55 protein-coding genes, 1 pseudogene and 1 riboswitch (2 of these 57 cut by a window edge) are annotated in these 56,516 nt (G+C 64.5%); of the genes and pseudogenes, 25 read left to right on the forward strand and 31 right to left on the reverse strand.

Annotation, left to right across the window (positions count from 1 at the left end; all coding sequences use genetic code 11):
- From RM2_RS00270 to mhuD, 3 genes are all read right to left on the reverse strand, one after another.
- Positions 1 to 162: the beginning of a CbtA family protein gene (locus RM2_RS00270; RefSeq protein WP_072686854.1), read on the reverse strand. Its footprint begins 636 nt before the window's first position; only the first 162 of its 798 coding nucleotides appear in the window; the start codon lies at positions 160 to 162; its stop codon lies beyond the left edge, outside the window.
- Positions 153 to 347, reverse strand: a complete 195-nt coding sequence (locus RM2_RS00275; protein ID WP_072686855.1) for a CbtB domain-containing protein — start codon at positions 345 to 347, stop codon at positions 153 to 155. Before RM2_RS00275 ends, RM2_RS00270 begins: the two co-directional genes overlap by 10 nt.
- A 23-nt stretch (positions 348 to 370) precedes the next feature.
- Positions 371 to 504: riboswitch (cobalamin riboswitch) on the reverse strand.
- A gap of 52 nt (positions 505 to 556) precedes the next feature.
- Positions 557 to 871, reverse strand: a complete 315-nt coding sequence (gene mhuD / locus RM2_RS00280) for a mycobilin-forming heme oxygenase MhuD (RefSeq protein ID WP_072686856.1) — start codon at positions 869 to 871, stop codon at positions 557 to 559.
- A gap of 32 nt (positions 872 to 903) precedes the next feature.
- On the opposite strand from mhuD, the gene RM2_RS00285 reads away from it, so the two are divergent.
- Entirely contained in the window at positions 904 to 1,659 is a 756-nt protein-coding gene (locus RM2_RS00285) for an alpha/beta fold hydrolase (RefSeq protein WP_072686857.1), read from the forward strand.
- 386 nt (positions 1,660 to 2,045) lie between these two features.
- Positions 2,046 to 4,295: an RICIN domain-containing protein gene (locus RM2_RS00290; protein ID WP_072686858.1), complete on the forward strand. Its 2,250-nt coding sequence runs from the start codon at positions 2,046 to 2,048 to the stop codon at positions 4,293 to 4,295.
- Positions 4,296 to 4,436: 141 nt separating this feature from the next.
- Here RM2_RS00290 and RM2_RS00295 read toward each other — a convergent pair whose 3' ends face one another.
- Entirely contained in the window at positions 4,437 to 4,847 is a 411-nt protein-coding gene (locus tag RM2_RS00295) for a YjbQ family protein (RefSeq protein WP_072686859.1), read from the reverse strand.
- Between the two features lie 146 nt (positions 4,848 to 4,993).
- Positions 4,994 to 5,872, reverse strand: coding sequence for an iron-sulfur binding domain-containing protein (locus tag RM2_RS00300; protein ID WP_072686860.1), 879 nt, complete (start codon positions 5,870 to 5,872; stop codon positions 4,994 to 4,996).
- A 97-nt stretch (positions 5,873 to 5,969) separates the two neighbouring features.
- Here RM2_RS00300 and RM2_RS00305 point away from each other — a divergent pair, with 97 nt between their 5' ends.
- Both RM2_RS00305 and RM2_RS00310 read left to right on the forward strand, forming a co-directional pair.
- Entirely contained in the window at positions 5,970 to 6,596 is a 627-nt protein-coding gene (locus tag RM2_RS00305) for a carbonic anhydrase (RefSeq protein WP_072686861.1), read from the forward strand.
- A 59-nt stretch (positions 6,597 to 6,655) separates the two neighbouring features.
- Positions 6,656 to 7,456, forward strand: a complete 801-nt coding sequence (locus RM2_RS00310; RefSeq protein ID WP_072686862.1) for a hypothetical protein — start codon at positions 6,656 to 6,658, stop codon at positions 7,454 to 7,456.
- On the opposite strand, the gene RM2_RS00315 is transcribed toward RM2_RS00310, so the two are convergent.
- The 3 genes from RM2_RS00315 to RM2_RS00325 are packed head-to-tail and all read right to left on the reverse strand — an operon-like array spanning position 7,449 to position 11,315.
- The gene (locus RM2_RS00315) at positions 7,449 to 8,408 is read right to left on the reverse strand and encodes an asparaginase (protein ID WP_072686863.1); all 960 of its coding nucleotides are present in this window, start codon (positions 8,406 to 8,408) and stop codon (positions 7,449 to 7,451) included. The two genes, RM2_RS00310 and RM2_RS00315, sit on opposite strands and share 8 nt — an antisense overlap.
- A 13-nt stretch (positions 8,409 to 8,421) precedes the next feature.
- Positions 8,422 to 9,870, reverse strand: a complete 1,449-nt coding sequence (locus RM2_RS00320) for an amino acid permease (protein ID WP_072686864.1) — start codon at positions 9,868 to 9,870, stop codon at positions 8,422 to 8,424.
- Positions 9,867 to 11,315, reverse strand: coding sequence for an aspartate ammonia-lyase (locus RM2_RS00325; protein ID WP_072686865.1), 1,449 nt, complete (start codon positions 11,313 to 11,315; stop codon positions 9,867 to 9,869). The genes RM2_RS00320 and RM2_RS00325 overlap by 4 nt, the downstream gene beginning before the upstream one ends.
- A 216-nt stretch (positions 11,316 to 11,531) precedes the next feature.
- On the opposite strand from RM2_RS00325, the gene RM2_RS00330 reads away from it, so the two are divergent.
- Positions 11,532 to 12,251 (forward strand): FadR/GntR family transcriptional regulator, encoded by a 720-nt coding sequence (locus RM2_RS00330; protein WP_072687179.1) that lies wholly within the window; start codon positions 11,532 to 11,534, stop codon positions 12,249 to 12,251.
- A gap of 5 nt (positions 12,252 to 12,256) precedes the next feature.
- Here the strand turns inward: RM2_RS00330 and disA are convergent, their stop codons facing one another.
- The 3 genes from disA to RM2_RS00345 form a co-directional block, all read right to left on the reverse strand.
- Positions 12,257 to 13,342 (reverse strand): DNA integrity scanning diadenylate cyclase DisA, encoded by a 1,086-nt coding sequence (gene disA, locus RM2_RS00335; RefSeq protein ID WP_072686866.1) that lies wholly within the window; start codon positions 13,340 to 13,342, stop codon positions 12,257 to 12,259.
- Between the two features lie 152 nt (positions 13,343 to 13,494).
- On the reverse strand, positions 13,495 to 14,880 hold the full coding sequence (radA, locus tag RM2_RS00340; RefSeq protein WP_072686867.1) for a DNA repair protein RadA: 1,386 nt from the start codon (positions 14,878 to 14,880) through the stop codon (positions 13,495 to 13,497).
- Positions 14,881 to 14,926: 46 nt separating this feature from the next.
- Positions 14,927 to 15,559, reverse strand: a complete 633-nt coding sequence (locus tag RM2_RS00345; RefSeq protein ID WP_072686868.1) for a copper chaperone PCu(A)C domain-containing protein — start codon at positions 15,557 to 15,559, stop codon at positions 14,927 to 14,929.
- Positions 15,560 to 15,822: 263 nt separating this feature from the next.
- Here RM2_RS00345 and RM2_RS00350 point away from each other — a divergent pair, with 263 nt between their 5' ends.
- Genes RM2_RS00350 through rlmB form a run of 5 tightly spaced genes read left to right on the forward strand, consistent with a single transcriptional unit; the run spans position 15,823 to position 19,869 of the window.
- On the forward strand, positions 15,823 to 16,311 hold the full coding sequence (locus tag RM2_RS00350; RefSeq protein ID WP_072686869.1) for a CarD family transcriptional regulator: 489 nt from the start codon (positions 15,823 to 15,825) through the stop codon (positions 16,309 to 16,311).
- Between the two features lie 18 nt (positions 16,312 to 16,329).
- Positions 16,330 to 17,010 (forward strand): 2-C-methyl-D-erythritol 4-phosphate cytidylyltransferase, encoded by a 681-nt coding sequence (ispD, locus tag RM2_RS00355; RefSeq protein WP_072686870.1) that lies wholly within the window; start codon positions 16,330 to 16,332, stop codon positions 17,008 to 17,010.
- Positions 17,010 to 17,486: a 2-C-methyl-D-erythritol 2,4-cyclodiphosphate synthase gene (gene ispF / locus RM2_RS00360; protein WP_072686871.1), complete on the forward strand. Its 477-nt coding sequence runs from the start codon at positions 17,010 to 17,012 to the stop codon at positions 17,484 to 17,486. Before ispD ends, ispF begins: the two co-directional genes overlap by 1 nt.
- Positions 17,487 to 17,497: 11 nt before the next feature.
- Positions 17,498 to 18,892 carry a cysteine--tRNA ligase gene (cysS, locus tag RM2_RS00365; protein ID WP_072686872.1) on the forward strand — a complete coding sequence of 465 codons (1,395 nt, stop codon included), beginning with the start codon at positions 17,498 to 17,500 and terminating at the stop codon, positions 18,890 to 18,892.
- A gap of 2 nt (positions 18,893 to 18,894) precedes the next feature.
- Positions 18,895 to 19,869, forward strand: coding sequence for a 23S rRNA (guanosine(2251)-2'-O)-methyltransferase RlmB (gene rlmB, locus RM2_RS00370; protein WP_072686873.1), 975 nt, complete (start codon positions 18,895 to 18,897; stop codon positions 19,867 to 19,869).
- Between the two features lie 48 nt (positions 19,870 to 19,917).
- Here the strand turns inward: rlmB and RM2_RS00375 are convergent, their stop codons facing one another.
- From RM2_RS00375 to ald, 3 genes are all read right to left on the reverse strand, one after another.
- Positions 19,918 to 21,618 (reverse strand): thiamine pyrophosphate-dependent enzyme, encoded by a 1,701-nt coding sequence (locus RM2_RS00375; protein WP_072686874.1) that lies wholly within the window; start codon positions 21,616 to 21,618, stop codon positions 19,918 to 19,920.
- 267 nt (positions 21,619 to 21,885) lie between these two features.
- Positions 21,886 to 22,767, reverse strand: a complete 882-nt coding sequence (locus RM2_RS00380) for a 5-oxoprolinase subunit C family protein (RefSeq protein WP_072687180.1) — start codon at positions 22,765 to 22,767, stop codon at positions 21,886 to 21,888.
- A gap of 71 nt (positions 22,768 to 22,838) precedes the next feature.
- Positions 22,839 to 23,939 (reverse strand): alanine dehydrogenase, encoded by a 1,101-nt coding sequence (gene ald, locus RM2_RS00385; RefSeq protein ID WP_072686875.1) that lies wholly within the window; start codon positions 23,937 to 23,939, stop codon positions 22,839 to 22,841.
- Between the two features lie 121 nt (positions 23,940 to 24,060).
- On the opposite strand from ald, the gene RM2_RS00390 reads away from it, so the two are divergent.
- Entirely contained in the window at positions 24,061 to 24,585 is a 525-nt protein-coding gene (locus RM2_RS00390) for an Lrp/AsnC family transcriptional regulator (protein ID WP_072686876.1), read from the forward strand.
- 21 nt (positions 24,586 to 24,606) lie between these two features.
- Here the strand turns inward: RM2_RS00390 and RM2_RS00395 are convergent, their stop codons facing one another.
- The 5 genes from RM2_RS00395 to RM2_RS00415 all read right to left on the reverse strand — a co-directional run bounded on the left by RM2_RS00395 (position 24,607) and on the right by RM2_RS00415 (position 28,737).
- Positions 24,607 to 25,218 (reverse strand): 5-oxoprolinase subunit B family protein, encoded by a 612-nt coding sequence (locus tag RM2_RS00395; RefSeq protein ID WP_072686877.1) that lies wholly within the window; start codon positions 25,216 to 25,218, stop codon positions 24,607 to 24,609.
- The gene (locus RM2_RS00400; RefSeq protein WP_072686878.1) at positions 25,218 to 25,976 is read right to left on the reverse strand and encodes a LamB/YcsF family protein; all 759 of its coding nucleotides are present in this window, start codon (positions 25,974 to 25,976) and stop codon (positions 25,218 to 25,220) included. Before RM2_RS00400 ends, RM2_RS00395 begins: the two co-directional genes overlap by 1 nt.
- Positions 25,977 to 26,043: 67 nt before the next feature.
- Positions 26,044 to 26,931 carry a metal ABC transporter permease gene (locus tag RM2_RS00405; protein WP_072686879.1) on the reverse strand — a complete coding sequence of 296 codons (888 nt, stop codon included), beginning with the start codon at positions 26,929 to 26,931 and terminating at the stop codon, positions 26,044 to 26,046.
- Positions 26,928 to 27,806 (reverse strand): metal ABC transporter ATP-binding protein, encoded by an 879-nt coding sequence (locus RM2_RS00410; RefSeq protein ID WP_072686880.1) that lies wholly within the window; start codon positions 27,804 to 27,806, stop codon positions 26,928 to 26,930. The genes RM2_RS00405 and RM2_RS00410 overlap by 4 nt, the downstream gene beginning before the upstream one ends.
- 7 nt (positions 27,807 to 27,813) lie before the next feature.
- On the reverse strand, positions 27,814 to 28,737 hold the full coding sequence (locus RM2_RS00415) for a metal ABC transporter solute-binding protein, Zn/Mn family (RefSeq protein ID WP_072686881.1): 924 nt from the start codon (positions 28,735 to 28,737) through the stop codon (positions 27,814 to 27,816).
- A 138-nt stretch (positions 28,738 to 28,875) separates the two neighbouring features.
- On the opposite strand from RM2_RS00415, the gene RM2_RS00420 reads away from it, so the two are divergent.
- Positions 28,876 to 29,967 (forward strand): LacI family DNA-binding transcriptional regulator, encoded by a 1,092-nt coding sequence (locus RM2_RS00420; RefSeq protein ID WP_072686882.1) that lies wholly within the window; start codon positions 28,876 to 28,878, stop codon positions 29,965 to 29,967.
- A 39-nt stretch (positions 29,968 to 30,006) separates the two neighbouring features.
- Here the strand turns inward: RM2_RS00420 and otsB are convergent, their stop codons facing one another.
- Together otsB and kstR are read right to left on the reverse strand one after the other, a co-directional pair.
- On the reverse strand, positions 30,007 to 32,547 hold the full coding sequence (gene otsB, locus RM2_RS00425; protein ID WP_072686883.1) for a trehalose-phosphatase: 2,541 nt from the start codon (positions 32,545 to 32,547) through the stop codon (positions 30,007 to 30,009).
- A 68-nt stretch (positions 32,548 to 32,615) separates the two neighbouring features.
- Complete coding sequence (kstR, locus tag RM2_RS00430) at positions 32,616 to 33,254, reverse strand: cholesterol catabolism transcriptional regulator KstR (RefSeq protein WP_072686884.1); 639 nt, start codon at positions 33,252 to 33,254, stop codon at positions 32,616 to 32,618.
- Between the two features lie 93 nt (positions 33,255 to 33,347).
- On the opposite strand from kstR, the gene RM2_RS00435 reads away from it, so the two are divergent.
- From RM2_RS00435 to RM2_RS00460, 6 genes are all read left to right on the forward strand, one after another.
- Entirely contained in the window at positions 33,348 to 35,510 is a 2,163-nt protein-coding gene (locus RM2_RS00435; RefSeq protein WP_072686885.1) for an acyl-CoA dehydrogenase family protein, read from the forward strand.
- Between the two features lie 83 nt (positions 35,511 to 35,593).
- The gene (locus RM2_RS00440) at positions 35,594 to 36,634 is read left to right on the forward strand and encodes an acyl-CoA dehydrogenase family protein (RefSeq protein ID WP_072686886.1); all 1,041 of its coding nucleotides are present in this window, start codon (positions 35,594 to 35,596) and stop codon (positions 36,632 to 36,634) included.
- Positions 36,619 to 37,770 carry an acyl-CoA dehydrogenase family protein gene (locus RM2_RS00445; RefSeq protein ID WP_072686887.1) on the forward strand — a complete coding sequence of 384 codons (1,152 nt, stop codon included), beginning with the start codon at positions 36,619 to 36,621 and terminating at the stop codon, positions 37,768 to 37,770. The genes RM2_RS00440 and RM2_RS00445 overlap by 16 nt, the downstream gene beginning before the upstream one ends.
- Before the next feature lie 14 nt (positions 37,771 to 37,784).
- Positions 37,785 to 38,831, forward strand: a complete 1,047-nt coding sequence (locus tag RM2_RS00450) for a bifunctional MaoC family dehydratase N-terminal/OB-fold nucleic acid binding domain-containing protein (RefSeq protein ID WP_072686888.1) — start codon at positions 37,785 to 37,787, stop codon at positions 38,829 to 38,831.
- A complete protein-coding gene (locus RM2_RS00455; RefSeq protein ID WP_072686889.1) occupies positions 38,828 to 39,250 on the forward strand; it encodes a MaoC family dehydratase in 423 nt (140 codons plus the stop codon). The genes RM2_RS00450 and RM2_RS00455 overlap by 4 nt, the downstream gene beginning before the upstream one ends.
- Positions 39,247 to 40,416 (forward strand): lipid-transfer protein, encoded by a 1,170-nt coding sequence (locus RM2_RS00460; RefSeq protein WP_072686890.1) that lies wholly within the window; start codon positions 39,247 to 39,249, stop codon positions 40,414 to 40,416. The genes RM2_RS00455 and RM2_RS00460 overlap by 4 nt, the downstream gene beginning before the upstream one ends.
- Before the next feature lie 32 nt (positions 40,417 to 40,448).
- On the opposite strand, the gene RM2_RS00465 is transcribed toward RM2_RS00460, so the two are convergent.
- A complete protein-coding gene (locus RM2_RS00465) occupies positions 40,449 to 40,889 on the reverse strand; it encodes a nitroreductase/quinone reductase family protein (RefSeq protein WP_072686891.1) in 441 nt (146 codons plus the stop codon).
- A 397-nt stretch (positions 40,890 to 41,286) separates the two neighbouring features.
- Here RM2_RS00465 and RM2_RS00470 point away from each other — a divergent pair, with 397 nt between their 5' ends.
- Both RM2_RS00470 and RM2_RS00475 read left to right on the forward strand, forming a co-directional pair.
- The gene (locus RM2_RS00470) at positions 41,287 to 41,709 is read left to right on the forward strand and encodes a MaoC family dehydratase (protein ID WP_072687181.1); all 423 of its coding nucleotides are present in this window, start codon (positions 41,287 to 41,289) and stop codon (positions 41,707 to 41,709) included.
- Positions 41,706 to 42,653, forward strand: a pseudogene (locus RM2_RS00475) (beta-ketoacyl-[acyl-carrier-protein] synthase family protein). Before RM2_RS00470 ends, RM2_RS00475 begins: the two are co-directional and overlap by 4 nt.
- 30 nt (positions 42,654 to 42,683) lie before the next feature.
- Here RM2_RS00475 and RM2_RS00480 read toward each other — a convergent pair.
- Together RM2_RS00480 and RM2_RS00485 are read right to left on the reverse strand one after the other, a co-directional pair.
- Positions 42,684 to 43,124 carry a nitroreductase/quinone reductase family protein gene (locus RM2_RS00480; RefSeq protein ID WP_072686892.1) on the reverse strand — a complete coding sequence of 147 codons (441 nt, stop codon included), beginning with the start codon at positions 43,122 to 43,124 and terminating at the stop codon, positions 42,684 to 42,686.
- 248 nt (positions 43,125 to 43,372) lie between these two features.
- Positions 43,373 to 44,041 (reverse strand): NAD(P)/FAD-dependent oxidoreductase, encoded by a 669-nt coding sequence (locus RM2_RS00485; RefSeq protein ID WP_072686893.1) that lies wholly within the window; start codon positions 44,039 to 44,041, stop codon positions 43,373 to 43,375.
- Between the two features lie 400 nt (positions 44,042 to 44,441).
- Between RM2_RS00485 and RM2_RS00490 the strand changes: the two genes are divergently transcribed.
- Together RM2_RS00490 and RM2_RS00495 are read left to right on the forward strand one after the other, a co-directional pair.
- Positions 44,442 to 45,398, forward strand: a complete 957-nt coding sequence (locus tag RM2_RS00490; RefSeq protein ID WP_072686894.1) for an ATP-binding cassette domain-containing protein — start codon at positions 44,442 to 44,444, stop codon at positions 45,396 to 45,398.
- A complete protein-coding gene (locus RM2_RS00495) occupies positions 45,395 to 46,213 on the forward strand; it encodes an ABC transporter permease (RefSeq protein WP_072686895.1) in 819 nt (272 codons plus the stop codon). Before RM2_RS00490 ends, RM2_RS00495 begins: the two co-directional genes overlap by 4 nt.
- On the opposite strand, the gene RM2_RS00500 is transcribed toward RM2_RS00495, so the two are convergent.
- Complete coding sequence (locus RM2_RS00500; protein ID WP_084721598.1) at positions 46,133 to 46,780, reverse strand: nucleotidyltransferase family protein; 648 nt, start codon at positions 46,778 to 46,780, stop codon at positions 46,133 to 46,135. The genes RM2_RS00495 and RM2_RS00500 overlap by 81 nt on opposite strands.
- 158 nt (positions 46,781 to 46,938) lie before the next feature.
- Here RM2_RS00500 and RM2_RS00505 point away from each other — a divergent pair, with 158 nt between their 5' ends.
- Positions 46,939 to 47,886, forward strand: a complete 948-nt coding sequence (locus tag RM2_RS00505) for an alpha/beta fold hydrolase (RefSeq protein ID WP_072686896.1) — start codon at positions 46,939 to 46,941, stop codon at positions 47,884 to 47,886.
- A gap of 79 nt (positions 47,887 to 47,965) precedes the next feature.
- On the opposite strand, the gene RM2_RS00510 is transcribed toward RM2_RS00505, so the two are convergent.
- Positions 47,966 to 48,442 carry a hypothetical protein gene (locus tag RM2_RS00510; protein WP_072686897.1) on the reverse strand — a complete coding sequence of 159 codons (477 nt, stop codon included), beginning with the start codon at positions 48,440 to 48,442 and terminating at the stop codon, positions 47,966 to 47,968.
- A gap of 258 nt (positions 48,443 to 48,700) precedes the next feature.
- Positions 48,701 to 49,612 (reverse strand): LysR family transcriptional regulator, encoded by a 912-nt coding sequence (locus RM2_RS00515; RefSeq protein WP_072686898.1) that lies wholly within the window; start codon positions 49,610 to 49,612, stop codon positions 48,701 to 48,703.
- A 168-nt stretch (positions 49,613 to 49,780) separates the two neighbouring features.
- Here RM2_RS00515 and RM2_RS00520 point away from each other — a divergent pair, with 168 nt between their 5' ends.
- A complete protein-coding gene (locus RM2_RS00520) occupies positions 49,781 to 51,085 on the forward strand; it encodes an NAD(P)/FAD-dependent oxidoreductase (protein ID WP_072686899.1) in 1,305 nt (434 codons plus the stop codon).
- A 149-nt stretch (positions 51,086 to 51,234) separates the two neighbouring features.
- Positions 51,235 to 51,792 (forward strand): HAD family hydrolase, encoded by a 558-nt coding sequence (locus RM2_RS00525; protein WP_218017204.1) that lies wholly within the window; start codon positions 51,235 to 51,237, stop codon positions 51,790 to 51,792.
- A 249-nt stretch (positions 51,793 to 52,041) separates the two neighbouring features.
- On the opposite strand, the gene RM2_RS00530 is transcribed toward RM2_RS00525, so the two are convergent.
- The 4 genes from RM2_RS00530 to RM2_RS00545 form a co-directional block, all read right to left on the reverse strand.
- Positions 52,042 to 52,548, reverse strand: a complete 507-nt coding sequence (locus tag RM2_RS00530; RefSeq protein ID WP_072686900.1) for a hypothetical protein — start codon at positions 52,546 to 52,548, stop codon at positions 52,042 to 52,044.
- A gap of 157 nt (positions 52,549 to 52,705) precedes the next feature.
- Positions 52,706 to 52,963 carry an SRPBCC family protein gene (locus RM2_RS25800; RefSeq protein WP_139277629.1) on the reverse strand — a complete coding sequence of 86 codons (258 nt, stop codon included), beginning with the start codon at positions 52,961 to 52,963 and terminating at the stop codon, positions 52,706 to 52,708.
- A 478-nt stretch (positions 52,964 to 53,441) separates the two neighbouring features.
- Positions 53,442 to 56,162 carry a molybdopterin-dependent oxidoreductase gene (locus tag RM2_RS00540; protein ID WP_072686901.1) on the reverse strand — a complete coding sequence of 907 codons (2,721 nt, stop codon included), beginning with the start codon at positions 56,160 to 56,162 and terminating at the stop codon, positions 53,442 to 53,444.
- A protein-coding gene (locus tag RM2_RS00545) for an FAD binding domain-containing protein (protein ID WP_072686902.1) crosses the window boundary here: on the reverse strand, positions 56,159 to 56,516 show its end. Its footprint extends 452 nt past the window's final position; 358 of the gene's 810 nt are visible here — the last part of the coding sequence; the start codon falls outside the window, past its right edge — the gene reads right to left on this strand; the stop codon is at positions 56,159 to 56,161. Before RM2_RS00545 ends, RM2_RS00540 begins: the two co-directional genes overlap by 4 nt.

Below are 56,516 nucleotides of genomic sequence, written 5' to 3' on the forward strand. Positions count from 1 at the left end.
GTCCGCCACTTCGGTTGCGCCTTGCGATTCTTCGATGGCGATGGCGGCCTCTATGTGGGACTCGCCGAGAACGAACGCGACGCCTCCGGCCAGGATGCCTGCGATCAGACCTGCTAGCAGGCCACGGATGAGGAGTTTCGCGAGGGAATCTGTCAGTGGCATGGCAGACCCAGGAGGTGGCGACCGTCATGCATCAATTCATGCATGTACATGCCACTGCGCGAGATCGCGCCCTGGTCGAAGCCCACGAGATAGAGGGCGAGCATCGCGAAAAGAACGATCGCGAATGAGATGACGGCAAGACGGGTCGTGTCGACCGACGTGCCTGGTGCGTAAGCGAGTGCCATGGTTCCTCCTGGGATTTCGCGTCCCCTAGGTCCATGCGATGGCGGTAGTATCTGGCTGTCGAGGTTGCTCCCGCTGAGGAACTACTCCGAATTACAGTGGCGCGACCGCTCCGGCATTGCACCGGATTCCTGCCGAACCATCGCTATTGTCCTGCGAACTTTGGCATCCGGCAGGCCGTCGTGTCAATCTTCGCGCTCTCCTGCGACTCTCACGCCTTGTTCGTTGCGGCAACGTCGAGAACGACCTCGAACTCGAGTAGCGACGCACCAGAGGCCACTGGCTTCTTCCGCTCACCTGCGTGTGCTTCCCGGGCTGGGCCGTCGCGCCACGCCTCGAAGGCCTCTTCGCTTTCCCATTGGGTGACGACGAAGTAGCGGTTCTCGCCCTTGACCGGCCGGAGGAGTTGGAAGCCGAGGAAGCCTGGAGAATTCTCGACGGCATGTGCCCGCCCGGCGAAACGCTTTTCGAGTTCGGGGCCCGCGCCTTCGGGGATTTCGATTGCGTTGATCTTCACCACTGCCATGCGGGCGAGGGTACTCCGCTAGCGTCGGAGGGGTGGTGAGTGAGAGTGCGTTGTACGACGAGGGTGGGACGGGACAGCCGATTCTGCTGCTGCACGGTCTGATGGGCAGCGCTCGGACGTGGCGTCGGCAAGTCCCGTGGCTGCGCGAACACGGTCATGTCCACACCTTTGACGCGGCAGGTCACGGTCGCCCCGCACCTCCCCAGCTGAGTACCGAAGCCTTTGTGCAGGACCTGGCCGCAGCACTCGAACCCTTCACCGAGCCGTGGGTGGTGATCGGGCATTCGATGGGCGCCCTGCACGGTTGGTGTCTCGCGGCCGAGTTTCCGGAGAAGGTAGCGGCACTGGTGGTCGAGGACATGGCCCCCGACTTTCGTGGTCGCACCGCCGACGACTGGGTGGCGATGATCGCGAGTTGGCCCCAGCCCTTCTCGACACCGGGAGACTTGTTCGAGTTCTTCGGACCCGTTGCGGGACAGTACTTTCTGGACTCGTTCGACCAGCGTGCCGATGGCTGGTATCTGCATGGGGACCTCGACACGTTTCGTGACATCTCTCAGGAGTGGGGCGGCAGACATTTCTGGGATCAGTGGGCCTCGGTGACGGTTCCGTCCCTACTGATCGAGGGCGAGTTCACGATCACCCCTGACGGTCAGATGCAGGCAATGGCCGAGCGGCATCCGGTCGCCCACTATGTCCGGATCGAGCGGGCCGGGCATCTCGTCCATGACGACCAACCCGAGCAGTACCGAAAGGTTGTCGAGAGGTTCCTCGATGGGCTCGGTTAAGGCGTAGCTGAGGTGGCTGGTAACAACCGGCAACTACGTAGGCAACCCGGTGGTCACTCAATCATCTTGGGCATCAGTGGAATCGGTGCGGGGTTCCCGCAAACTACCCGCAACTTGGGTTCGCATCCGACTGTCGAGTTGTCGAACCGGTTGGTTTCCGGGCGCGCCGGAGATTTAGCCAGAACACCCCTTGACGGGAATGTCACGAAAGCATAACTTCTTTGCGTAGCGAAAAGGCCGCTTTGACCTTTTCAGTCACTGACACGCTGGGGCGCGCGCCCGGCGGGCCATTCCTTTACCCACACGTTTTGCTTACCGCCGTCCGTTTCGGCATGCCGGTCGCAAAACACCCAGGTGCCGCGCCCTGCGCGGCTCAGGAGCAATTCATGAGAACCCTCGGAGCGCCGTCCCGCGGCGTGTCGTTCGCCCTTGCCGCGCTGTTGGTCTGGGGTCTGTCTGCCGTTGTGCTGACTGCACCGGCCCAGGCCGTCCCCACTATCCCCGATGACTGGGTGACCGTCGTTGCCGAGAACAGTGGCAAGTGCGTCGACGCCGCAGCAGAAGGCACCGCCGACGGCACCGCAGTTGAGCAGAACACCTGCGCTGGGACCGCCGCGCAGCAGTGGCATTTCCAGCCGACCAGCGACGGATACGTCCGCGTTGACAATCGCAACGACGCCACCAAGTCCTGGGACATCGTCGACGTCTCCAAGGACGACGGCGCTGCGGTCCAGCTCTGGTCGTACTCCGGCGGGGCCAACCAGCAGTGGCTTCCGGTCGAGGAGTTCGGCGGGGCATTCCATCTCGTCAACCGCAACAGCGGCAAGTGTCTCGATGTGCCCGGTGCCTCGACCGACGATGGTGTTCGCATGCAGCAGTACGCCTGCAACGGATCCGGCGCCCAGTCCTTCAGCTTCCGCTCGGTCGACGAGCCGTCGAACTCGCCGGTGCCCGCCGATCCGGCATCGAACCCGCCGGGCACCCCAGACTTCGGCCCGAATGTCACCGTGTTCGATCCGTCGATGTCGTCCGATTCGATTCAGGGCGCGATCGACCAGATCTTCGACCAGCAGCACACCAACCAATTCGGCTCGGAGCGCTACGCCCTGCTCTTCAAACCGGGCACCTATGATGCCGATGCCAAGGTTGGCTTCTACACACAGGTTGCGGGCCTGGGTCTCTCCCCGGACGACGTGACGATAAATGGCAGTGTCCATGCCGATGCCGACTGGTTCTTCGGCCAGTCAACGAAGCCGAACGATGCCACCCAGAATTTCTGGCGCTCGGCGGAGAACCTCTCCGTGAATCCGGTGGGTGGTACCGATCGCTGGGCGGTTGCGCAGGCGGCCCCGTACCGGCGCATGCACCTGCGCGGCGACCTCGAGCTGAGCCAGGACAGTGGCTGGGCCAGCGGCGGCCTCATCGCCGACTCCGAGATTGACGGTGTGGTGAACTCTCAGACGCAGCAACAATGGCTGACACGAAACAGCGAGATGGGTGGATGGGAGGGCTCCAACTGGAACATGACCTTCGTCGGTGACGTCAACGCACCGGCCAACACCTTCCCGAACCCGCCATACACCACCGTCGCACAGTCCCCCGTGATCCGTGAGAAGCCGTTCCTGTACGTCGACTCGTCCGACTCCTGGAAGGTGTTCGTCCCCGCCCTGCGCACAGACACTCAGGGTGTGAGCTGGGCGGGCGGCAACCCGGCGGGCGACTCGCTGCCAATCGACCAGTTCTTCATCGTCAAGCCCGGCGCCACGGCCGGCGACATCAACGGTGCACTCGCGCAGGGCAAGAACCTGCTGTTCACCCCTGGCCTCTACCACCTCGACCAGACGCTGAACATCGACCGGCCCGACACCGTCGTGCTGGGCCTGGGACTGGCCACACTCGTCCCGGACAACGGCGTCACCGCGGTCAGCACGGCCGACGTGGACGGGATCAAGATTGCCGGCCTGCTGATCGACGCAGGCACCACGAACTCGCAGACCCTGATGCAGATCGGCCCGTCCGGCTCGACCGCGCGGCACACCGCCAACCCCACCTCCCTGCACGACGTCTACTTCCGCATCGGAGGCGCAGGTGTCGGCAAAGCTACTCAGAGCCTGGTGGTCAACAGCTCGGACGTCATCGGCGACCATATGTGGCTGTGGCGCGCCGATCACGGCAACGGCATCGGCTGGACCGATAACACCGCCGCCAACGGCCTGGTCGTCAACGGCACGGACGTGACGATGTACGGGCTGTTCGTCGAGCACTACCAGGAGCACCAAGTGATCTGGAACGGCAACGGCGGGCGCACGTACTTCTTCCAGAACGAGATGCCGTACGACCCGCCCGACCAGGCGGCCTGGATGAACGGCGACACCCTCGGCTACGACGCCTACTACGTCAACCCGGCGGTGACGGACCACGAGGCCTGGGGCCTGGGCAGCTACTGCTTCTTCAACGTCAACCCGTCCGTGGTCGCCGAGCACGCCATCGAGGCCCCCGCCGTGCCCGGGGTCCGCTTCCACGACATGGTGACCGTGTCTCTCGGCGGTAACGGCACGATCAACCACGTCATCAACGACCTCGGGGGTCCGTCCACCCCCGAGAACAACATGGCCACTCTGGTCTCCGGACCCTGACCAGGCTGTACCCTCGCCGCCCGGCGCGCCTCGAGTGCGCCGGGCGGCGGCAATTCGGGGCAGGGCCGACTAAGACCACCGTGACCGATTACGCTGCAAGCCATCTCATAGTGCAAGTCGCTGACGCTGACCCCGTTTGGGTCAGCCGGCGAGGAAGCTGAATCGAACATGCCGAACCGGATTGTCCACGTTGGTGTCGACGAGGCATACAGATTGCCAGGTTCCTGTAACAAGGACTCCGTGGACAACAGGGACCGATGCGTACGGCGGCAGGAACGCCGGCAGCACGTGGTCGCGGCCGTGGCCGTGGCTTCCGTGCTGGTGTTGCCAGCGGTTGTCGCGAGGAAGGAGTTCGTCGATGGCCGCGATCAGGTCGGCGTCGCTCCCGGCGCCAGTCTCGATGACGGCCAGCCCGGCAGTCGCGTGCGGGACCCAGACGTGCAGCAGGCCGTTGTCGCCTTCAGCCGCCGCGAGAAACTTCTCGATTTCCCGGGTCAAATCGTGGACGACCGGTTCAGTGCCGGTGCGGATCTCGATCTCGGTAGTGAACATGGCCCTGACGTTAGTGCTCACCGGCAGCGTTCGCTTCGAGCGCTGCGATATGCCGTCATCTTCGTGTGAAATTTGATGTGTTGAAAAGGAAGTCGCTGTGCAATTCGCGGTTGCGCAGTCGGGCTGTTCTGTCCATGATGCGACGCTCAACCGCCTTCGCCCGCGAGTGCGAAGAGGCCGTTCTGGGTCTGTTCGACGAGCCCGTCGATCAGGAGCGAGTGGAGGGCGCGGTCGCGCTGGCCAGGGTCGTCGAGCCACACCTGATCGAGCCGGACGCGCTCGACGGGGGCGGAACTCTCCCTCAGGACGGCCATCAGCTTGCCCCGCACCTGGCGGTCGGTGCCCGCGAACTTCTGCACTCTCCGGCGCTCACCGGTGTGCGCGGGACGCCCGGATTCCACCCACGCGCAACTCGGCAGCGGGCAGCGCGAGCAGTCGGGTGATCGGGCGGTGCAGACGGTGGCGCCGAGTTCCATGAGGGCCGCCGAGAACGTGGCGGCCCGTACGCGGGTGCGGGGCAGTAGCGCAGACACGTCGGCGAGGTCGCGGGCGGTCGAGGGGTTTCCCGGCTCCGCGTTTGCGTGCACGGCACGGGCGATCACCCGTCGGACGTTGGTGTCGACGACGGGGACACGCTGCCCGAACGCGAAGCAGGCCACTGCCCGTGCGGTGTAGGCGCCGATGCCTGGCAGCCCCAGGAGGGTGTCGACATCGCTCGGCACGACGTCGCCGTGTTCGGCTGCCAGCACACCGGCGCACTGGTGCAGTCTCAGCGCGCGGCGCGGGTACCCGAGCTTGCCCCAAGCGCGCAGCACGTCAGCCTGGCTCGACGCAGCCATCAGTGAGGGGACGGGCCAGCGACGCACCCAGTCCTCCCAGATGGGTGCCACCCGGATCACCGGAGTCTGCTGCAGCATGATTTCGCTCATCAGGATGTGCCAGGCGCTCACTCCGTCGCGACGCCACGGCAGGTCCCGGGCCTCGGACTCGTACCACCTGATCAACGCGGAGGAGTCCACGGTCACTTCTCCTCACGTCCTTTCGTCCCCGCGCAAACCGGATTTTCCTTTGCCGTAACTTTCCCGCGGAACGCCGTAACGATATTGGTGCACAATATATTGCATGCCCCATTCCAACCCGGTTTCTGCATGGAAGTCCCTGCGACAGGGTAACGAGCGTTTCGTCAACGGAAAGTCGATCCATCCCAGCCAGGGAATCGCCGACCGGGCGAAGCTCGTCAACGAGCAGCACCCAACTGCGGTGCTGTTCGGATGCGGTGATTCGCGTGTCGCCGCCGAGATCATCTTCGACCAGGGTCTCGGTGACATGTTCGTCGTCCGCACGGCGGGCCACGTCCTCGACGACTCGGTCCTCGGGTCCATCGAGTATGCGGTGGAGATCCTGAACGTTCCGCTGATTGTCGTGCTGGGCCACGACGGCTGCGGCGCCGTGAAGGCGACGTTGGACGCCCTCGACGAGGGCAAGGTCCCGAACGGATTCATCCGCAGCATAGTCGAACGTGTGACGCCGTCGATCTTGATGGGCCGTGATGAGGGTCTGACCACGGTCGACGAACTCGAGGGGCGTCACGTTGTCGAGACCGGATCGCTCCTGATGCAGCGATCACGCATCATTGCGGACCGCGTCGAGCGAGGTACGTGTGCCATTGCGGGCGTCACCTACAAGCTCTCTGACGGCCGCATGCAGCTGCTGGGATCGGTTGGGGACGTCGGTGAGCTCGGTGACTGACCGCGACACGCCGAACCAGCTGAGCCCTTGTCGCGCGACACCGAACTACCGTTGACTCTGTGCTGGAACCGACTGGGCCGTTGCCCCCCGAGATTTACTGGCGCCGCAGGGCGCTGGCGGTCGGCGGCGCCATCGTCGTGGTGCTACTCGTCGGCTTACTGATCAACTCCCTTCGCGGGGGCGGCGATTCCGAGGCCAATCCGGCAGCGGCGAGTTCTTCGTCGACCACATCCGCTTCGACTACCCCGACTGCGTCGACTTCTGCTTCGGCCTCCGCAGGCGGCGGATCGGGTGGTGGCGGCGCTGCAGCAGGAGCACAGCCACCGGGCAATTCCGGCGCGTCGGGTGGCGGGGCGCCGGACGGCGATGCGCCCGCCGGCGGGGCGTCGGGTAGCGGGGCGTGGGGTGGCGGGCCGCCGGACGGCGATGCGCCCGCCGGCCAACCCCTTGGTGCGGGGCAATGCCCTGATCAGTCGCTGGCCATCAAGGTAGCGTCCGACAAGCCGACGTACCAGGCCGGTGACGAGCCGAGTTTCACGACGGTCATCACCAACATCGGCACCGAGACGTGCGATCGCGATCTGGGGAGCAGCCTTCAGCAGGTGCTCGTCTATACCATCGACGGCGCGGTGCGTCTGTGGTCCAATATCGACTGCTACCCGCAGTCCGACGCCGACATGCGCTCCCTCGCCCCGGGCGAGCAGGCCCAGTTCACTGTGGTGTGGTCCGCCACGACCTCCGCCCCCGACTGCCTCGAGCAGCCGGAGCCCCAACGTGATCCGGTGGCTCCGGGCGCGTACACGGTGGTGGGGCAGTTGGGTCAGCTACGGAGCGCGCCGGAGCCGTTCAACCTCAGCTGATCTGCGGTGCGGCGTCAAGACGTGAGCGCCGGTCGAATTCCTGGCCGAGGTCGTCGCGGTCGGGGTCGGCGAGCAGCGCAGCGAGCAGCACGCGGGCCTGACCGGCCCTGAGATTCGTGGAGAAGAGCGCACCCGCCGCGACGAGGTCGTGCCCGCCGCCCCCGCCGCCGTAGGCAGGAGTGATGGGGCCCCGTGGCACCCGAGTGGTAACTGCGACGGGGATCCCGGCGGACACGCAGTCGCGGACGGCCGCGACGATTACAGGGTTCGCGTTTCCGGACCCCAGTCCGTCAAGTACCAGGCCCTGGGTCCCGGACGCCAGGCACGCGTCGATCTGAACGCGATCCGCTCCGGGATAGATCGCGACGATGTCGACGCGCGTTCCGGATATCGGGTGCCACGGCAATGGATCGAGTCGACGCTGCGGAGTTTCGGTGGGGTGCACCGAATGAAACGCCTCGAGTGACGTCGTCTCCGCCTTACGGGTTCCCGCTGCCCGATACAGGGCACCCGCGAACGCGATCAGGACACCGCTACAGCGCAGTGCGGGGTCCGATCCCGCCATGATCGCGGCGGTGAGATTTGCCGCTGCATCGGATTCCGGGTGGTCGAAGGTTCGTTGCGCGCCGGTGAAGATCACCGGGCGCGGATCGTCATGGTGGAGGTCCAGCAGGAACGCGGTCTCTTCCATGGTGTCGGTTCCGTGGAGTACGACCACCGCGTCGACGTCGGGATCGCGTAGTTCCGCTACGACGGCATCGCGGACACGATCCATGTCGGCGAACGACATGCTCGAACTGTCCTTCGACATCAAGTCCCTGATTCGAAGTTCTGTTTCCTTCCCTACACCACCGAGGAGATCCGAGCCTGTCATCACCGGCGAGCTGACACCCCGACTGTCCCGACTGCTGGCGATGGTGCCTCCGGTGGTGACGACAGCGACTTTCGGCACGATTGCCCCCTCCCTAGACGTGGTGGTGGCGTTCCGATGCCAAGGCGTTGATGCGCTTCCTCGCGCAGTACCATCCGATCACCAACATTGGCGCGAGGATCGCGATGGATCCGACAGTCCAGGTTCCGACGGGGCGATCGAACGCCATGAGCACGATGACGCCTGCCAGGAAGGCCAGTGTCAACAGCCCGGTGTACGGGGCGCCGAACATCCGGAAGCCCGGCCGGTTCAGTACACCGTCCTCCGCGAGTTTCCACAGCTTCAATTGGCACAGCACGATCACGGCCCATGCGCCGACGATTCCGAGCGCGGCGATATTGAGAACGATCTCGAACGCCTCGCTGGGAACGATGGCGTTGAGTCCGACGCCGAGCAGTGCCACCGCCGCGGTGAGCGCTATACCCCCGTAGGGGACGCCTGCCTTGTTCATCCGGGCGGCGAAAGGGGGCGCGGAACCGGACATCGCCATTGAGTGCAGTATCCGCCCGGTGGAGTACAGCCCGGCGTTGAGTGAGGACAACGCTGCCGTGAGCACCACCAGATTCATGACGCCGTCGGCGCCCTCGACATTGATGGACCCGAAGAACGTGACGAACGGACTCTCGCCATCGTGGTAATCCGTGTAGGGGAGCAGCAGTGACAGCAGCAGGATGGATCCGACGTAGAAGACCACGATCCGGATGATCACCGTATTGATTGCCCTCGGGATGACCTTTTCCGGATTCTCCGTCTCTCCGGCGGCGATTCCCACGAGTTCAATTGCGGCGTAGGCGAAGACGACGCCCTGGATCACCACGATCGCGGGCAGGATCCCGTTGGGGAAGAATCCCCCGTTGTCGACGATCAGACTGAAGCCGGTCGTGTGGCCTTCGATTGGAGTTCCGAACAGCAGGAAGTAGATTCCGAAGCAGAGGAATGAGACCAGGGCGACGATCTTGATGAGGGAGAACCAGAACTCCAATTCGCCGAACACTTTGACGGACAACAGATTCAGGCCGAGCACGAGGACCAGTCCGGCAAGTGCGAACACCCACTGGTCGACGTCCCCGATTGGTGCCCAGTACTTCTTGAAGAAGTTCATGTACAACGCGACCGCCGTGACGTCGACGATGGCCGTCATAGACCAGTTCAGCCAGTACAGCCATCCCGCGACGAAAGCCATCTTCTCACCGAAGAATTCCCGCGAGTACGACACGAAGGCCCCGGAAGTGGGTCGGTGCACCACCAGTTCGCCCATTGCCCGCAGAATCAAGAAGCCGAAAAAGCCGCAGAGGGCGTAGACGAGGACAAGCGCCGGACCGGCCTCCGCGAGTCTGCCACCCGAGCCCAAGAACAGTCCGGTGCCGATCGCGCCGCCGATCGCGATCATCTGGATCTGTCGGGGGTGGAGATCTTTGTGGAACCCCTCGTCTTCTTCGGCAATGATCTCGAGGTCGGCGGCGTCGCCCTGCTCGATTGTCACAAGACTGTTGCCGCGGTCGTGGCGACGGGTGTGCGCGGACCCGGACCGGACGCCCTCAGATTGGCGAGATGTTCGGGGCTGAGAAGTCGTTCGAGTTCGTCACGGTCGAGGAGACCTGCTTCGATCACGAGGTCGGCCACCTTACGGCCGGACAACAGGGCCTCCTGTGCAATGCGATTCGACGCGGCGTAACCGATGTGCGGGTTGAGCGCGGTGACGAGTCCGATGGAGTCTTCCACGCGCGCACGCAATAGGTCGGCGTTGGCGGTGATGCCGAGTACACAGCGGGAAGCCAGAATTCGGCAGGCGGCACCCAGGTGGCGCATCCCCTTGGACAGGGAGTGCACGATGATCGGCTCGAAGGCGTTGAGTTGAAGTTGACCGGATTCGGCGGCCATGGTGATGGTGACATCATTGCCAATTACTTCGTAGGCCACCTGGTTGAGGACCTCAGGGATGACCGGATTGACCTTGCCTGGCATGATCGACGAACCAGCTTGTACCGGTGGGAGGTTGATCTCGTTCAGACCGGCGCGCGGTCCCGAGGACAGCAGGCGGAGGTCGTTGCAGACCTTGGACAGCTTGACCGCGATCCGCTTGAGTACCCCGGAGAGGTGAACGAACTGACCCACGTCCTGCGTTGCCTCGACGAGGTCGAGGGCCAGGACGAGGGGGAGTCCGGTGAGTTCCCTGAGGGTCTCGCACGCCGCTTCCGCATAGCCGGCGGGAGCGTTCAAGCCCGTGCCGATCGCGGTGGCGCCGAGGTTGATCTCGTGAACCAGCAGCGCAGCCTCGCCGAGTCGCGCGCGGTCCTCGTCGATCATGATCGAGTAGGTCGCAAATTCTTGCCCCAGGGTCATCGGCACGGCGTCCTGGAGTTGGGTCCGTCCCATTTTTACCGTGTCGGCGAACTCCACCGACTTGGTCGCGAACGCGTCCTGCAATACCCGAAGTGCGTCGAGAAGATCGCCGATTGCGAAGATCGTCGCGATGTTGATCGCGGTGGGATAGACGTCGTTGGTCGACTGGCTGAGGTTCACGTGCTCGTTGGGATGGAGGAACTCGTATTCTCCGCGCCCGTGGCCGAGGATTTCGAGTGCTCTGTTGGCGATGACCTCGTTGGCATTCATGTTGGTCGAGGTTCCGGCTCCCCCCTGGATGACGTCGACGACGAACTCCTCGTGCCACCGGCCATCCACGATCTCCTTGCACGCCTGACCGATTGCCTCCGCGCGACGGTGGTCCAGAATGCCGAGTTTCTCGTTGGCGATCGACGCGGCCCATTTGACGAACGCGAGCCCCCGGATCAGATCCGGGTTCGTGGAGATGGGCCGGCCGGTGATGGGGAAGTTCTCCACGGCACGCAGCGTGTGGATGCCCCAGTATGAGTCCGCAGGCACCTGTCGTTCGCCGAGCAAATCATGTTCTGTTCGCGTTTCGAGCACTTGATTCTTCCTCACATGGATTCGCGCGAGCGCTGCTGTGCAGGGGCTGTGTTGGAGTCTGTTCTCGTCAGGTGGGGCCAATTCCTCGATCGAACTGCCGGCGATCCACCTACCAGGCTGTCAGACAGGCGCCATTGTTACCCTGCTCACTCGTACGCGTCAACCCGGTCGTACCGCGAGTTGACGGCGTGGGTCGGGAGTGAGAACAATATGGACATGGACCTGTCAGACAGCTGGGTAGTCAGGCGCCCCGTCACCGCGCGGGTCAGCGCTGCGGAGGCGGTCCTCACGGATCTTCGTGACGCGATCACGTCCGGTGCCTTGTCGGTCGGTGAACGACTTCCGGCGGAGGCGTCCCTGGCTACGCGGCACGGTGTCAGTCGATCGGTGATCCGCGAGGCCCTCCGTTCCTGTCATGCGCTCGGGCTCACGGAGACGAAGTCGGGCCTGGGCACGTTCGTCGTCAGCAATTCGATCGCCCGCGATCTGGATTTCGGCAGTTACGCCGCGCAAGAACTCGTCGAGGCGCGGCCGCACGTGGAGATTCCCGCCGCGGGGTGGGCGGCCCAACGGCATTCCGACGAGGACGTCGAGGTGCTGTGCGGCCTGGTGGACCGGATGCGAGACGAGAGTGATCCACTCGTGTGGGTTGCACTGGATGCCCAATTGCATGGGCTGATTGCTCGGATGAGCGGGAATCGCGTCTTCGAATCGGTGATTGTCGACATACGCGAGACGCTGACCCGTCAGTCCGAGACTCTGAATCTGCTTGCCGGCCGTAGAGAGAAGGCGAACGACGAGCACGCGCGGATCGTGAGCGGAATCGCGTCCGGAATTTATGACCAGGCCGCGCGTGCCATGGCCGAACATCTGGACGCGGTCCGGGCGGCACTGAAATCCGTTGTCGGGGAGTCCGGTCCGACTGACCGCAACTGAGGAGGCTAGTCGTACGCGCCGGCGATCGACCCTTCGGCGAACCTGGATAAGCCCTCCCGAATGTGTCGCGCCCACAACCCGCCGATCCCATCCACCGACTCCAGATCGGCCGCGGTCGCGGCGAGGAGTGACTGCAGGGTTCCGAACGATCCGACGAGCCCGTGGATCTGGTCGAACTGCAGACGGGGCACGCGGGTCAGGACGCGGTAGCCGCGGGGGCTCATCGGCGCCTCCAATGCTTCGACGGTGCCCGGATATCCGAAAGCGTGGGCCAAAGTTGTGAGGTCGAGAAGCTCTACGTCCGTGATCAGGTCGAGTGCCGAAAGCAGCTTCTCGACGTCGGCGGTCCGGGCCGGGCCGGGGCCGGCCACGTAGTCGCGCGCGATGATTTCTCGGTCCGCGTCGTGGCCCCCGACGAGTTCCCCGAGTTGCAGTGCCAGTTGGCGCCCGTCGGTGCCCAGTTCGAGCACGTCCTGCTCGATCTCCACGGACACGCGGCGCACCATTTCCAGTCGTTGTACCACGGTCAGCGCGTCGCGCAGCGAGACGAAATCTTCGATTTCGACCACTGATAGCTGCCGAGTGACCTCGTCGAGGCGCGCCTTGTACCGCTCAAGGGTGGCGACCGCCTGGTTGGCCCGCGACAAGATCGTGGCTGAACCTTCGATGACGTGCCGGATGCCGCCGACGTAGACGCTGACGATGCTCATCGATTGGCTCACCGATACGACGGGGTAGCCGGTTTGCTGGGCCGTTCGCTCTGCGGCGCGGTGCCGGGTGCCGGACTCGACGGTCGGTATCGTGTGGTCCGGGACCAGTTGGACGTTGGCGCGCACGATGCGGGAGCCGTCGGTGGACAGAACCACGGCGCCGTCCATCTTGGACAGCTCACGCAGTCGGGTGGGCGCGAACTCCACATCGAGATCGAAGCCACCGTCGCAGATCTCTTCCATCTGCTCGTCGTAGCCGAGGATGATCAAGGCGCCCGTGCGGCCACGCAGAATGCGTTCCAGGCCGTCGCGAAGTGCAGTTCCGGGAGCCAGCCGGGCGATCGTTTCGCGCAGTGCAGACGACGACTCGGCATCATCCATAGCCCAATACTCCCGCCGACGTAGAGGTCAGATGTAGGGACCGTAGTGTAAACCGGTTCAGACTCGCACATAGATTACCTGTCCGCCACTGGTATCCGGATGTTGTCCGACAACCCGTGCGCTGGGCTGGTGGACGGCTTCCACGCCGCAGCTCAGCCGCGCAGAGCGGAGATCGCCGCGTCGAGGTTCCCAACCTCGGTGACCTTCATGCCGGCTGGCGGCGCCCCGGAGTCGAGGGGCACCAGGGCTCGGTTGAATCCCAGACGGGCCGCCTCCGCGAGGCGCCGCCCCACCCCGGGCACCCGGCGAACCTCCCCGGCGAGGCCCACTTCGCCGAGGATCACGAGTCCGTCGGGGACGGGCTTGTCCTGCACAGCAGACGCGACGGCGAGGGCGAGGGCGAGGTCGGCGGAGGGTTCGGTCATCCGCATGCCGCCGACGGTTGCCGCGTAAACGTCGTTCTTCGCGATTGGCACCCCGCACCGTCGATCGAGCACGGCCAGCACCATCGCAACGCGGGCGCTGTCGAGTCCGCTCACCGCGCGCCGAGGTGCGGGCATGGACGTTGCGGCGACGAGGGCCTGGACTTCGCCGAGCATTGGCCGTTTGCCGTCCATCATGACGGTGACCGCCGTCCCGGGGACGGCTTCGGCGCGGTGGTGCAGGAACAGTCCGGACGGGTCGCTGATGCCGGCGATGCCGTCTTCGCGCAGTTCGAAGCAGCCGACCTCGTCTGCCGCACCGAAACGGTTCTTGACGCCGCGCACCATGCGGAGGGTGGAGTGTTTGTCGCCCTCGAAATTCAGGACCACGTCCACGAGGTGCTCAAGCGACCGTGGACCGGCGACGGCTCCGTCCTTCGTGACATGACCGATCAGCAGCACGGGCACGCCACTGGCTTTCGCGAGGGATGTGAGCGCGCTGGTGACCGCCTTCACCTGGGTGACTCCGCCGACGACCCCGTCGACATCCGCAGCGCACATGGTCTGGACGGAGTCGACGATCAGCAGGGTGGGGCCGACCTGCTCCACATGGCCGAGGATGGTCGCAAGGTCGGATTCGGCGGTGAGATAGACCCTCTCGTGCACCGCGCCGGTCCGATCGGCGCGCAGGCGCACCTGCCCCGCAGATTCCTCACCCGTGACGTAGAGGGACCGGTCGTCGGGGCCGCGCCGGGCCCACTGGTGAACGACCTCGAGTAACAGCGTCGACTTGCCGACGCCGGGTTCTCCGGCGAGAAGGACGACCGAACCCGGCACCACCCCGCCGCCGAGGACACGGTCGAGTTCGCCGATGCCTGTCGGCTTGGCGCGAGTGGACGTGCTGTCGATCTGGGTGATTGGAGTGGCCGGGCTGGACGGAAGTACAGCGCCCGCACCAGCTTTTGCGAGGGAGGCGCCGGTTCGGCTGGCGACCGACGCAATGATCGGCGCCTCGTCCATCGAACCCCAGCTGTCGCACTCCGGGCACCGCCCGACCCATTTGGGAACCGTGCACTGGCACGACGAGCAGCGAAAATTGGATCTCGGTTTGGCCACCCGATCAGACTAGATATCGGGTCCGACAGCGGACCCGATACGGCTTCTAGTGTCCGCCGCCTTCGGCTTCGCCGCCGGGTGACTTGTCGGAGACGTGGCGCTCGGTCTCGGGGCCGGCGTCTACGGGCACCGAGACGGTGACATCGCCGGCGTTCTCGAACGTGAAGGTGACCGGGAAGGTGAGGCCGGGTCGCACGCCTTCGTTCAGATCGTCGAGGGTGACCAGCAACACGCGGGTAGGTGCGTCTGCGTTCTCGTCCGACTGGTTCAGCGCTACCAAGCTGTCTTCGAAGGCCTGCACCGGGGGTCCTGCGGCCAGCGAGGTATGCGGTGCGATCTCCAGACCGCCGGTGGCGGTACCGATCGTCACGGACTGGGCGAAGTCCGTGGAGATCCCGGTCAGCCTGTCGGCGACGGACTCGTTGTTGTTGATCGCGGTGAACGCGAGGACCGCGTTGCCGCCGGGTTCGATGCTGTACTCGTCGGAGTTGGGGTACACCACGTGCACATTGCGCAGCGCGATCGATCCGCTGTCAGCACTGTTGCCGTTGACCGCGGCGACCTGGCTCGAGGTCTGGGTGATCTGGCCCGAACTGCAAGCTGACAGCGTGAGGGCTGCGCCGGCAGCGAGAGCAACGGCGGTAGCGACTCGGCGAGTCGACTTGTCGAGAGCAGTCACGAGTTGTCCTCCAGTTTCAGGTTCGCACTCCGACTAGAAAGAGTAGTAGTTCCTCCGTGCGGCCTGCCCTCTGGGTACTCGCAACGGTTGCCTGCGTGGCAGTTCGGCGCCGCGAAACACCTCCTTGCAGGTGTTCGGCATGCACGTATCGGTGGCTCTGTCAACCCCCATAATCAGGCGTCGACGCCCCTGACCTGCGCCGTTGATGAGACCAGGATTCGGGCACGTGTTAAACTCATAAGATCGAAAGGGGCACGGGACAGATGATTTTTAAGGTCGGAGACACCGTCGTATATCCCCATCACGGTGCGGCATTGATCGAAGATATTGAAACCCGCACCATCAAGGGTGAGAAGAAGGAATATCTCGTTCTCAAGGTTGCCCAGGGTGATCTTACCGTCCGGGTTCCAGCAGACAACGCAGAGTACGTGGGCGTTCGCGACGTGGTCGGCCAGGAAGGGCTTGACAAGGTCTTTCAGGTTCTGCGGGCACCGCATACGGAAGAACCCACCAACTGGTCTCGCCGGTACAAGGCGAATCTCGAAAAGCTCGCGTCGGGTGACGTGAACAAGGTTGCCGAGGTTGTTCGTGACCTGTGGCGTCGTGAGCAGGATCGCGGACTGTCCGCGGGAGAGAAGCGCATGCTCGCGAAGGCGCGGCAAATCCTCGTCGGCGAACTTGCGTTGGCTGAAGGCACCGACAGCGACAAGGCTTCGACGATCCTCGACGAGGTTCTCGCGGCCGCGTCCTAGACAGCCGCGATACCCACGGTGGCCGAACCCTCGGGTCCTGTCATAGCGCTGGTGCCCGCCGCAGGTCAGGGTGTGCGATTGGGCGAGGGTGTGCCCAAGGCATTCGTTGATCTCGGCGGGACAGCCATGCTCGTGCGCGCGGTCGACGGACTCCTGCAGTCGGGGGCTGTCGACCGAGTGGTCGTGATCGTGCCGGAAGACTTGGTCGAGTCGACTCGGACCTTGCTGCCAGTCGAAGTCACTGTCGTGGCAGGTGGCAGTGAACGTACCGATTCGGTTCGGGCGGGCCTCGCGGTCGCGGACGACGCACAGTATGTGCTGGTGCATGACGCTGCGCGTGCTCTCACGCCGCCGTCGCTCATTGCGCGCGTCGTCGCGGAGTTGCGTTCAGGGCGTACCGCAGTAATCCCCGTCTTACCAGTCACGGACACGATCAAGACAGTCGACGTTCTCGGTGCGGTTACCGGCACACCCCAACGGTCCGAGTTGCGGGCCGTGCAGACACCACAGGGCTTTGCGGCGGAACTGCTCCGCCGGGCCTACGCTGAGGCCGACGGTCTCGCGACCGACGACGCCGGATTGGTCGAGCGACTCGGCGAACCGGTCCGCAGCATCGTTGGTGAACCCACAGCATTCAAGATCACCACACCTCTGGACCTTTCGCTGGCCCGGGCGCTGGTCGAAGAAGGGACGAGCTAGTGAGAGTCGGAATCGGGACCGACGTCCACCCGATCGAGCAGGGACGTCCGTGCTGGATGGCTGGTCTACTGTTCGAAGACGAGAGCGGCTGCGCAGGCCATTCCGATGGCGACGTGGCCGTTCACGCGCTGTGCGACGCGCTGCTCTCTGCTGGGGGTCTCGGCGATCTCGGTTCCGTGTTCGGCACGGACCGACCCGAGTGGTCGGGCGTGAGCGGGGCAGCAATGCTTGCGGAAGTGCGCCGACTTCTCGAAGTGGATGGTTTCGGTGTGGCCAACGCGGCGGTCCAGGTGATCGGGAACCGTCCAAAGATCGGTCCTCGGCGAAACGAGGCGCAAAAGGTGCTGGGCGGCCTTCTGGGCGCACCGGTTTCGGTGTCCGCAACCACCACGGACGGCCTCGGCCTCACCGGGCGCGGTGAGGGGATAGCCGCGATGGCCACCGCGTTGGTCATTCCCCATTCAAGAGCCAGGTAAGATCGCTGGTCGTGACTCTGCGCCTATTCGACACCGAGACGCGGGCCCTGCGTGACTTCGTTCCGCTGGCTCCCGGACACGCATCGGTGTACTTGTGTGGCGCCACGGTGCAGGGAGACCCTCATATCGGTCACGTACGCAGCGGAGTCGCATTCGACGTGCTTCGCCGCTGGCTGCTCGCGCACGATTATGACGTGGCGTTCGTCCGCAATGTCACCGACATCGAGGACAAGATTCTCACCAAGGCCGCTGATGCCGGTCGGCCGTGGTGGGAGTGGGCGGCCACGTTCGAGCGGTCCTTCATCTGGGCGTACCAGCAACTCGGTGTCCTGCCCCCGTCCATCGAACCGCGTGCCACCGGGCACGTCACGCAGATGGTCGAGATGATGCAGCGACTCATCGACAACGGCCACGCGTACGCGGCCGATGGTGACGTCTACTTCGACGTCCGAAGCTACCCGCAGTACGGCAGCCTCTCGGGGCACAAACTGGACGACGTGCACCAGGGTGAGAGCGCCGGTCGAGGCAAGCGCGATCCACGCGACTTCACGCTGTGGAAGGCAGAGAAGCCGGGCGAGCCTTCATGGCCGACGCCGTGGGGCCGGGGCCGTCCAGGCTGGCACCTCGAGTGCTCCGCCATGGCCGAGTTCTACCTCGGCGCGTCGTTCGACATCCATTGTGGTGGGATGGATTTGGTGTTCCCTCACCACGAGAACGAGATCGCGCAGGCCAAGTGCGCGGGTGACGGCTTCGCGCAGTACTGGCTGCACAACGGCTGGGTCACCATGGGCGGCGAGAAGATGTCGAAGTCGCTCGGCAATGTCCTTTCCGTGCCGAACGTGCTGGAGAAGGTTCGGCCGCAAGAACTTCGGTACTACCTGGGCAGCGCGCACTACCGCTCGATGCTCGAGTACTCCGAGACCGCACTCGAAGAGGGCGCAGCGGCATACCGGCGGGTCGAGTCGTTCGTCACCCGAACACAGGAGCGGACCGGTGAGGTGCCTGTCGGTAGGTGGACAGAGGCGTTCGGGCGTGCGCTGGACGATGACCTCGCCGTCCCCGCGGCGCTGGCCGAGGTGCACGGCAAGGTGCGTGAGGGCAACATCGCTCTCGACGGCGGAAACCTCGAGGGTGCGCGGGAGATCGCATCACAGGTCCGGGCAATGCTGGGAATTCTCGGTGTCGACCCGCTGGACGATCACTGGACTCAGGGGACTGCGGATGCGTCCGCGGCAACCGACGCCCTGGACGTGCTGGTCCGGGCCGAGCTCGAGCGCAGGCAGATGGCCCGTGCCGAGAAGGACTGGGCTGCGGCCGACGAGGTGCGGGACCGTCTCATTCGGGCGGGCATCGAGGTCACCGACACCCCCAACGGGCCCGAGTGGTCTCTCAAGGCAGGACAGTAGTAATGGCTGGAAATTCAAGTAGGCGCGGATCCATCCGCAAGTCCGGCACCAAGAAGGGGCAGGTCGCAGGTTCCGGTGGTCAGCACCGCAGGGGGCTGGAAGGCCGCGGGGCTACACCGCCTGCCGAGGCCCGCACCAAACACCCCGCCGCCAAGCGGGCCGCGCGCGCCACAAGAGAAGCCGAGAAGCAGTCGGGTCGCGGTGGTGGTCGTCAGACCGCGGGCCGGAAGGTTCTCGACGGGCCCGAGAACGTGCTGGGCCGCAACCCCGTCGTCGAGTGTCTGCGGGCGGGGGTTCCCGCCACCGCTCTGTACGTCGCTGTGGGAACCGAGAGTGACGATCGTCTGAAGGAATCCGTTCAGCGGGCGGCCGACGCCGGCATCTCGATTCTCGAGGTACCACGCACCGATCTCGATCGGCTCAGCGCCAATGGTATGCATCAGGGCATCGCGTTGCAGGTACCGCCGTACCGCTACGCGCATCCCGACGACCTGCTCACCGAAGCACGCAAGCATCAGGAACCGCCGCTTCTCGTGGCCCTCGACAACATCACCGATCCCCGCAACCTCGGCGCCGTCGTGCGCTCGGTGGCCGCGTTCGGTGGGCACGGAGTGGTGATCCCGGAGCGTCGTAGCGCGTCGGTCACCGCCGTGGCATGGCGTACCAGTGCCGGAGCCGCGGCCCGTCTGCCTATCGCTCGCGCAACGAATCTTACTCGCACGCTGAAAGATTGGGCGTCCAAGGGTGTGCAGGTGGTCGGTCTGGACGCGGGTGGCGACACCACACTCGACGAGTTCGACGGCAGCGGCCCGATCGTGGTCGTGGTCGGCTCCGAGGGCAAGGGCCTCTCGCGTCTCGTTCGCGAGAACTGCGATGCCATCCTCAGCATTCCGATGGCCGGACCGGTCGAATCGCTCAACGCGTCCGTCGCGGCAGGAGTCGTGCTCGCCGACATCGCGCGCCGGCGTAGGGGCTAGCTTCCGGCGGCGGTCAGGTCGTCTCCGGCCTTCAGGCCGGAGAGGACGTCAAGGGTTGACGATGACATCGAGCACGAATGTGCGGCCGGACGCAACGGTAGCCAAGGCGCGCTGAAGCGCAGGTCTCAGTGTGCCCGGGTTCGCCACGCGCTCGCCCGCGCCGCCGTACGCTTCGGCGACCTTCGCATAATCGGGGGTGGGCTCGATTATGTTGCCGACGAAGTTGCCCTCCCGGACCGCTGCGCTATCGGGGTAGTACTTCAGCATATTCTTGGTTTGGGAGGCGTACTGCTGGTTGTTGCAGAGCACAATCAACAGCGGGACTGCGTATTCCTGGGCGAACCCAAGCGCGGCCGGCACCGGGTTGTAGTGCCAGGCCCCGTCGCCCAGGATCGAGACGACGATCTGGTGCGGTCGCGCGAGCTTGACGCCCAATGCGGTACCCAGGCTCGTACCGAGAGCTCCAGCCGCGCCGCGATACTGCAGAAATGACTTGCGCTCGAAGAGAAACTGCAGCATCTGTGGCGTCTGCGCAATGATTTCGTTGACGCAGATCGCGTCGTCGGGTAAAGCGTCGTGTAGTTCGCGGAACAGGTCGGCGGCCGGCACGAAATCAGTTGCCTGCGCGGACGCCTGCTGGGCATCCTCTACGCCCTTGGCGCGAACGCTCTGGCTATAGCGGGCCCCCCGCTCGGCCGCTTCGGGCCCGCCTGTCGATCGCTTGCCGACATTGGTGGCGAGCGCTTCGAGGTTTAGGGCGAGGCTTCCCGGGATCGTGTGCGTGGTCGGGTAGCCCCAGTACGCGGCGCGTGGCCGCATGGGATCTTCGTCGACGTGGATGACCGCGCATCCGGGACGCAACGCGAGTTGCGGTGGATGCCACGGCGCGTTGCAGCCGGCCAGTAGGATCGCGTCGGCTTCGCCCAGCACCGGTTCGACCGGCCCGGCAACGTACAGCGGGTGCGACCGCGGGAAGTTGTGATAGGCAGGCGACATGGGTTCGAAAACCGGTGCGGAGAGCGCTTCGGCGAGCCGTACCAGGGTGTCGCGTTCGTCGACGGTGCGACCGCCATGCTCGGTGATGATCAGCGGGGTGGCTGCACCGGAGAGGATTTGGGCCACCTGCGCGATCTGTTCTTCCGTGGCAACGACGGGCGTCGGCGGAACCCAAGTCGGGATGTCGCCGTGGCCTTTACCAACCAGCAGGTCGAAGGGGATCTCCAGAACGGTTGGGCCGAGTGGCACCGATTCGGCTATAAAGCAGGCCCGGCGGAGTTCGTGAACCAGCTCGGATGCTGTCCGTGCCCGCTTGGTCCATTTGGTGACGGCTTCAGCGTTTCGGGCCGGTCCAACGAGATCAACCAGCAGGGAAGGCCATTCCGGACCGGGGTCGGTGTCGGGGTCTTCGCCGTAGGTCATGGTATCGGGGGAGAGCACGGTCATAGGTGTGCGTTCCTGCAGGGCGGTGTGCAACCCCATGGATCCGTTCTGGACTCCGATAGATGTTGGCAGGAAGACTATCTGGCTTCGGCCCGTGGCCTTGTAGTACCCAGAGGCCAGGCCAATCGCCAAGAGTTCGTGACGACAACGGTAGTAGCGCAGTCTCATGTCGCTTCCGCGACGGGCAAGCGCTTCCCAGATCGGCGCCATTACCGCGATCGGCGAGGCGAAAATGCAGTCCACCTCTTGGGATTCCAACTGCTCCAGAAGGACCTCAGCGCCGTTTTTGGCGGAATTCGTGTCGGGCATGGGTGGCTCCACCTCAATAGAGGAATTTTGACTCGATCGTAGGCGTCACTCAGATGTCTCGCCATCCACGCTGGCACGCCACCGCTCCCACATCATCGGTCGACAACGAAAAGCCAAGTCACTTAGGACGGCGAACTCGGCTGACCGTGTGTCCGCCAAGCGGGACTTCCTGAATAGCGGTTGATCTGATCTTGGTTTCGACACGTCAAGCTGTGGCATGGCGGGCGCTCGAACCTGCACTGCGCGCGCCCGCCACTTGGCGACTCGTCACCTCGGGATCTTCGATGCCACCTCGCGGTGGAACCTGACGCGGTGACCAGGCCGCAACTGCGCGGCAGCGGGAAGGTCATCCTCGGCCACTACGGCGATTACTGGATATCCGCCCGTCACAGGGTGATCGGCGAGAAACAGGATCGGCCGGCCATTGGGCGGCACCTGCAGCGACCCCGCCACCATTGCCTCACTCGGCATCTCGTCCGTGACGGAGCGGTGCAGCGCTCCCGGACCCTCGAGCTTGGCACCGACGCGGTTGGTGTCAGCGCTGACGGTCCACGTTTCGCGGAACAGAGCCGCGACCGACGCTGCGGTGAACCAGTCGTCCCTCGGTCCGGGTCGGGCGTGCATCATCAGCGGATCCTCGGGAGTGGCCGGCGGGGGAACGAGTTCGTCGGCCGGCCAGGAGTCGGTCTCCGCGCCCACCGGGAGTCGGTCACCCGCGGCGACGGGATCGGGTCCGATCCACGACAGGGTGTCGGTGGAACGGCTGCCCATCACTGCCGGTACGTCGAAGCCTCCGCGTATTGAGAGATAACTGCGAAGGCCTACGGACGTGTACCCCAGTTCCAGCAGATCTCCGCTGTTCAGATGCAGCATCGTGTAGTCGGCGCACGATTCGGAATTCACGGTGACCGGTGTACGAGCGCCGGTCACCGCCACAGAGACGGTTCCGGCCGCACGCACGGCGAGCCCGCCGAGAACCACCTCGAGGGTGGCGGCGCCGGATTGATTGCCCACCAACCGGTTCGCGCAGTCGTGCGCGAACCGATCAGCGGCACCCGATTCACCGACCCCGACCGACGCATATCCGGGGCGGCCACGATCCTGCACTGTAGTGAAGAGTCCGGTGCGTACGACCTCGAGACAAGCCATGGTTCGATTGTCCCGCATCTGCGGTCCCCTGGATATCGACCTTCGCGTGGAACCGGCTTCCGCGGATGGGTTCAGAGCGCGGCGACCGGATATCCGTGAGCGGCACCGACCTCGGCGGACAGCAGTTTTCCGTCGTGGGTGCTGAGGCCCTCGGCAAATCCGGGAATCGTTGTGGTCGCTTGTTCCCAGCCCTTGTCGGCGAGCGCAACGACGTAGGGGAGAGTCGCGTTGGTGAGCGCGTAGGTCGAAGTCCGAGGCACCGCTCCAGGCATGTTCGCGACGCAGTAGAACACGGAGTCGTGGACCAGGTAAGTGGGATCGGCGTGCGTGGTGGGGTGGGAGTCCTCGAAACAACCGCCCTGGTCGATGGCGATGTCGACGAGCACCGAGCCCGGCTTCATACGCTGCACCAGGCTGTTCGGCACCAGCTTCGGGGCCTTCGCGCCGGGGACGAGGACGGCGCCGATCACGAGGTCGGCGTCGAGTACGGCCTGTTCGAGTTCGAGGGTATTGGACGTGATGGTCTTGACCTGGCCGTGGTATCGGTCGTCAATTTCGCGGAGGCGGGCGACGGACAGGTCGAGGACGGTGACGTCGGCCTGCATACCGTGCGCGACGGCGATGGCGTTCTTGCCGGAGACGCCGGCACCGATGACGACGACCTTCGCCGGTCGCACACCGGGGACGCCGCCCATGAGTACGCCGCGGCCGCCACCCTGGCGCATCAGATGATAGGCGCCGGCCTGCGGCGCGAGGCGCCCGGCGACCTCACTCATCGGGGCGAGTAGGGGCAGGGAACCGTCTTTGCCGACGACGGTTTCGTAAGCGATCGAGGTGGTCTTCGAGGCGAGGAGGGCGTCGGTGCACTCCTGGGATGCCGCGAGGTGGAGGTAGGTGAAGAGCACCTGGCCCTTGCGTAGCCGCGAGTACTCCTCGGCGATTGGTTCCTTGACCTTCAGTACCAAGTCCGCAGACTCCCACACCTGGTCGGCGGTCGAGAGCATGCATGCCCCAGCGGATTTGAAGTCATCATCCGAGAACGATGAGCCCGCGCCTGCGCCGGATTCGATGATCACCTCGTGGCCGTGCTCGGCCAGTTCATGAATGCCGGCAGGGGTGATCGCCACCCTGTATTCGTGGTTCTTGATCTCGCGGGGAATTCCGATTTTCATGATTGGCTCCGTAGCAAGGTGGAAGAGTCGTCGCCGGAGAAGTTCGACGCGTTGCAACCAATTGTGAATAAATCCCGCTATCATGCCAATAGATGTGAAGATAATTCTCTAGATTGGAACCATGTCTTCCAAACATTCATCCATTGGTTCTTCGTCGGCGCCCGCGCCGAAGGATCTTCGGTCTGCGCCACCCCTCGACGACATCGACCGAATCCTGCTCGATCGGCTCTCTCGTGACGCCCGCATACCGAACAATGCTCTCGCCGCAGCTGCCGGTATCGCACCGTCAACCTGTCTCGGGCGGGTGCGATCCCTCGTCGATCGCGGGGTGATTCGCGGCTTCCACGCGGACATCGACCCGGCCGCACTGGGCCGGGATCTGGAGGCGATGATCGCAGTTCGCGTCCTGGCAGGTGCGAGGAAGAGCCTGGGCGCGCTATCGACGCAGCTCGTGGCCTTGGACGAAGTGCTTGACGTCTATTTCATCGCCGGTGCCGACGATTATCTGATTCACGTGGCAACGCAGAACAGCGGGGAATTGCGCAATTTCGTTCTCGAGCACCTGAGCGCGCACCCGGCGGTCGCATCGACCGAGACCATCCTCATCTTCGAGCATGTCCGGCCTCGCGGCGGCGCTGTCGCGTGAGTGGTTCTCGGCCCGTATGCCTCACTCCGCTACGAAGTGGACCACCACACCGGGGCGGAGCAGGGCTGGGGGTGTGCGTGCGGGGTCCCAGATCGGCTCGTCCGTGGTCCCAATGAGCTGCCACCCGCCGGGCGAACTGCGAGGATAGATGCCGGTGAATCCGCCGGCGAGACCGACCGCCCCCGCGGGAACACTGGTGCGGGGCGAGTCGCGGCGGGGGACCAGCAGTTCGGGAGCATCGCCCCTGAGGTATCCGAAACCGGGGGCGAAGCCGCAGAACGCTACCGTCCAGGGTGTCCCGGTGTGAGCGGCGATCACGTTGTTCACATCGAGCCCGGTGTGTCCGGCCACCTCCTGGAGGTCGGGACCGTCGTAGTGAACCGCAATCTGTATCTCTTCCCCCGGAGCCTCGGTCTCCGGCGGCTGTGGTTCTGTCGTGCGAACCCACTTGGCCACGCGATCCCTTCGGATCACCCAGCGGTCGAATCGGATGAGAATGGTGCGCGCAGCGGGGACCACCTCTCGGATTCCGGGTGGGCGGGATGCGTCGAGAGTGCGGAAATGTGCGAGCACGGTGTCCAGATCCTCGAACTCGGCGAGGATCGCCGCTTCGCCGGCGTCGAGGATGCGCATCAGACGAAAGGCCTCACTGTGACGCACTCAGTGTCGAGTAAAGACCTTATGGCAGTTGTTAATGCGACGGACTTGGGAGTATCACCGTGTACGCAGACGGATTCGGCTGTGACCGAGAGTGGAGTGCCGTCGACGGCATCGAGAGCGTGATCGACGACGAGTCTGCGAACTCGCTCAGCCACCACCATCGGATCGTTCAGGACGGCCCCGTCCGTCGTCCGGGGAACCAGGGTTCCTTCGGGCGTGTAGGCGCGGTCGGCGAACGCCTCGGCGACCGTACGAAGCCCGGCCGACTCGGCCTCCTCGAAGAATATCGAGCCGGGGAGGCCCAGGACCGGAAGCGTTTGGTCGTAGGCGCGGATCGCCGCGACCACTGCGCGGGCCTGTTCGCGGTGATGCACGATCGCGTTGTATAGGGCTCCGTGCGGCTTGACGTAAGTCACAGAGGATCCGGAAACCCGCGCAAGGCCGTCGAGCGCGCCGATCTGATAGATGACATCGGCTGTCAGGTCGCGTGGCGTGATATCGATGAACCGACGCCCGAACCCGGCGAGGTCGCGGTAGCCCACCTGCGCTCCGATACGGACTGTGAGGTCAGCCGCGGCAGTACACGTGGACAACAGTGTCGCGGGATCACCCGCATGGAAGCCACAGGCCACGTTGGCGCTGGTGACCAGTTTCAGCATCGCCGAGTCGTCGCCGAGGGTCCAAGCGCCGAAGCTCTCGCCGAGGTCACTGTTCAGATCGATTGCCGACACGTATTCGATACTAGAGTTGGTGGCGATGTCGGCGCCGTATTTCCCCGGCCACCTGTCGAGTAGGGCATCAGTGTGCGTGTGCGGGAACGATCCGTCCGGCGTTCTTTCGCCGCGATGATCCGGTGAGGCGGCACACGAGGTAGATGACGAACGAGATCGTGGTGACGAAACTCGACACCGGTACACCGGGCGCCAGAGATAGCAGGATACCGCCGACCGCGGCGAGTTCCGCGAACGCGATCGACAGGATTGTGGCCTTCAGCGGGTTCGCGGTGATGTAGGCGGCGGCCGCGGCGGGGGTGATGAGCAGAGCCATCACGAGCAGCGCTCCAACGATCTGGACGCCGAGCGCGGCGGTGATGCCGACGAGCACAGCGAAGACGATCGACAGCGCGCGCACGGGAACGCCGCGGGCTTCGGCGACGTCGGGGTCGGTGCTCGCGAACAGGAGAGGCCGGTAGATCAACCCGAGGACACCGATGACCAGCACGGCGCAGAGCAGCAGAAGTTGCAGTCCGTGGTTGCCCGGGGCCACGATCTGACCGATCAGCAACGAGAAACTGGTGCCGGTGCGGCCCTGATACGACCAGATGAACAACACCGACAGGCCGAGGCCGAACGCCATGATCACGCCGATCACGGAGTCACGGTCGCGGGCTTTCGAGCCGAGTAGTCCGAATAGGACCGCCGCGACCACCGAACCGACAATGGCGCCGGCGCCCACGCTGACGCCGACCAGGAGCGCCGCCGACGCACCGGTCAGTGAGAGTTCACTGGTCCCGTGCACCGCGAACGACATTTGCCGGCTGACGATCAGGGGGCCGATGGCGCCGGCCAGCAGGCCCAGGATGGCACCGGCGAGCAACGCTTGCTGAACGAAGTCGTACTGCAGGAGAGTGACGGTGGTCGAGACGTCGAACATGCGCGACATCGCGTCGGTGAACTTGTTGCTCATGCGTGTTCCTCGCCCGTGTGATGCACACCCTCGCCGGGCCGCAATCCGCCGGCGCTGCCGAGTGCGTCGATGGCGTCGCCGGTGCCGATCACGACGAGACGGCCGCGGACGTGCAGCACCTCCACGTCGGTGCGATACAACTCGGAGAGCACCTCCGAGGTCATGACGTCTTCCGGTGTGCCGATCCGAAACTGTCCGTCGACCAGGTAGAGCACGCGGTCGACCAGCGGGAGGATCGGATTGATCTCGTGCGTGACGAAGAGCACGGCGGTGTTGTGGGTGCGGCGACGGCGGTCGATCAGACCGGACACCAGGTTCTGGTTGGCCAGGTCCAAGCTCAGCAGAGGTTCGTCGCACAGCAGTATCTGCGGATCGCCCACGAGGGCCTGGGCAATGCGCAGGCGTTGCTGCTCACCACCGGACATCGAGCCAATCGGCGCGTCGGCGTAATTCTGCGCACCGACCTCGGCGATCGCGGCGTCGACGATCGCGTGCCGGCGGCCGCGCCGAAGAAATCCGGTGCCCCACCGGTGTCCGTCTACACCTAGCCCGACGAGGTCGCGTCCGCGCAGCGGCAACCCGTCGTCCAGAGACTTCTGTTGGGGGACGTACCCGACATGCGAATTACCCGCACGTGCGGGAGATCCGACGATCTTTGCCGATCCGGCACTGAGCCCTAGTTGGCCGAGTAGCACTTTGAGCAGCGACGTCTTGCCCGATCCGTTGGGCCCGAGAACGGCAACGAACTCGCCGGGTTCGACGGTGAGATCGAGGTCTTCCCACAGTGTGCGTTCGCCGAAGGACAGCCGCGCCCCCGTCAACTCCACAGCGGGGATGCGACCGTTGTCAGCGGTTCTCGATGTAGGTTCTGTCACGAGCCGATCAGTTCGATTGCAGCGCTGCGGCAAGCGCGTCGGCGGTGTTGGTTTGCCAACGAATGTAGTCGAGACCCTCAGGCAGGGTTTCGGTCACCTCGACGACGGGAATCCCCGCGGACTCGGCCGTGGCCCGTGCGTCCTGGGTGACGCGGTCCTGCGTCTGCACGTTGTAGACGAGTGCCTTCACTTCGTTGTCCGTGAGCAGTTGCCGCATCGCGGCGATCGCTGCTGGGGCGGGATCGTTGCCGTTCTCAATGGCACTCGTGAAGTCGGTCGGGGTGAGGTCATTCACGTCTGCCGACCGTAGGAGGTAGTGGGCGATCGGTTCGGTTTGTGCGACGGGGGCGTTCGGGTGCGCTGCCGCGATCGCGTCGGTTGCGGCCGAGATCTGCTCGAGTTGGCCGTGAAAGTTGTCGGCGTTGGTCCGGTAGGCGTCGGCGTTGCTGGGGTCGAGTTCGCCGAGTTTGTCTGCGATAGACCGCGCGGTCGCGTTGACCGTGTCGGCGTCGAACCAGACGTGCTCGTTCGCGTTGCGGCGGTCGTCGCCCTCGTGCGTGTCGGTCGCCAGCAGGTCGAACGCGTTGACCGTGAGTTGGTTGCTGCCGCCGGAGGCGATGATGTCGTCGACGAACTGGTCGTATCCGCCGCCGTTGTAGACGATCAGGGACGCGTCGGTGAGTCTTGCGGCGTCGGACGGGGTCGCCTCGAACGAGTGCGGATCGGACGATGGCTCGGAGACGATCGAGGTGACGGCGACCTTGTCGCCCGCGACGGCCTGCGCGACGCTGCCCCAGACATTCGTCGACGCGACGACGGTGAGGGTACCGTCGCCACCTGTGCCGGAGGCGCAGGCAGTGAGCGTGAGAGCCGTGGCGAACGAGAGCCCTGCGACCGCTGTGGCCACACGAAGAGATGGGGAACCGCGCACAGAAAACTCCTGACCAAGACCGAGCGCTATACGCTATTGGAAACCGTTACCATTATACTTTAGCGGATAGTGCCTGGTAGTGCACTTTCGGTACAACCTCGATGAGCCTCGGCCCGGTCCAGGTACTAACGTCCCCCTATGCCTAGACCTCGACAGCCTCGTCGCCAAGCCACGTTGGCGTCGCTCGCGGCCGAGTTGAGTATTTCGCGAACGACGGTGTCCAACGCCTACAACAGGCCGGATCAGCTTTCGCCGGAACTTCGTGACCGGGTGCTGCAGGCAGCGAAACGGCGCGGCTACGCAGGCCCCGACCCCTTGGCCCGGTCCCTCCGCACGCGTAAGGCTGGTGCCGTGGGACTGTTGCTCACCGAAGCCCTCAGCTACTCCTTCCGAGATCCCGCGGCGATGCGCTTTCTGTCCGGACTCGCGGAGTCGTGCGAGACCGCCGGACAGGGACTGCTCCTGATTCCGGCCGGCCCGGGCCGCAGGGAAGAGGACGCCGCCACTGTCGTCCAGCAGGCCGGTGTCGATGGTTTCGTCGTGTATTCGGTGGCCGACGACGACCCGTACCTCGCCGCGGTATGTGAGCGGCACCTGCCGATGGTCGTCTGCGATCAGCCGCGGGAAGTTCCGGGCGCATCGCTCGTGGGAATCGACGACCGTGGCGCGATGTGCGATCTCGCCGACTATCTGATCGGTCTCGGCCACCGCGACATCGGTGTGCTGAGTATGCGATTGGGCCGTGACCGTTCGGACGTGCTCGCCGACGCCGAGCGGTTGCGGTCACCGAACTTCCACGTGCAGCGCGAGCGGATCGAGGGGGTGCGCGACGCCCTGTCCACCGCGGGTCTGGACCCCGGAAGGCTCACGGTCGTCGAGCGATTCGAGCACACCGGAAAGTCGGGCTATTCCGCCGCGGCCGAGGCGCTCGACGTCAATCCCCGAATCACCGCACTCGTGTGCACGACCGACGTCCTCGCGCTCGGCGCGCTGGATTGGGCGCGTCGGCAGGGTATCGACGTGCCCGGCCAATTGTCGATCACGGGCTTCGATGGCGTCGACGACGCACTGCGTGAAGGCCTGACCACCGTCCGGCAGCCGCAGGAGGAGAAGGGACGTCGGGCAGGGGCACTGCTCCTGCTGCCTTCGCGTTCCGGTGGCGCGACCGTCGAGATGCTCAGGACCGAATTGCTGCCCGGCTCGACAGCGGGACGGTCCGCCAAATATTGATCCGCAGCTTCAGGCCAGTACCAGTACTGATCCGCAGCTTCAAGCCAGTAGTTGAGCGCAGCGCAGCAGGCCGAGGTGGCTGTAGGCCTGGGGATGGTTGCCCAATGAGCGTTCGGCGACGGGGTCGTACTCCTCGCTGAGGAGCCCGGTTGGTCCGGCCGCGGCGACCAGTTGCGCGAACAGTGCCTCCGCCTGCGACCGCTGACCGATCAGCAGGTACGCCTCGACCAGCCAGGCCGCGCAGAGGTGGAACCCGCCTTCGTTGCCGGGCAGGCCGTCGTCGTGGTGGTACCGATACACCGTTGAACCACTGCGCAGTTCCGCCTCGGTCGCGGTGACGGTCGCGGTGAACCGCTCATCCGACGGATCGATCAGCCCCGACAGCCCGATGTGCAGGGTGGCGGCGTCGAGATCAGTGCCGTCGTATGCGGCGGTGTAGGAGCGGACCTCCTCCTTCCAGCCCTTCTCGCGCACCTCCTCGGCGATCTTGTCGCGCAACGGCATCCACCCGGGTGCGATGTCTCGGCCGAAGTGCTTCGCCAGGGTGACCGCGCGGTCGACGGTGACCCAGCCCATCACCTTGGAGTACACGTGGTGGCGCGGGTTGTCGCGAATTTCCCAGATTCCGTGATCGGGCTCGAACCAGCGCCGCTCTACGGCCTCGACCATCGCGCACAACAGTTTCCAATCGCGGTCGTTGAGCGCAACCTCCGCGCCCTGCCTCTCACGGGCGTTGGCCAGATCGGAGATCAGTTCGACGATGGGTCCGAACACGTCGAGTTGCACCTGCTGATTGGCCGCGTTGCCGATGCGGACGGGCCGCGAACCGGCGTATCCGGGCAGTGAGTCGATCACGGCCTCGGGAGGCAGTCCGGCGCCGTAGAGCGTGTAGAGGGGGTGCAGGCGTTCGGGGCCGGGTAGTGTCTCGAGCACGTCGTGCACCCAGGAGAGATAGCCCTCCGCTTCTCCGAGCGAACCGAGGCTGACGAGCGCGGACGCCGTGAGTGCGGCGTCGCGGAGCCAGCAGTAGCGGTAGTCCCAGTTGCGGACTCCGCCGATCTCCTCCGGTAGGGAAGTGGTGGCCGACGCCATGATCGATCCGGAGTCGACATGCACCAGACCACGGAGGGTGAGCGCCGAGCGCTTCATCAGGTCGGGCTTCAAGGTGGGGAGGGTGAGTTCCTTCGCCCAATCCGACCAGTACGACTCCGACAGGGCCCGACGCTCGGCCTCGGGAGTCTCCGAAGGCCGGATATTATCTGTGCCACAACGCAATTCCAAAATGATAGCGCCATCGGATGGATCGACCACGGCGTGAGCCGTCTGCTGATTTCCGTCAGAAATGACGTTCCACTGCACTCCTGGGGAGCGCAGGACGATCGGGTCGTTGATGCCGTGTACGCGCAATCCTTCGGCGAGCACCTCGATGGTGACCTGACTTTGGCCGAACTCGGGCCGCGGTGCAAACGATACGACGGCGGCGGCCCGACCGGTGATCACACGGGTCAGGTCCGTGCGACCCGGTTGCACGTCGTGCGGCAAGTAGTCGGTCACAGCGAGGCTCGCCCACCGCGTCTGCACCGTCATCGTGCTGTCAACGTATCGCTGGCTCAGCGGCAGGGCGCTACGGTGCGGGCCGACGCTGAAGTGGCCGGCTTCCGGCCCGCCGAGTAGGTGAGCGAACACGGATGCCGAGTCGGGTTCCGGGTGACACAGCCACGTCAAGGTTGCGTCGGGCGTAACGAGTGCGACCGTCCGTGGGCTGGCAAGCATCGTGAGGCGCTCGATCGGCGGAGCGTGCGCCCCGGACAGCCAGGTGCGACGCTCGTCGAGTAGAAACGCGAGGGCGGCGGCCACGTCTTCGGTGCTGGACACCCGGAACTCGGCGAGGCTGTCGCCGTCGCCGACCTTCACGCCGATGTCCGGACCTTGGAGTCGCTGGAAGGCATTTTCGTCGGTGACGTCGTCGCCGAGGAATACGGCTGCGGTGGCGGCTTCCTGGTGGCGGATCAGGTCGAGAGCATGGCCCTTGTCGGTGGCGACGACGGCCAGTTCAACCACGGACTTGCCTTCGGTGACCTCCACGCCCACTCGCTGTCCGGCATTGGCGTACACCGTCGCCAGAGCCTTCGCGCCCTCCTCCGGGTCAGCGTTGCGTACATGGAGGGCGACGCTCGCCGGCTTGGTCTCCACCGACGTGCCCGGATGCAGTGCCGAGATCAGCTGGATTTCCTCGGTGATCTCACGGAGCAGCCGTTTCGCATTGGCATCGATCGCATGGATGAATCCGATGTCGAATTCCGAGCCGTGGCTTCCGACGAGTTGAACCTCGGCGGGCAGTCGCGACAGCGCGGCCAGATCCTTCAGTGCCCGTCCCGAAATGACGGCCGCCGTCGTACCTGCAAGCCCGGCCAGTGCCCGGAGGGCACGCACCGATTCGGCATGGGGGAACGCCTTCTCCGGATCGGAGACGATGGGGGCCATCGTGCCGTCGTAGTCGGAAGCGACGAGCAGGCGAGGAGTCCGCGCCACCCTCGCGAGGGCGCGACGAAGTTCGATAGGCAGATCTAGGGCACTCACATGATCAAATCTAGGTGATACGACGGCACCGAGTGCGCCATCTTCGTGTGCAACGCTCGGATCGCGTCCTACTCGGGTCTGCGGCTTCCGTCGCCTAGCAGCAGTTCAACGGTGAGTTCCAGCCGGTTCGCGACATCGGTCGCCGAAGATCGTCGTGTGAGCCAGGCCACCAGGTTCGACAGCCACACGTCGGAGATGACACGGGCAATGGCCAACTGTTCGGCAGTGGGCTCGGTGTCCGTCATGGCTCGCGCGAAGAGGCGGTCCATCAATCTGCCTACGTGGTCCACCTCTGCGGCCGCGGAGGCGTCGGCGAACATGAAGGCGCGCGTCATCGCTTCGGCCAACAGCGGGTCACGCTGCATGGCCCGGGTGATCTGGCTCAGGATCAGCTGCATCCGCTCGAGTTGGTTGCGACCCGGAGGGTTCTTGCCTCGAGAATCGATCCGCTCGAACTCACGCGCGAGCGCCGACACCAGCAGGTGCACCTTGGATGGAAAATATCGGTACAGCGTGCCCACCGCGACATCGGCGCGCTCGGCGACCGCCCGCATCTGCACGGCTTCGTATCCGCCCTTGGAGGCTAGGGACAGGGTGGCATCGAGGATGCGCTTGCGCCGGTCCTTCTGAGCGTTGGAACCGAGTTCGTCCTCGCCCAGCGTCGCCGCAGCGATCGGCGCGGACTGTGATCGAGAGCTGATCGTCATAACCTGTTTTCCTTCGTGCCTTGACTCAGGGCCCGTGCCATATTAGAACACGTTCTAGATGAATGTGTCATCTAAGAGAGGCGGATACTCGTTGTGACAATCGCCACCACCGAGGAACAGAGGGCGGCAGCGGGCTCGATCCGCGCTTGGGCGCGGGCCGCGAACCCAGTGGCCACGGTACGCCTGGGGCCAGCAGATTCGTGGCGTTCCTCCTGGTCGTCCTTCGCCTCGCTCGGAACTTTTTCGGTCGCCGTACCCGACGAGGTCGGCGGGTCGGGAGCCGCGATCGTCGATCTCGCCGCCATGCTCGAGCAGGCGGCGAACGAACTCGTACCAGGCCCTGTGCTCTCCACCGCTCTCGTCGCTCTCGTGGTCGGGCGCAGCCCCGGCGCTGCATCGAAACGATGGTCCGAGGATCTTGCAGAGGGTGCGATGCCGTGCGCCGTGGCCCTAGGCAATCCTCCGGTTATCGCAACGCTCGGCGCCGACGGCGGGTTGACGGTCACCGGTGACGCAGGCTTTGCGATCGGCGGCGACGCGGGGTTGTCGGTGCTGTTGCCGGCCGCGCTGGGCGACGGACTGGTGTGGTGCCTGGTCGACGGCGAGTCCGACGGCTTGGAGATCACGTGTGCCGACCCGGTCGACAGGAGTCGTCCGCTCGCGCGTGTGCGCTGTGAGGGTGTGACGGTGGGGCCAGACCGGGTGATCACGGGCCTGAGGGACGGGCTGGTCTCCGACCTCGCCGCGACGTTGGCCGCGGCGGAGGCATCCGGCATCGCTAACTGGTGTCTGCGAACGGCGGTGGAGTACGCGAAAATTCGAGAACAGTTCGGTAAGCCGATCGGATCGTTCCAGGCGATCAAGCACCTCTGCGCCGAGATGCTGTGCCGCGTGGAGCAGGCCGGCGCTGCGGCATGGGACGCAGCCGTGGCGGCGGAAGACGCGTGGGATGCGGACGGCGGCGAGTTGCCCATCTCTGCGGCGGTCGCCGCGTCGATCACGCTCGATGCGGCCGTCGAAACTGCGAAGGACTGCATTCAGGTGCTCGGCGGCATCGGCTTCACCTGGGAACACGACGCCCACTTCTACCTGCGTCGGGCGGTGTCGCTGCGGCAACTGCTGGGCGGTTCCGCCCGATGGCGGGCACGCGTGGCCGAGCTGACTCGCAGTGGAGCGCGCAGGCACCTGTCGGTCGATCTCGGCGACCTCGACGACGAGCGTGCGCGGATCCGCGCCGAGGTTGCCGAACTGATGGCGCGGCCGGAATCCGAGCGTCGCGTGGCCCTCGCGGAGTCGGGTTATCTGGCCCCACACTGGCCGAGGCCGTACGGGCGGGGTGCGCTCGCTGCCGAGCAGATTCTGATCGAGGAGGAACTGGCGGCCGTCGGCGTCGGCAGGCCCGATCTGGTAATCGGCTGGTGGGCTGTACCCACCGTTCTCGAGCACGGCAGCCCCGAGCAGATCGAGCGGTTCGCGACACCCACGTTGCGCGGTGAGATCACCTGGTGCCAGTTGTTCAGCGAACCTGGGGCAGGGTCCGATCTCGCGGCACTGCGGACGGTCGCCGAAAAGGTCGAGGGTGGGTGGAAGCTGAACGGTCAGAAGGTGTGGACATCGATGGCGAAAGAAGCGGATTGGGCAATCTGCCTTGCCCGTACCGACCGCGACGCACCCAAACACAAGGGCATCACCTACTTCCTCGTCGACATGGCGAGCCCCGGAATCACCGTCTCGCCGCTCCGTGAGATCACCGGCGACGCACTGTTCAACGAGGTGTATCTCGAGGATGTGTTCGTGCCCGACGAGTGCGTCGTCGGCAATCTCGGCGACGGCTGGAAACTCGCCCGCACCACGCTGGCGAACGAGCGCGTCGCGATGGGCGGGGGATCGTCACTCGGCGATGCGGTGGAGGAACTGCTTCGACTCGCGGGCGACGGTGACCCGGTGACCGACGATCGGTTGGGTCAGTTGATCGGCAACGCCCTCGTCGGATCGCAACTCGAACTGCGCACCACGCTTCGGCAACTCGACGGGCAAGACCCAGGACCCGAATCGAGTGTGCGCAAGTTGGTGGGCGTTCGCCAGCGCCAGGCGGTTGCCGAATTCGCCCTGGAACTCGGTGGCGTCGAGGGCTTGGTGGACGGTCCGCTGTCGCGGGAATTCCTCAACACCCGCTGCCTGTCGATCGCGGGCGGGACGACGCAAATCCTGTTGACGGTCGCGGCTGAGCGCATCCTCGGCTTGCCACGCGGCTGACTCGGACGACGACGGGGCTTTTGCGCGTTCGAGGATGGTGATACAACTAGAACACGTTCTAAATCGAAAGTGGGTTTTTCAGCGTGGACTTCACTCGAGATGAAACCCAGGAGGCCGTGGTGCAGGTCGCTGCCGGACTCCTGGCCCGCGACCTGGAAGGCGACGCCCTGTGGGCAGCGTTCGCCGAAGCCGATCTGCTCACGCTTGCCTTGCCGGAACGTCTCGGCGGCGAGGGTCTCTCGGTCACCGATATTGGCGCCCTCCTCACCGAGGTAGGGAGGAGGGCGGCACTGGTCCCCGCGCTCGCGACCCTCGGGTTCGGGGTGCTGCCCATCGTGGCGCTGGGCGAGGACTCTCAGCAGGATGCCCTGCTGACCGGTCTTGCCGACGGCCGCGTGTTCACCGCCGCGCTCGTCGAACCCGGCGCGCAGTTCCCGGCCCGGCCCTCGGTGACTGCGGTCGCCGACGGAGATGCCTATCGCGTCGCCGGGCGAGTGCTGGCGGTTCCGTTCGCGGAGAGGGCTTACCGGATCCTGGTTCCGACCGACTCCGGTGTCGTGCTGGTCGAACCGGGCGCGGACGGGGTCACGCTCACTCCCACACCGTCAGCGTCGGGCAGTCCGGAGTTCGCGATCACCTTCGACGACGCGCCTGCCGAACTTCTCGCACCCGGCGAGGACGCCGTGCAGACTCTCTATCGCATCGCACTGGCGTCGATCGGCGCTGTCGCAGACGGACTGCTTTCGGGTGCAACGGTTCTGACCGGAGAACACCTCGCCACCCGGCATCAGTTCGGCAGGCCACTGGCTACGTTCCAGGCCGTCTCCCAGCAGATCGCGGACGTCTATGTCACTTCACGCACGCTTCACGTGTCCGCACTCGCGGCGTCGTGGCGTGTGTCCGAAGGTCTGGACGCACAGGACGATTTGGACGTCATGGCGTACTGGGTCGCCGCGGAGGTGCCCGCCGCGATGCAGGTATTGCACCATCTTCACGGCGGTATCGGTGTTGACGTCACCTATCCGCTGCATCGGTATTACTCGACCGCCAAAGACCTGGCCCGCCTCGTGGGCGGCGCCTCGTACCGACTCGACCTCGTGGGGGCCCGATGTTCATCGATCTGACCGACGAGCAGCGTGAACTGCAAGCGGAACTTCGACGCTACTTCTCTGGACTGATCAGCCCGGCCGAGGCAGCGGCGATGCGCACGGAGCGCCACGGATCCACCTACCGTGAGGTCATCCGCAGGATGGGCAAGGACGGTTGGCTCGGAGTCGGCTGGCCGGTGGAGTTCGGTGGTCGCGGTTTCGGAGAGATCGAACAGCAGATCTTCGTCAACGAGGCCACGCGAGCGGATATCCCGCTGCCCGCCGTCACACTGCAGACGGTCGGTCCCACCCTGCAGAAGTACGGGACGGCGGAGCAGAAGCGCAAGTTCCTGCCCGCGATTCTGGCCGGTGAGGTGCACTTCGCGATCGGCTACACCGAACCCGAGGCCGGCACCGACCTCGCGGCACTGCGTACCGCGGCCGTACGGGTGGGCGACGAGTACATCGTCAACGGTCAGAAAATCTTCACCACCGGCGGCCACGACGCCGATTACCTGTGGCTCGCAGTGCGGACGGGGTCGGCGGATTCGCGTCATCGGGGTATCTCGATCCTCATCATGGACACCAAGGACCCGGGCTACAGTTGGACGCCGATCATCACCTGCGACGGCGCGCATCATGTCAACGCCACCTACTATTCCGACGTCCGGGTCCCCGTCGAAATGCTCGTGGGGGAGGAGAATCAGGGTTGGCGACTGATCACCACCCAACTCAACCACGAGCGCGTCATGCTGGGGCCCGCCGGTCGCGTCGGAGGTCTCTACGATCGCATCCGGAACTGGTCTGCGGCACACGATCTGCTCGACGAACCGGACGTCCGGCGCGTGCTCGGCGAGATTCATGCGACGTACCGACTCAACGAACTGCTCAACTGGCAGGTGGCGTCGAGTGATTCGGACGTCATCGACATCGCCGACGCTTCTGCGACAAAAGTGTTTGCCACCGAACGTATTCAGCGGATCGGCAGGCTCGTCGAGGAGATTGTCGGGCGGTATGGCGATCCCGCGGATCCGGAGACCGCCGACCTGATGCGCTGGCTCGACATGCAGGCGAAACGCAACCTGGTGATCACGTTCGGGGGCGGCGTCAACGAGGTGATGCGCGAGCTGATCGCGACCGCCGGCCTGAAGCTGCCCCGAGTCCCGCGATAGGAGTGCCGCCTCACATGAGTTCCGAACAGATCCTCGCTGCCGCAGAAAAGATTCGGGCTGCAGGCCCGAGCGCCCCGCGCGCCGGACGCGACCCGGTCAATCTGCCGATGATACGCAACTGGGTGGAGGCGATCGGCGACAAGAACCCGATCTACGTCGACAAGGCGGCCGCGCAGGCCGCCGGGCACGACGACATTGTCGCCCCGCCTGCGATGGCGCAGGTGTGGACGATGCAGGGCCTGAACGCCGTTCGGCAGAGCGATGACCCATTGGGGCGCATGACGAATATCCTCGACGAGGCCGGGTTCACGTCGGTGGTTGCGACCAACTGCGATCAGATCTATCACCGCTACCTGAAGGTCGGTGAAGAGGTCACCGTCTCCACTACGCTCGAGGATGTCGTCGGGCCCAAGAAGACCGCACTCGGCGAAGGATGGTTCTACACCACCCGCGCCGTGTGGAGCGTCGCGAAAGGCGACGGCGCCGACGAGGTGGTGGCCGAGATGCTCTTCCGCATCCTGAAGTTTGTTCCCGCACCCAAACCCACTGAACCAATGTCACATTCGGATGGTCAGACTGCACCGATGTCACATTCGGCGAACGGTCGGGGCGCGTCGATCGAGGATCTGGACCCCACGAAGATGATGCGGCCCGGCGCATCGCCGGACACACAATTTTTCTGGGACGGTGTGGCCGCCCACGAGTTGCGGATCCAGAAGCGTGATGACGGTACGCTGGCGCACCCGCCGGTCCCCTCACTGTGGAAGGACAAGGCCGAGACGACGGACTACGTAGTGGCGTCGGGTCGCGGAACCGTATTCAGTTTCGTGGTCCATCACGCACCGAGGGTCCCGGGGCGCTCGTTGCCGTTCGTGGTGGCCCTCGTCGAACTGGAGGAAGGCGTCCGCATGCTCGGCGAGCTACGCGGGGTAGCGCCCGAGGAGGTGCAGGTCGGGATGCCGGTCGAGGCAATCTATCTCGACTTTCCCGGAGACGACGACACCGGCGGTGCGCCGTGGACGCTGTATGCGTGGCAGCGCGGAGCGAAGGAGCAGCCATGACGTCCACCCTCGAGATCACGGTGGGAACGACACTTCCGGAACTGTCCATCAAGGCCGACCCCACGTTCGTGGTGTCGACCGCGATCGCGACTCGCGATTTCCAGGACGTTCACCACGACCGCGACCTGGCGCAGCAACGCGGGTCGAAGGACATCTTCGCCAACATCCTCACCGATACCGGTCTGGTCCAGCGGTTCGTCACCGACTGGGCGGGCCCGAAAGCCGTGATTCGGTCGATCGCGTTGCGTCTCGGGGTGCCTTGGTACGCCTACGACACCCTGACGCTCAGCGGAACGGTGGCATCGATGAACGACGGCGTCATCACGCTCGACATCATCGGCCGCAACGGTCTTGGTGACCACATCACATCCACGGTGACCCTGGTCCTGAACGACCAGACGAACGGAGCGAGCGCATGAGCGGGCTATCGGGCAAGGCTGTGATCGCCGGTATCGGCGCCACCGACTTCTCGAAGGACTCCGGTCGCAGCGAATTGCGGCTTGCCGCGGAGGCTGTGACGGCGGCACTCGAGGACGCCGGTCTGACCCCGGCCGATGTCGACGGACTGACGTCGTTCACAATGGATACCAACACCGAAGCGGCAGTTGCCCGTTCGGTGGGAATCCCGAACCTGAAATTCTTCAGCCGTATCCACTACGGCGGCGGTGCCGCGTGCGCGACGGTGCAGCAGGCGGCGATGGCCGTCGCGACCGGTGTGGCCGAGGTGGTGGTTGCGTACCGGGCGTTCAACGAGCGGTCGGGGACGCGCTTCGGTCAGGTGAACTCCGGCCTCGTGGGGCAGGTGAACTCGTCGGGCACGGATAACGCATTTTCCTACCCACACGGACTGTCGACCCCGGCGGCGTTCGTCGCCATGGTCGCACAGCGGTATATGCACGAGTACGGCGCCACGAGTGAGGACTTCGGACGGGTCGCAGTCACCGACCGGAAGCACGCGGCCAACAACCCCGACGCGTTCTTCTACGGCAAACCGATCACCCTCGAAGACCATCAGAACTCGCGTTTCATAGCGGAACCACTGCACCTGCTCGATTGTTGCCAGGAGTCGGACGGCGGTATCGCGATCGTGGTCACGTCGCCGGAGCGGGCTAAGGACCTGAAGCAGAAACCGGCGGTCATCGCGGCGGCCGCCCAGGGAAGCGGCAGCGACCAGTACATCATGACCAGTTACTACCGACCCGAACTCGCCGGGCTGCCCGAGATGGAACTCGTGGGCAGGCAATTGTGGCAGCAGGCAGGCCTAGGACCGCAGGATATGGACGTGGCTGTGCTCTACGACCACTTCACACCATACGTATTGATGCAACTCGAAGAACTCGGCTTCTGCGGTCGCGGCGAGGCCAAGGACTTCATTGCCGGCGGTGCGCTCGAACTCGACGGCACGCTGCCGTTCAACACCCATGGCGGTCAACTCGGTGAGGCCTACATCCACGGCATGAACGGTATCGCTGAGGGCGTGCGTCAGATTCGCGGAACATCCGTGAACCAGGTCTCGGGCGTACAGAACGTTCTCGTTACCGCCGGGACCGGTGTACCCACGTCAGGGTTGGTGCTGACAGCATAGGGTCCGCGGGATTCTGATCACCCCTACGCCGCTTATTCCCGTAGACGAGTCAGCGCCACGACAGGAATGGTGCGGATACCTGCGGTTTTCTCCGCGTATTCGGCGAATCCTGGATAGCGGCTGGCCTGTTCGTTGAAGATGTCGTCTCGTTCGTCGCCGGTGACTTCGTTGACGGATACGGAATAGGATTCGGTGCCGCGCTCGACCTCTGCCGCTCCGGCGGCGACGAGATTGTGATACCAGTCGGGATTGGTGGGGGCGCCTGCCTTCGAGGCGAAAACGTAAATTCTGTCCGGAGCGGTCTCGTCCGGCATGTACATCATGGGGGACACCATGGCGCGTCCCGACTTCCGGCCATGATGATGCAACAGCACCATCGGTGCCCCTTCGAATGGGCCACCCACGCGGCCCTCGTTGGCGCGGAATTCTGCGATTATGTTTGCGTTCCAGTCATTGGGGTTCGGTGTGTTCATCTGAGTTCTCTCCTAGTCTCGTCTCGTGTATTGAGGTGGCCGGATCGGACGAGTGCGAGCTACGCGCTGGACATCGACCTCTCGGTCGTGACGATCTGCGCAGGTGGCATGGACTTCAACCTCGCCGCAGGCAGTGTGGGCCAACCCAACATACAGTATGTGACATCGACTACTTCGGTCATTTGCCGTCGTACTGCGAACCAGGCGCAAAGGAAATCGTTGCGCCAGCACAAGGCCTCACAAGAGGCGGATGACAAGCCGGCGTGGACGCCTGAGCTCGCAACGCGACTGAATCCGCACAATTCCGGGCCAAGGCGATCTACCTCGACTTTCCCGGAGACGAAGACACCGGCGGCGCGCCGTGGACGCTGTATGCGTGGGCGGCGAAGGAGCAGTCATGGCATCCACCCTCGAGACCGCGGTGGGAACGACACTTCCGGAACTGTCGATCAAAGCCGATACCACGTTCGTGGTGTCGGCTTTGATCGCGACCCGGGACTTCCAGGACGTTCACCACGACCGCGACCTGGCGCAGCACCGCGGGTCGAAGGACATCTTCGCCAACATCCTCACCGATACCGGACTGGTCCAGCGGTTCGTCACCGACTGGGCGGGCCCGAAAGCCGTGATCAAGTCGATCGCGTTGCGTCTCGGGGTGCCTTGGTACGCCTACGACACCCTGACGCTCAGCGGAACGGCGGCGTCGATGAACGACGGCGTCATCACTCTCGACATCGTCGGTCGTAACGGTCTTGGTGACCACATCACATCCACGGTGACCCTGGTCCTGAACGACCAGACGAACGGAGCGAGCGCATGAGCGGGCTTTCGCACAAGGCTGTGATCGCCGGTATCGGCGCCACCGACTTCTCGAAGGACTCCGGTCGCAGCGAATTGCGGCTTGCCGCGGAGGCTGTGACGGCGGCACTTGAGGACGCCGGTCTGACCCCGGCCGATGTCGACGGACTGACGTCGTTCACGATGGATACCAACACCGAAGCGGCAGTTGCCCGTTCGGTGGGAATCCCAAATCTGAAATTCTTCAGCCGCCTACCCGCGTGGATTGTCGACCCCGGCGGCGTTCGTCGCCATGCTCGCACAGCGGTATATGCACGAGTACGGCGCCACGAGTGAGGACTTCGGACGGGTCGCAGTCACCGACCGGAAGCACGCGGCCAACAACCCCGACGCGTTCTTCTACGGCAAACCGATCACCCTCGAAGACCATCAGAACTCGCGTTTCATAGCGGAACCACTGCACCTGCTCGATTGCTGCCAGGAGTCGGACGGCGGCATTGCGATCGTGGTCACGTCGCCGGAGAGGGCGAAGGACCTGAGGCAGAAGCCGGCGGTGATCGCGGCGGCCGCCCAGGGGAGCCGTAGCGACCAGTACATCATGACCAGTTACTACCGACCGGAACTCGCCGGGCTGCCCGAGATGGAACTCGTGGGCAGGCAATTGTGGCAGCAGGCAGGCAGGCAGGCAGGCCTAGGACCGCAGGACATGGACATGGCTGTGCTCTACGACCACTTCACACCATACGTATTGATGCAACTCGAAGAACTCTCGAACTCGATGGCACGCTGCGGTTCAACACCCACGGCGGTCAACTCGGTGAGGCCTACATCCACGGCATGAACGGTATCGCCGAGGGCGTTCGCCAGATCCGCGGGACGTCGGTGAACCAGGTCTCGGGCGTACAGAACGTTCTCGTCACCGCCGGGACCGGTGTTCCTACGTCGGGGCTGGTGCTGACGACATAGAATTGGCCGACGAAAAGGGTGCGCGTCGATTCAGTCCGGTATGCGGGTGAGCGCCACGACTGGAATGGTGCGGATACCTGCGGTCTTCTCCGCGTAGCCGTTGAATCGGGGCAAGCGGCGGGCTTGTTCGTTGTAGATGCGGTCTCGTTCGCCGCCGGTGACTTCGCTGACGGATACGGAATAGGTCTCGGTTCCGCGCTCGACCTCTGCCGCACCGGCGGCGACGAGATTGTGATACCAGTCGGGGTTGGTGGGGGCGCCTGCCTTCGAGGCGAAAACGAAAAACCTGTCCGGAGCGGTCTCGTCCGGCATGTAGATCATGGGGGAGACCATGGCGCGTCCCGATTTCCGGCCGCGATGATGCAACAGCACCACCGGTTCCCCTTCGAACATGCCACCCACGCGGCCCTCGTTGGCGCGGAATTCTGCGATTGTGTTTGCGTTCCGTTCATTGGGGTTCGGCGTGTTCATCTGAGTTCTCTCCTAGTCTCTCGTGTATGAGTCGGCCGGATCAGGTAAGCGCGAGCTAGGTGCGCTGGACATCGACCTCTCGGTCGTGACAATCTGCGAAGGTGGCATGGACTTCAACCTCGCAGGCCGCATTGGCCAACCCAACATACAGTACGTGACATCGACTACTTCGGTCATTTTCCGTGGTGCTGCGAACGAGGGGCAAACGAATCATTGCGCCAGCGCGAGGCCTCACAAGAGGCGGATGACTAGTCGGCGTGGATGCCTGAGCCCGCAACGCGACTGAATCCGCTCAACTCCGGGTTGCGGTGAATGTGGCGGCGGGGCAGCTGGCGACGGACGGGCATGGTCAGGCCGCCGCGTGCGCCCGCCGGAGTCCGCCGCGCGACCGGATCGGCCATCCGTCCGCACCAGTCACCGGTACCCGGATCCATGAAACGCCCTTCCGGAAACACTTGCAGCAGATTATGTTCCGTGTCGAGGTGGGTTCCGTCGTCGAGTGCAGGGCAGCCGTCGCGGACACCCGTTGCACTCGCCGGACGATGCTCGACCCCGGCGTCCTCGAGGTCCGCTCGCCCAACCAGCAGGCGCGGGCCACCACCGGATCGGACGCGCATCTTGCGCCCGATCGGATTGCGCTGGGCGAATTTCGCCGCGTAGGACTCGAAGTAGTCGACCACCTCGTCCTTACCCGGCCACGACCACCTCGGTGTGCGGGTAGAGTCCAGCCGGGCAGGTTGTCGTACCTGCGCCGGGGTGAACAGCCGGAGTGAGTCGAAGGTTCCCCAGACGTCGCTCACACGGTCGTGACCGTCGAGGATCACGAATCGCTGTCCTCTTCGCGCGAGATGGTCGCCGGAGGCGAGACCTGTCTGGCCGCTACCGATCCCGATCGTGTCGAATTGCTGCGTAGGCATCGTCGTTCCCCTCCTGTTCTGGCCGGCTGTAACCGGCAACGCTACGACTTCGACCGCTCTCGTCGCGCCAGCAGAACGATGCAATGTCCGGTATCCGAGGCATGGGTATTTCTGTGCAGAGCGCCGGTGCGGACGGCCGATCCAGCCGGTTCTATTGCTAGGGTTCCACGAGTCGGTGCTCGTACGCATATGCCGTGGCAGCCGAGCGGGAGGCGATACCCAGTTCGAGGAAGATGTTGTCGGAGCGCCGACGGCTCATCGGCATGGCCACTCCTATCGGATTCACAACCTGCCGGACGGTGAAACCTCAGCCCGCCGTCGAGGTCATGGTGGAGGTAATCCCTGCGATCTGTCGGGGTCTCGAGTCAAACTAGGTCCACATGCCAACGGAGGAGAGCTGATGGTCGATGCAATTACCGCAGAGGGCCTGGTCAAGCGGTATGGCGACGTCACAGCGCTCGGAGGGGTCGATCTCGCGGTTGCGGCGGGAACCGTGACGGCGCTGCTCGGCCCGAACGGTGCCGGCAAGACGACAGCCGTGCGGGTGTTCACCACCCTTCTCGTTCCGGACGCGGGCCGCGCCGAGGTCGCAGGTCTGGATGTCGTCGGGGACGCACGGGCGCTGCGATCGCGAATCGGCGCTTCGGGGCAGTACGCGGCCGTCGATGAGTACCTCACCGGCTTCGAGAACCTCGACATGGTGGGGCGGCTCTACCACCTCGGCGCCAAGCGCAGTAGGGCTCGAGCCCGTGAACTGCTCGAACAGTTCGACCTGGTCGAGGCGGGTGACCGCCCCGTCAAGGGCTACTCAGGCGGTATGCGTAGGCGCCTCGATCTTGCGGGGGCGCTCGTGGCCGAGCCGGAGGTGTTGTTTCTGGACGAACCGACCACCGGACTCGACCCTCGAGCCCGACTGGGACTGTGGGACGTCATCGACGAACTCGTCGCGAAAGGCACCACGCTGCTGCTCACCACGCAATACATGGAGGAGGCGGAGCGACTCGCCGATCAGATTGCGGTCATCGACCACGGCTTGGTGATTGCTCGCGGAACCGCCGACGAATTGAAGAATCGGGTGGGCGGTGAGCGCATCGAACTGACCGTCCGCGAGGGGATCGACCTCTCCGTCGTGCGTGAGGAACTGATATCGCTCGCCGCTGGCGACATCCACATCGACGAGAATGTCCGTCGGGTGACGGTGCCGGTGTCCGGGGGATCGGACACGCTCGTCGAAGCACTTGGCCGATTGTCCAATCGAGGCGTGAAGGTGTTCGACGTCGGCCTGCGCCGCCCTACTCTCGACGACGTCTTCCTCACCCTTACCGGACGCGAGGCCGAAGAGGAGCAAGTTTCATGACCGCGCCGCAGACCGCTTCCGTCCACACCGCGCTCGCTGATGGGCTCACCATCGCCAAGCGCAACATGATCAAGATCAAGCGCGTGCCCGACCTCATCGTATTCACCACATTGTCGCCGATCATGTTCGTGTTGCTGTTCGCATACGTATTCGGCAGTGCCATCCAGGTTCCGGGCATGTCGTACCGTGAGTTCTTGATCGCCGGAATCTTCACTCAGACAGTCATCTTCGGTTCTACCTGGACGGGATTGGGCATGGCCGAGGATCTACAGAAGGGGATCATCGACCGGTTCCGGTCGCTGCCGATGGCCCCGTCCGCCGTCCTGATCGGCCGCACGTCGAGCGATGTGCTGATCAACATCGTCAGCCTCGTGGTGATGTCGCTGACCGGTCTGATCATCGGCTGGCGCATCCACTCGAGTATCGGCGAGGCGGCTCTTGGCTACCTGCTCTTGCTGCTGTTCGCCTACGCGTTGTCTTGGATAATGGCGGTGGTGGGCATGTGGATCCGTACCCCGGAGGTATTCAACAACGCCAGCTTTATCGTGATCTTCCCACTCACGTTCATTGCGAACACGTTCGTCGATACGAGTGACCTACCCGGTCCGTTGAAGGTGATGGCGGAGTGGAACCCGGTGTCCGCGGTGACGCAGGCCGTGCGCGAGCTGTTCGGAAACACCAACCCCGCCATGGCGGTTCCCGATGCATGGCCGCTACAGAACCCCATCATCGCCTCACTGGGGTGGTCGGCGGTGCTGCTGCTGATCTTCGTGCCCTTCGCGGTTCGGCGCTACAACAAGGCGGTCAGTCGGTGAGTCGACATCGCGTCCCGATCCCAGATCTGAGCAGTCGACCATCTCCACGTCGTGTGCGATCAAATACTTCCGCGCGCCGGAGTCGCCGGTGAGGCTGCGCTGCAACGGCATCCAATGTTCTCGGCCGATCAGGACCGGATGGCCAGGCGAGTCGCCGTAGTGGGCCTGGCGGAGCGCCGACCGGGTGTCGAGGGGTGGCACCGCGCCCAGTCGCGAAACCGCGTCGGCCCCGAGGTCTGGGAGATCGACCAATGTGACCACGACGGCGTCGAGGTCCCCGAGGGTCGCGGCGACCTCCAGTCCCCGGCGAAGGGATGCGGAGAGACCCGACTGCCAGTCCTCCGCGATCGCGACGGCGACCGGGATGCCGTCGGGAAGTAAGGCCTCGGCCTCGGCGGCACGGGCGCCGAGCACCACGACGATGGGGTTGCATCCGGCCTCCGAGAGCACCCGGGTACCGCGCGCCAGCCACGGTTCCCCGCCTTCACTGACGATGAGAGCCTTGGGCATGCCCATGCGTGAACCGGCCCCAGCGGCGAGTAGTACGCCCCCAACCGACGTCGTCATCGAGGGATCCCGGAATAACACGGCATACGCTCACCCTACTTTTACTTGGCCGAATTCGTGAATGAGATGCAATGCGCGTGTGCGCGTCGGGAGTAGCAACGCGCACCGTAGACTGGCCGATGGTTTCGAGACGGCGTAAGCCGGGATGGGACGGACGCATGGTGGATCCCAAGAGAGTCGGAGAACCTCCCCTGCGGGAGTTCGCGGAGCGGTGGGGTGGCTCCGGCAGCGTCGTCGATATCGGCGGCCCCATTCACTGGGTGGAATACGGCGACACCGACAATGGATCTCCTCCAGTGGTCATGGTTCACGGACTCGGCGGTTCACACCTCAACTGGGTCCGGATCGCTCCGACTCTGGCGAAACGTACGCGCGTGGTGACAGTAGATCTCCCTGGCTTCGGTCTCAGCACGGCTGGACGGCGCCAGGCAGGAGTGGACGCCAACGCAAAAGTGCTGCACCGCTTCCTTGAGGATGTGATCGGCACTCCGGCGATTCTGATGGGCAATTCGATGGGCGGCATGATCTCGCTCTTCGAAACGGCAGCGCACCCCAAGTCGGTCTCCGGCCTGGTTCTTGTCAACCCTGCATTGCCTATCGGGCAGCGGGCCCCGGATCCACAGGTTGCGTTGCAGTTCGCGATGCAGTTCATGCCTTTCGTGGGGGAGCGCTACCTGCGGTATTCGAATAGGAGGATGACGGACCGACAGTTGGTCGAGCGAGTGGTCAACCTGTGCTTCGCCGATCCGAGTCGGGCTTCGGAGGAGGTCCTCGACGCTGCTACGGCTCTCGCGGGTTACCGACGTGGGCTGCCATCGCAGGATGCGGCGTTCCTTCAAGCCAGTCGATCACTGATGCTCGTCCTTGCTCGTCCTGGGCGCTATCAGGCTGCCATGCAGTCCGTCCAACAGCCCGTTCTCCTGATCCACGGCGACAAGGACAGGCTGGTGCCGGTTGCGGCTGCGCGGAAGGCGGCGGCAGTCAACGAGCGGTGGGACAGCGTGATCCTCACCGACGTGGGGCACACGCCGCAGCTCGAGGCTCCCGACACGATGCTCGACCACGTGATGACGTGGGTCGACAAGTACGGGCTGATCGACGTGTAGGACAACAGCCACAAGCTGACGCAGCGGCGTGTCTGCGCCGGCGGCAGCAGACAGTTGGGCGGCGATGGTGAGTGGAGGCCTACCGACGTGCCCGTCGGGGTGTGCGCGGGAGGATTCGTGTGGACCCGCAACGCATGTGTGTCGGTGCGGTCGTCCGCGGGCTGTCGGGTGACAGGTGCTGCGGGAAGTAGGGGCCGAGGTCCTGGGCGACCTTCAGTGCCAGCGGGCACGCCTGATCCGCAATCTTTGTATCCTGCATGAGGGTAAGGCGTGAGTCATTCTGAGTCTTTGACACGGGAATCGCGTTGGACGACACCAGCACCGACGAATAGGGATGGTACGAATAGTGGGAGCACGCCCAGCTCTGGTACGGCTCCTCCCGATCCTCGTACCGGACGGGCTCGCTTCCGTCGATCCCCGCGGCGGCGCGCGCGTCCGGGCCGAATCCGTCGCAGGGGTGAAAGGTCAATCGCGGGACTGGCTCGGCGATCGGCTCACCGGTACCGGAAGAACCGCAGGCGGCCAGCGACAACGACAACGCAACAGCCGTTGCCACGCGAGATCCGGCGCGTCTGAGGTGCGCTATCACAGATCTTCTCCTTCCTGTCCGAGAGCGCTCGTCGTGATGCCCTCTTGTTCTTCGTAGGCCCGTAGTACGGCCTCGAAGGGTGCCTTCATATCCAGGGCGTAACTCCTATGAGAAAGGAGGAGTCCGACCGCCGAACTTTCGTAGGCGATCTGGCACCCCTCCTGCGACCTTGTCGTTGAACTTCTGCATCGGGAGCCCGACCTGCGCGACTCGATCGCACTTGGGTCATGCCGGTTCCGCGGTCTCGGCCGAACCTCCTGAGCCCGCGATCGACTGCGCGAGGGCACGGAACAGGTGGGTGAGTTCGGGCCTGCTCACCGTGCCGCTACGAATAACCCCGCAGACGGGAATGCGCAGGCGATCGTGGGTCTCGCGCATGACGCTCAGACCCCTCCGCGGAGTTGCGTCAGCGGTGTCGGCGTAGAGCACGGTCCACGATCGGGGCGTGGTGAGCACATCGAGCGTGGCCGTATGGTCGCTAGGAATCGATGGTCCGAGCATCACTTTTTGCCCGACCTGACGAAACGCGTCCTCGAGCACCGTGTGGATCAGGATCTGACTGCTGCGCGGTGGCAGGAGCAGGGGATACGGAGCCAGTTCGCTCAACTCCACGGTCGAGTTCCCGGACAGGGGATGCTGGCTCGACGTCACGATCACCAGGTCTTCCAGTCCGAATTCCACGGTTTCGAGTCCCGGCCGATCGACGCCGCCCCGAATCAGCGCGAGATCGATGTTCCCTGAGGCGACCGCGGTCATCCTCTCGGTGAAGTCCTTGATGACGAACTCGATATCCAACTGCGGAAATTCTTCGCGGACATGCGATATCGCTGCCAAGATCTGGGTTGCAAAGCTCATGCTCGCGCTGATGCGCAGCCGGTTGTGTGGGTCGAGTCCCACCGACAGCGCCCGCGCCTCGAGCCCCATCATCTCGGCGGCGATCGGCATGAGTCGCTCGCCTGCGGCGGTCAGTCGTGTGGCACGAGTCGACCGTTCGAGCAAAGAGGTGCCCAACTCGCGTTCGAGCTTGGCGATCTGGTGGCTGATCGCGGACTGAGAGATGAAGCAGCGTCGTGCCGCACGGGAGAAGCTTCCCTCCTCGCCGACCGCGAGGAAGTAGCGGAGCTGCCGGAATTCCATGACTCGAGGCTACGTCCTTCGCTCGCAATCTATGAGAAATCGAGATAACACAATTTCGATTCGCCCAGCTTATTCGCAACTGGACACGTCTAAACCATAAAATCTGTCATATGCAACGCTAAGCAGGAGTTGCTGTGCAAACGCAACAGAAAACGGAGGGGATTCTCGATGGATCGCACACAGGTCGTCATCGTTGGATCGGGATTCGGCGCCCTCGCGGCCGCGAAGAAACTCGGCAAGGCCGGCACGCCGTTCGTGCTGATTTCCGAGACCACCGAGCACTTGTTCCAGCCATTGCTGTACCAGGTCGCGACCGGCGTGATCTCGCCCGGCGAGATCGCCCCGTCCATCCGCGCCATCCTCGCCAAGTACCCCAGCGGCGACGTCCGGCTGGGGCGGGTCGTCGACGTCGACCCGGACAAGAAGGAAGTCGCCTACGAGGCCGGTGGGGTGCGACATACGCTCGGCTACGACAGCCTGATCGCTGCGACCGGCGCGCGGCAGGCGTACTTCGGTCGCGATGAGTTCGCCGAGGTGACGTACGCGCTCAAGACCGTCGCCGACGCCGACCGGTTGCGCCGGCAGATCGTTCGCTGCTTCGAGGAGGCGCACACCACCGCCGACCCGCAACGTCGCCGAGACCTGCTGCATTTCATCGTGATCGGCGCCGGCCCGACCGGTGTCGAACTGGCCGGGCAGATCAAGGAACTGGCAGGACGCTACTTCGAGAAGTCACTGCGCCAGACAAGCTCCGAAGACGTCACCGTCACCCTCGTGGAGGGTGCGAAGGAAACGCTGCCGGTGTTTGGTGGCAAGCTCAGTAGATACACGCAGGACTCGCTGGAACGCGCGGGTGTCGAGGTCGTGCTCGGCACGATGGTGACCGATATCGACGAGAGCGGCGCGACGCTGTCGTCGCCGAGTAGCGGTTTCGAAAAGCGACTCACCGCGGAGACGATCATCTGGTCGGCGGGCATTCAGGCCAACGATTTTGCGGCAGTACTCGCGGAGCGGACGGGTTGCGAGACCGGTCGCGGCGGGCGTCTGCTGGTCGACGAGGACCTCACGGTGGGCAACTATGACGACATCTATGCCATCGGCGACATGGCGTCGTTGAACGACCTGCCTGCCCAGTCGCCGTTTGCGATGCAGGGTGGCCGCCACGTCGCGGCGATCATCGCCGGGAAGCGATCTGTCGGAACACCCTTCAGCTATCGGGACAAGGGAAGCATGGCGATCATCAACCGTTTCCGTGCGATTACCCGCGTCGGCAAGATCGAACTGACCGGTGTGCTCGCCTGGTTCCTGTGGCTCGCCGTGCATCTCGTCTACCTGGTCGGCTTCCGAAACCGGTACGTCGCGGTGATGTCGTGGTGTGGATCGTTCCTCGGCCGCCGTCGGCCGCACTTCCACTACGCGCAACAGATCGAACCGGTCGAGGGAAGTGAGCAGCGAGAGATCGCTGCGGCATAGAGCGCGCCGGCGGCGGCCACCGGCGCTGGGGTTCTGCTGTATCGCATCGACGTTTGAGGTGTGCTCCAAATGCCGTGGATTCAGTCCGAGTTGGTGCAGGATACGGGTGACAGTGCGGACCGAGATCGCTACAGAGGGGAAGCGAGCGCATGTCAGTCCAAGAATTTGCACCCAAAGCCGTCGTATTCGATTGCGACGGTCTGCTGATGGATACCGAGCCATGTTGGACGGTCGCCGAGACTGAATTGTTTGCGCGACGGGGACTATCCTTCGGCGCGGAGCAGAAGGCGCTGTTGATCGGCCGATCACTAGGTGATGCGTGCGTTGCTCTAGCTGCGCTGTTCGATGACGGCATGTCACCGACTGCTCTTGAAACGGAGCTCATGGGGCTGGCCTGGGACGTAGTAAACCGCAGTGCGGACGCCATGGACGGTGCGCACGAGTTGGTGGCCTTGATCGCCGAGAAGGTTCCCGTAGCAGTGGCAAGCAACTCGCCGCGCGAATTTCTCGATTGTGCTCTGAACCGCGGAGGATTCAGCGACGTGTTTCCGGTGAGCATCGCCGCTGACGAGGTGATCTCGCCAAAACCAGCACCCGAAATCTCACCGCGTGCCGATTGCTCGGACACGCGCCACAGGAAAGTGCTTGTTTCGAAGACTCAGGTACTGGCGTGCGATCAGCGAAAGCGGCGGGAGTCTATTGCGTAGGTGTGCCAAGCCCGGCGAACGCCAAGCTGGACGCAGATGTGGTCTTCAGTACGCTGCGGGAATCCGCGATCGTGGACTGGATTGCCGGCTGGTGAGCAGCTGCCCCGCAACGAAAATCGCCTACCGATAGTCAAGTCCACGATGAGTACGACCGTTGATCGGGTTGGCGAATCAGCACACACGGACCTGCTCATACGCGCTCGGGGTGAGTGATCGTCTCGTCAAGATCGTGTGGCGCGCCCCTACCTGTCATGCAGTCGGGCCCGGAGCTGAAGAACGGGGAGCGGTGCACTCGTTCGCGATGGACGTGGTCACTTCGTCGATCGCGACACACATGAGATCCCCGTAGGAATCGTGAGGCAGGGCAGACGAATGCTCACGTGCGGCGTCGATGTGTTCGGCGGCGGCCTCGAATGACCCGAGCCGATGGTAGTTGTCGGCCAGATTGAGATGAAGCGAGGGGTAGAAGCCCGCGATGTGCAGGCTGGCATGGTGCTGTTGGACGCGTTGCTCGGTGATTGAGTCGGCTGCGTCGAGTGCACGTACATCCCAGCCCAGCGCCTGTGCCGGATCGTCGTAGAGGTCGGCGAGGTAGTGCGCGAGTGTGCAGCGGTGCAAGGGGTCGCCGCGGGGCCCGATGGTTGTCCAGAGCTCTAGAAGCCCGCTCCGGGCGGCGACGGTGTTTCCGCTGTGACCGTCGGTCACGGCTTTGCCGATCGCCTCCATCATCGGGTCGGTGTTGGCGGGTGTTGTCATTCGGCGTTCTCCTCTGGCCTGGTTGTTGTGTGTGTCGGAGCGTGGCGAGGGTGGTGAGGTCGGCGGAGCGGATCATCTTGACCGGCTAGCTGTATGGTCCCCAGCTGCAGCTAGCGCAGGGTCTCGATACGCAGACGCAGACTTGCTCTAGCTCGAGCTACCCGTTGCCTGTACCGGACGCTGGCAGATCCCAGTCTCGGTCAATTCCCAAGGTCAAGATGTCACCCAATTTCGCCAGGGCCGTTCGCCATCCGCGCTCCATAGCATTTCGAGCCATCTTTGCGCGAGGACTCTCGACATCGAAGCCACACTGAGTGAGTAGGACCCTTGTCCCGCGCCCCTGGGGTTCAATCGACCAAGTTACCTTCCAACGGGCCGGGCGTGACGCACGCAAATCGAACCAGCTCCAGGTCATCGTCCTACCTGGAACCACAGACAGAACCTCACAAGCGATCTCACCTGGTGGATTCGATGGCACCGAGAGAATAAGGTGTTTCCTACCTGCGCACCTCTAAAGCCGGTGGGCTTCATCAACCATCTTTCGACAATCTTCTGGTCAGTCAGCGCCTGCCACACCGTTTCATTCGGATGCGGATAGAAGCAGCCCACTTCGAGTGACGATAGATCCTTCTCCGGTTCGCCTATCATCGCGCAGCGCCGCGAACCAATTCATGGCTCGCCACGTTCGAACTCGAACGACCGCTCGAGCAATCACAAGAAAGAAGAACCAGCACAACGTCTCTCATCGTAGCTGTTGCACCTGTCTCAGTACGCCCGAAAGCGGCAGCGAACGATCACGGCCGCGAATGTATCATCGGCCCACGACAAATTTCCGCGAAGTGCATATCGGGACCGCACATGCCCTTTCGTGCCGCACCGCCGAAGGATTGCGGTCAGGTTTCCTCACTGTCCGGCAGCGCACGCCAAATGGCGGCGGGGGTCATCGGTAGGTGGTGAAGCCGGGCACCGGTGGCGTCGGCGATGGCGTTGGCCAGGGCAGGGGCTACCGGATTGTACGGGGACTCGCTCATCGATTTGGCGCCTCGTGGGCCCAGTTCATCGAAGGTGTCGGCGAAGTACACCTCGGTGTCCGGCACGTCCACGAGTTGCGGGACATGGTAGTTCCGTAGTTGCGGGTTGAGTACGGTTCCGGCACCGTCGAGCAGGATCTCCTCGTACAGCGCGCTTCCGATCGCCTGAGCGACGCCCCCCTCGATCTGCCCGCGGCACTGCTGTGGGTTCAGGACCCTACCCGCATCGGCTGCCTGGATCGACTGCAGGATGCGGACTTCGCCTGTGACGATGTCGACTGCCACACGGAACGCGTGGACGTTGAACGCAACCGAGCGGGGTGTTCCCTCGTGCCGGCCCTCGGCCCGGAGGGGGCCCTCGGCTACCAGCTTGTCGAGTTCGACAACTCTGCCGCAGACCCGAACACCGTCGGGTGTCAGCTCGCAGTCGCTACCGGAGGCGGCACCTGACACACGGCGAGCGACTTCGAACACCTTCTCCCGCAAACCGATTCCGGCGAGGTGTACGGCTTTGCCCGCCACCACCGTTCCGGACGAACCGAAGGCCCCGGTGTCGTGCCTGACGACGTCCGTGTCGGACTGTAGGATCGTGATTCGATCGACCGTGGTGTTCAGTGCCGAAGCGGCGAGCTGGGCGTGGACGGTGGTGGTGCCGTTTCCGAACTCCACGGTGCCCACGCGCAGTTCGTACCGGCCGCCCTCGACAAGGGTGCAGGAGACGTCGGCGAAGTGTCCTCGTGTTGGAATCGTGGCGATCATGGACGCCGCCATCCCCTCGCCGACCCGCCACTGCGGGCCGTCCGGCGGCCGTATGCCGTTGCCACGGCCCAGCGCCGACTCGGCCAGATCGAGGCACTGGTCGAGCCCGTAGCTGCCGAAGGTGAGGTCGCCGTTCTCCACCTCGGCTGCGACGAAGTCGTCGCCCGGAACGATGACGTTGCGGCGGCGCAGTTCGAATGGATCGATTCCCAGCCGTGCTGCCAGTTGATCGAGCGCAGACTCCACGGCGAAGATGACTTGGCCCAGTCCGTAGCCGCGGAAGGCGCCGGACGGCAGGTTGTTGGTGTAGACGGCCTGGGCGTCCACCCGCTTGTTAGGACTTCGGTAGAGCGCCAAGGATTCGTTGCAGCCGTGGAACATCACACCCGCCGAATGATTTCCATACGCGCCGGCATCCGAAACCACGTCCACGGCGAGGGCAGTCAGTGCCCCTTCCCCGTCGGCGCCGACCTTCACCGAGACTCGCATGGGGTGTCGGCATGGGGCGATCGTGAACTGGTCGGAGCGTGTCAGCTCGTACTGCACAGGTCTGCCGGTACGCAAGACGGCCAGTGCCACGAGATCCTCGACCAGCATCTCCTGCTTGGCGCCGAACCCGCCGCCCACACGGGTTGCGAAGACTCGGATCTGTGAGTAGTCGAGACCGAACAGGCGCGCGAGTTCGTTGCGGACGAGGAATGGCACCTGGGTGCTGCTCCGGAGGGTCAGCCGCCCGTCGGAATCCAGCCATCCCAGGGCCGCGTGGGTCTCGAGATGTACGTGCTGCACGCGTTGCGTCTGCCATGTGCCCTCCACCACCGCGCCCGACTCCCGCGCCTCCGCGAGTCCTGCACCGATATCACCGACTTCGCCGTGGAGTTCGGCGACCAGGTTGCGTGCCGGGTTCGCGATCCGGGACCCTTCGCTCTTGTCGCCGTGTAGTGGGGGTGCACCGAAGCGGAGGGCCTGGTCGGGGTCGAAGACGGGTTCGAGTAGTTCGTATTCGACATCGATCAGTTGTACTGCATGCCGTGCGATGCCGACGGACTCTGCCACAACGGCCGCGACGCGTTGTCCTCGGAAGCGGAGGACGGTGTCGAAGACGTAGGTGTCGTCCGGGTCATCGATGCGAAATTCGGTACGCCCCGTGGAGAACACGACGTCGGGACTGTCGCGGTGGGTGAGCACGGCGTGGACGCCGGGTAGTCGCTCGGCGGAGGACGTGTCGAGACGGACAATCCGCGCATGCGCGTGCGGGCTGCCGAGTATCTGGATGTGTAACAGATCTTCGACTGCCAGGTCGAGTGTGTATGGTTCGGCGCCGCACACCACTCTGCTGGCGGCAGGCGAAGGAAGCGACCGTCCGAACGACTCACCGGCGCTGTCCGACTCGGTGTTGCACACCCCGCCGACGGCGTCGCGAATTGCGCGATAGCCGGTGCAGCGGCAGAGGTTTCCTTTCAGAGAACGAGGTAGATCCGCTCGTTGATCTGTATCGAGCGCAGATGCGGTCACCACCATGCCTGGTGTGCAGAATCCGCACTGAAACCCGGCCGCGTCGACGAACTGCTGCTGCACCGGGTGAAGCTGGTCGGGTCGACCGAGACCGGAAGCGGTGGTTACCTCGCGGTCCCGGGCACGGTGAGCGGGTACGACGCATGAATGCACGGCGCTTCCGTCGAGCAGCACGGTGCAGGCACCGCAGTCGCCGGCGTCGCAACCCTGCTTCACGGCGAATCGGTACTGTTCACGCAGAAAGCTACGCAGGCACTGGCCGGGCCGCGGGTCGGCATCGGCGGGCTGTCCATCAACGGTGAACTTCATGCCAATTCTCTCCTGATCTCCTCGGCGAGAACTCCGGTGACGTGACGGCGCCAGTCCGCGGTGCCGTGTGCGTCCGTCAGGTAGTCGACGGGAGAGATCTGTTCCGACAGGGCCGCACTCAGTGACTGGGGGCCGGGTGCGGCCGGGAAGCGCAGGATGAACGGACGGACAGTAGATGCGGTGACGGTCAGCGTGAATCCGACTTCGTCGAGGCGTCCGGCCAGCACCGCGCCGGAACGGCCGAATCGCGAGTACGCGATCTTTCGCAGCGCTGTGCGCCCGCGCAGTGCAGTGGCGGGAAAGTGGATGCTCCGGATCAGGTCACCCGTATCGAGGAGGGTGCGGCCATCTCCG

The sequence above is a fragment of the Rhodococcus marinonascens NBRC 14363 genome (assembly GCF_001894885.1).
In the GTDB taxonomy this organism is placed as follows: Bacteria; Actinomycetota; Actinomycetes; order Mycobacteriales; family Mycobacteriaceae; genus Rhodococcus_F; species Rhodococcus_F marinonascens.

Excerpts from the sequence above, each read along its gene's own strand:
- RM2_RS00305 (WP_072686861.1), top strand. The coding sequence starts at position 5,970 with ATGCCCCATTCCAACCCGGTTTCTGCATGGAAGTCCCTGCGACAGGGT.
- RM2_RS00275 (WP_072686855.1), bottom strand. The coding sequence starts at position 347 with ATGGCACTCGCTTACGCACCAGGCACGTCGGTCGACACGACCCGTCTT.
- RM2_RS00420 (WP_072686882.1), top strand. The coding sequence starts at position 28,876 with ATGCCTAGACCTCGACAGCCTCGTCGCCAAGCCACGTTGGCGTCGCTC.
- RM2_RS00290 (WP_072686858.1), top strand. The coding sequence starts at position 2,046 with ATGAGAACCCTCGGAGCGCCGTCCCGCGGCGTGTCGTTCGCCCTTGCC.
- rlmB (WP_072686873.1), top strand. The coding sequence starts at position 18,895 with ATGGCTGGAAATTCAAGTAGGCGCGGATCCATCCGCAAGTCCGGCACC.
- RM2_RS00455 (WP_072686889.1), top strand. The coding sequence starts at position 38,828 with ATGACGTCCACCCTCGAGATCACGGTGGGAACGACACTTCCGGAACTG.
- RM2_RS00460 (WP_072686890.1), top strand. The coding sequence starts at position 39,247 with ATGAGCGGGCTATCGGGCAAGGCTGTGATCGCCGGTATCGGCGCCACC.
- mhuD (WP_072686856.1), bottom strand. The coding sequence starts at position 871 with ATGGCAGTGGTGAAGATCAACGCAATCGAAATCCCCGAAGGCGCGGGC.
- ald (WP_072686875.1), bottom strand. The coding sequence starts at position 23,939 with ATGAAAATCGGAATTCCCCGCGAGATCAAGAACCACGAATACAGGGTG.
- disA (WP_072686866.1), bottom strand. The coding sequence starts at position 13,342 with ATGGATGATGCCGAGTCGTCGTCTGCACTGCGCGAAACGATCGCCCGG.
- RM2_RS00525 (WP_218017204.1), top strand. The coding sequence starts at position 51,235 with ATGTCAGTCCAAGAATTTGCACCCAAAGCCGTCGTATTCGATTGCGAC.
- RM2_RS00465 (WP_072686891.1), bottom strand. The coding sequence starts at position 40,889 with ATGAACACACCGAACCCCAATGACTGGAACGCAAACATAATCGCAGAA.
- RM2_RS00520 (WP_072686899.1), top strand. The coding sequence starts at position 49,781 with ATGGATCGCACACAGGTCGTCATCGTTGGATCGGGATTCGGCGCCCTC.
- RM2_RS00480 (WP_072686892.1), bottom strand. The coding sequence starts at position 43,124 with ATGAACACGCCGAACCCCAATGAACGGAACGCAAACACAATCGCAGAA.
- RM2_RS00350 (WP_072686869.1), top strand. The coding sequence starts at position 15,823 with ATGATTTTTAAGGTCGGAGACACCGTCGTATATCCCCATCACGGTGCG.
- RM2_RS00375 (WP_072686874.1), bottom strand. The coding sequence starts at position 21,618 with ATGCCCGACACGAATTCCGCCAAAAACGGCGCTGAGGTCCTTCTGGAG.
- RM2_RS00395 (WP_072686877.1), bottom strand. The coding sequence starts at position 25,218 with ATGCGCATCCTCGACGCCGGCGAAGCGGCGATCCTCGCCGAGTTCGAG.
- RM2_RS00495 (WP_072686895.1), top strand. The coding sequence starts at position 45,395 with ATGACCGCGCCGCAGACCGCTTCCGTCCACACCGCGCTCGCTGATGGG.
- kstR (WP_072686884.1), bottom strand. The coding sequence starts at position 33,254 with ATGACGATCAGCTCTCGATCACAGTCCGCGCCGATCGCTGCGGCGACG.
- RM2_RS00505 (WP_072686896.1), top strand. The coding sequence starts at position 46,939 with ATGGTGGATCCCAAGAGAGTCGGAGAACCTCCCCTGCGGGAGTTCGCG.
- RM2_RS00390 (WP_072686876.1), top strand. The coding sequence starts at position 24,061 with ATGTCTTCCAAACATTCATCCATTGGTTCTTCGTCGGCGCCCGCGCCG.
- RM2_RS00295 (WP_072686859.1), bottom strand. The coding sequence starts at position 4,847 with ATGTTCACTACCGAGATCGAGATCCGCACCGGCACTGAACCGGTCGTC.
- RM2_RS00540 (WP_072686901.1), bottom strand. The coding sequence starts at position 56,162 with ATGAAGTTCACCGTTGATGGACAGCCCGCCGATGCCGACCCGCGGCCC.
- RM2_RS00405 (WP_072686879.1), bottom strand. The coding sequence starts at position 26,931 with ATGAGCAACAAGTTCACCGACGCGATGTCGCGCATGTTCGACGTCTCG.
- RM2_RS00330 (WP_072687179.1), top strand. The coding sequence starts at position 11,532 with ATGGACCTGTCAGACAGCTGGGTAGTCAGGCGCCCCGTCACCGCGCGG.
- RM2_RS00485 (WP_072686893.1), bottom strand. The coding sequence starts at position 44,041 with ATGCCTACGCAGCAATTCGACACGATCGGGATCGGTAGCGGCCAGACA.
- RM2_RS25800 (WP_139277629.1), bottom strand. The coding sequence starts at position 52,963 with ATGACCTGGAGCTGGTTCGATTTGCGTGCGTCACGCCCGGCCCGTTGG.
- RM2_RS00500 (WP_084721598.1), bottom strand. The coding sequence starts at position 46,780 with ATGACGACGTCGGTTGGGGGCGTACTACTCGCCGCTGGGGCCGGTTCA.
- RM2_RS00515 (WP_072686898.1), bottom strand. The coding sequence starts at position 49,612 with ATGGAATTCCGGCAGCTCCGCTACTTCCTCGCGGTCGGCGAGGAGGGA.
- RM2_RS00490 (WP_072686894.1), top strand. The coding sequence starts at position 44,442 with ATGGTCGATGCAATTACCGCAGAGGGCCTGGTCAAGCGGTATGGCGAC.
- RM2_RS00380 (WP_072687180.1), bottom strand. The coding sequence starts at position 22,767 with ATGGCTTGTCTCGAGGTCGTACGCACCGGACTCTTCACTACAGTGCAG.
- RM2_RS00445 (WP_072686887.1), top strand. The coding sequence starts at position 36,619 with ATGTTCATCGATCTGACCGACGAGCAGCGTGAACTGCAAGCGGAACTT.
- RM2_RS00450 (WP_072686888.1), top strand. The coding sequence starts at position 37,785 with ATGAGTTCCGAACAGATCCTCGCTGCCGCAGAAAAGATTCGGGCTGCA.
- RM2_RS00470 (WP_072687181.1), top strand. The coding sequence starts at position 41,287 with ATGGCATCCACCCTCGAGACCGCGGTGGGAACGACACTTCCGGAACTG.
- RM2_RS00530 (WP_072686900.1), bottom strand. The coding sequence starts at position 52,548 with ATGACAACACCCGCCAACACCGACCCGATGATGGAGGCGATCGGCAAA.